This window comes from Streptomyces sp. NPDC042102 (genome assembly GCF_055582305.1).
In genome coordinates this window covers 1,356,000-1,410,896 of record NZ_JBVJDL010000001.1, presented here as the reverse complement: position 1 = coordinate 1,410,896, position 54,897 = coordinate 1,356,000, and the positions used below count along the sequence as shown (strand labels likewise).

The window sequence follows — 54,897 nt, the reverse complement described above, 5'->3', positions numbered from 1 at the left end:
TGAGCCGTTCGATGGTGGTGGCCGTCATGGGGCCAGGGTAGGGACCGGAGCGCTCCGCGGTGCCGGCGGGGGAGGTGGCAGCGGGACGTGAAAAGGGGAGCCGGAAAGGGGAGGTGGAAAGGGGAAGTCACCGGCTACGGCCGCCCGGCCGCCCGGCCGTGGCCGTCCCGGGTGGACGGTCACGGCCGGGCCGGGGCGCGGGGGTTACGACCGGGGGGCGGGGAGTTCGGCCAGGTCGGCGACGAGGGTGCGGTGGTGGCCCGCCGTGCCCAGGGCCAGCGAGTCGGCCTTGGCGCGCTTGAGGGCGAGGTGGGCCGGGTGTTCCCAGGTCATGCCGATGCCGCCGTGCAGCTGGACGCACTCCTCGGCGGCGCGGACCGCCACGGTGGAGCAGTAGGCCTGGGCCACGGCGACGGTCAGGGGTGCGTCGGGGGCGCCGGTGGCCAGGGCGTCGGCGGCGGCGCGGGCCGCCGCGCGGGCGGAGGCCACGTCCAGCCAGAGCTGGGCCAGGCGGTGCTTGAGGGCCTGGAAGGAGCCGAGCGGACGGTTGAACTGGCGGCGCTCCTTCAGGTGTTCGACGGTGTCCGTCAGGCACCGGTCGGCGAGCCCCACCTGTTCGGAGGCCAGCAGGCCGGCGCCGGTCAGCAGGGCGCCGGACAGCGCCGCCCGGGCGGCCTGCGGGGGCGCCACCAGGTCGCCGCGGGCCGCGGTCAGCCGTACCTCGGCCAGGGGGCGGGTGAGGTCCAGCGGGACCTGGGGGGTGACGGCGGCGTCGGCGGCCGGGACGGCGTACAGACCGGTGTCGGCGAGGACCAGGAACGTGTCCGCGCCGATGGCGTCGGCGACGAAGGAGACCGCGCCGGTGAGGACGCCGCGCCCCTCGTCGTGGACCGCCGGGGTGAGCGGGCCCGCCAGCGCCGTGGTCAGCGGCAGGGCGGCCACGCAGACCGACCCGGCGCACAGTGCGGCCAGCAGGGCGGCCACCGACGGCCCCTCGCACGCCATCAGGACGTCCGTGGCGATGACCGCGCTGGTCAGGTACGGGAGCCCGGCGACCGACCGGCCCAGCTCCTCCATCACGACCGCCGCCTCGCGGTGGGTCGCGCCCTGGCCGCCGAGCTTCTCGGGGACGAGGAGGCCGGCCGTGCCGATGTCCACGGCCAGGGTGTGCCACAGCGCGGAGTCGTGCGGCTCGCCGGCCTCGGCGCGGGCGAGGGTGGCGGTGTGGCCGGCACGGCCGGCGAGGAGGGACCGTACCGCCGCGCGGAGTTCGTCCTCCGTGTCGGAGTAGAGCAGGTCGGTCATCGGGCCAGGTCCTTCCAGGGCAGGTCCTTGTCGTCGCGCGGCTCGGAGGGCAGCCCGAGGACGCGTTCGGCGACGATGTTGAGGAGGACTTCGCTCGTGCCGCCCTCGATCGAGTTGCCCTTGGCGCGCAGGTAGCGGTAGCCGGCGTCGCGGCCGGTGAAGTCGACCAGTTCGGGGCGGCGCATGGTCCAGTCCTCGTACAACAGGCCCTCGGGGCCGAGGAGTTCCACCTCCAGGGCACTGATCTGCTGGTTGAGGCGGGCGAAGGTGAGCTTCATGCCCGAGCCCTCGGGTCCGGGCTGGCCGGCCGCGAGCTGCTGGCGCAGCCGTTCGGCGGTGAGGCGCGCGACTTCGGCCTCCACCCACAGGGTCAGCAGCCGGTCGTGGAGGTGGTGGGTGCGCAGCTCGGGGCGGCCGCGCCAGGTGGCGGCGACGGAGCCGATCATGCCGCCCTCGCGGGGCTGCCGCATGCCGCCGATGGAGACGCGCTCGTTCATGAGCGTGGTGCGGGCGACCTCCCAGCCCTGGCCGACGGCGCCCAGCCGGTGGCTGTCGGGGATGCGGACGCCGGTGAGGAAGACCTCGTTGAACTCGGCCTCGCCGGTGATCTGGCGCAGCGGCCGGACCTCGACGCCGGGGTCGGTCATGTCGCACAGGAAGTAGGTGATGCCGCGGTGCTTGGGCAGGCCGGGGTCGGTGCGGGCGATGAGGATGCCCCAGCGGGCGGTGTGCGCGCTGGAGGTCCACACCTTCTGGCCGTCGACCACCCAGGTGTCGCCGTCGCGGACGGCCCGGGTGCCGAGGGCCGCGAGGTCGGAGCCGGCGCCGGGTTCGCTGAAGAGCTGGCACCACACCTCCTCCCCCGCCCACAGGGGCGGCAGGAAGCGCCGCTTCTGCTCCTCGGTGCCGTACGCGAGGATCGTCGGCGCCGCCATGCCCAGGCCGATGCCGATGCGGCGCGGGTCGTTGTCGGGGGCGCCCGCGGTCTGGAGTTCGGCGTCGACGGCGGCCTGGAGGGAGCGGGGCGCGCCGAGGCCGCCGAGGCCCTCGGGGTAGTGCACCCAGGCCAGTCCCGCGTCGAAACGGGCCCGCAGGAAGGCGGCGCGGCCGGTGCCGGCGGGCGGGTGGGCGGCCAGGAACCGCCGGGTGCGCGCGCGGAGATCGTCGGCGGTGGGCTCCGGGCCGGGGGTGGTCATCGGGCCGGCGGTGGTCATCGGGCGGCTCCGGTCGGTACGACGACCAGCCGGCCGGTGGTGGTGCCGTCGGCGACGCGCTGGACGGCGTCGGCGGCCGCGGCGAGCGGGACGCGTTCGCTGACGAGGGGGCTGATCGCGCCCTCGGCGGCGAGACGGGTGAGTTCGGCGTGGCAGGCGAGGACGGCAGCCGGTTCCTTGGCGGCGTACAGCCCCCAGTGCAGGCCCACGATGGCGTAGTTCTTCACCAGGGCGTGGTTGAGGGCGGGAGTGGGGACGGTGCCGCTCGCGAAACCGACGACGAGGATCCGGCCCTCGAAGGCGACGCACTTGGCGGAGGCGGTGAAGGCGTCGCCGCCGACCGGGTCGTAGACGACGTCCGCGCCACGGCCGCCGGTGAACTCCTTGACCCGGGCGACCAGGTCCTCGGTGGTGCGGTCGACGACGAGGTCGCAGCCGAGTTCCTCGGCGGTACGGGCCTTGGCCTTGCCGCCGACGACGCCGATGACGGTGGCTCCGGCGGCCTTGCCGAGCTGGACGGCGGCGCTGCCGACGCCGCCGGCGGCCGCGTGGACGAGGAGCGTCTCGCCGGGCTGGATCCGGGCCCGGCGGTGCAGGCCGAACCAGCCGGTCTGGTAGCCGATGTGGAGGGCGGCCGCTTCCGCGTCGTCGAGGGAGTCGGGGGCCGGGAGCAGGGCGGCCGCGGGGGCGGTGACGTACTCGGCGAAACCACCGTGCGGCAGGCTCGGGTTGGCGATCACCCGGCGGCCGTCGGCGGTCTCGCCGCAGATCTCCACGCCGGGGGTGAAGGGCAGCGGGGGGCGGATCTGGTACTGGCCGCGACACAGGAGGGCGTCGGGGAAGTTGACGTTCGCCGCGAGTACCTTGAGCTTCACCTCGCCCTCGCCGGGCTCGGGTTCGGGGACCTCGTCGAGGCGCATGGCCTCCAGGGGCTCGCCGTGGGTATGTACTCGCCATGCCTGCATCCGGGGCCTCCAGCCGCCGTCGAGGAACCACGCTCGGCGGCATACTAAGCGGTCGCTTGCCGATCTGTGAACCGTACGTGCCTCCGGCCCATGCGCCGGCCCCGCGCACGGCGGGTGATCACGGGCTTGGCGTGGTGGCGGGGCCTTCTGCCGGGTGCTGGTGTGGTACCGGTGGCTTGGCGTGCTCAGGCAGGAGCATGTCGGTCGCTCTACGGCGGGACAGGAAGGCGGGGGCCCACCAGTTGGCTTCGCCGGTGAGTCGCATGAGTGAGGGGACGAGAACGCCGCGGACGAGGGTGGCGTCGATGAGGACGGCCAGGGCGAGTCCGGTGCCGAAGATCTTCAGCGGGGTGACGCCGGAGCTGGCGAGTGCGCCCATCATGGTGGCCACGATGAGTGCGGCGGCGGTGACCAGTCGGCCGGTGCGGGCGATTCCGAAGACGATGGACGGGGAGTGCGCGCCGGTCCGGACGTATTCCTCCTTGATCCGCGAGAGAAGGAAGACCTCGTAGTCGACCGACAGGCCGAAGGCGACCACGATGGTCAGCAGCGGCATGGTGACGTCCAGTTGGCCGGTGACGGTGAACTCGCCGACCAGGGTCTGCAGGTTTCCTTCCTGGAAGACGAAGACCATGATGCCCAGGCTGGCCGTGAGGCTGAGCGCGGCGAGCAGCAGTGCCTTCAAGGGGATGAGGACGGAGCGGGTGAAGAGGAAGAGCAGGATCAGCGTGCTGAGACCCGCGATGGTGATCGCGGCAGGCAGCCGGTCGCCGATGGCCTTGAGCGTGTCGACGCGCTGAGCGGGCAGGCCTCCGACGAGGTGGGGCCCGGGTGCGGGTACACGCCGTACGTGCTGTACGAGGTCGCCTGCGCCGGCCGTGTCCAACGAGGAGTGGCCGGTGACGGTCAGCCATGTGATGCCCGGTGCGATGAAGCGCTGACGGCCCGTGGCGGGCGCGGCGGAGGAGGCGCCGGGTGAGAACGTGCCGATGGCCGCCTCCACCCTGGCCACCCCGGGAACATCTGCGAGGCGTTGGGCGTAGCGGCCGAGTTCGGTGCTGTGCGTGAGGGGGTCGGTGGCGGGGAGCAGGACCGCCAGCGTCCGGTCCGCAGGCGCGGGGAAGTCTCGGCGTACGGAGTCACCCGTGGCGTGGGCCTCCAGGTGGGCCGGGAGGGCGCGCTCGTCGGGGAGACCGAACTGGACCTGCCCGAAGGGAATCGTCAGGGCGATGAGCACCGCAGCGCAGGCTCCGCCCAGGAGCAGCGGGCGGGTGACGGCGGCCTGGGCGATGCGCCGCCACGCTGCGCTGTCGGCCGGCCCGCAGGGTGACCGGGACGGCTTCCGCTTGGTCGTCGTGCCGCCGATGCGCTTGCCCAGCAGGGTGAGCAGGGCGGGCATGACGGTCACGGTGGCGAGGGCCGAGAGTACGACGACGGCCAGCCCGGCGCAGGCCATGGAGCGGAGGAACGGCAAGGGGAAGACGAAAATGGCACAGAGCGCGAGGGCGACCGTCGCCGCGGAGAAGAGCACGCTGCGGCCTGCCGTCCGCATGGTGGTGGTGACGGCTTCGGTGACGGTTGCGCCCGAGGCGTGTTCCTCGCGGAAGCGGGTCACCACCAGCAGGGCGTAATCCACCGCGAGCCCGAACCCCAACGCGGTGGTGATATTGGTTGCGAACACGGAAACCGTCATGACGCGGGTCAGCATCCCGAGTACTGCGCCGGTGAGGGTCACGGCGACGACGCCGGCGACGGCCGGCAGCACGGCGGCGGTGGCCGAGCCGAAGGCGAAGAGCAGGATGACGATGGTCAGCGGGGCGGCGATCAGCTCGGCCTGGAGCAGATCCTCGCGGCTCTGCTCGGTCGCTTGGACGCTCGTCCAGGCCGGGCCGCCGGCGGACACCTCCACGTGCCGGACGTTCTGTGTGGCGTGCGGCACGATGCGGGCCGCGGTGGCCGCGGCCTGAGTGTCGTCACCGGACAGATCGATGGTGATCAGGGCGGCGCGGCCGTCCCTGGCGCGCAGTTCGCCGGCCCCGGTGCTCCAGTAGGACTGAGCGCCGGCCACGCCCGGCTCGGCGGCGAGTCGCCGGGTGAGCTCCCGGCCCTCGGCCGCCACCCTGGCGGAGTCGACGTCGCCTCGTACGTGCAGGAGGAGGTCACTCCGGGATACGCCGAAATGCCGGGCCAATGAGCGTTCCACGCGGGAGGATTCCGTGTCGCCGGGAGTGAACCCGCCGGCGGACAGTCCGGTGGAGGCCATGGCCCCGACCGTGGCGAGGATCACCGTGAGCAGGGCCGTGGCACCGAGCAGCCGCCACGGTCTCTTCGCCGCCCAGTGGAGGGGAGAGGTCGGCCGGGTGCTGTCCTGCGTCGGCGTGGCGGTGTTCTGGGGCACGGGAACCCTGTCGTCGGACGGTGCCGGATAGCCGTCTGTGGGGAAAGCCGGGGCTGGTGGAGTCAGCCGGTGCGTCGTCGGCAGACCAGGACGCCCCGTTGTCCGGGGTGGACGCTGTAGCCGATGTCGCGTGTCGTCGTCGACACACCCAGGTCCTCGAGCCGGGTGCGCAGGGGGTCGAGGGTCGGGGAGGGTACGCCGAGGGGGTCTTCCAGCGGACCGACGAGCACCTCGTCGGCAGTGACCCGTACCAGCTCCACAATCGCCTCTTCCTGGTGTGCCGCCTGGGGAAAGGTGAAGAGCAGGAACCCGCACAGGGAGAGTCGGAAGTGCCGATCGCTGAAGGGCAGGTGCGGCAGCGCCGCAGGTACGTAGCGGCGTTCGCCTCCGTGAGCGAGGTAGTCGGCGGCGTAGTCGTTCAAGAACGTGTCGGCGGCGTCCTGCCACCGCTCGAGGTGGCGCTCGGGCGAGCCGGCCCAGGAGAAGTCGAGCTGGTCCGCGATGGCGAGGCCGAAGGCCGCACTCGCCGCGAGGTGATCGCGGACAAGGGGCTCGATGTCCTGCGGTGCCAGGCCGTACACGGGGTCGGCCGAGGTGACGTGCGCTCCGAGCGCCCGGCTCTCGGCGGCGAACGACGAGGCGCCGCCGGGGCAGTCGAGGACCGGCCCGGCGAGAAGGTCGTCGTCGGTCAGACCGAACACCATCCGATACTCGTCGAGCGTGCGCGAGGTCAGCTGTACGCGGCCGTCGATGACGGACTGCGTCGCAGCGGCGACTCGGTCGGCTGCTCCCGGCTCGGTGGGTGCGGCGTGAGTGGAGGACATACGGGTTCCTAGCAGTCGGGGGCCACTGACGGCCCGCTGTTCACAGCGGCAGGTGCAGCCGCGGCCGTCAGACTCCACCCGCCGTTCGCGAACAGATCCCGGGTGAGGGTGACCGCCTCGTCCACGCGGCCGCCGACGAGCAGCCCCAGCCCGTCCGAGCCCGGGAGAACCATGGGCTGCGACAGTGGGCGCGCGCCCATCCATCGGCCCAGGCGCACCAGGTCCGGCCGGGTGATCGCGGCGTATTCCTGGACGGGCCACAAGGCGGCGCTCCAGGTGGCACCCGCGTGGAGGATGAGGGCGAGGGCTTCCAGCGAGCGAGCGGTGGGGGCGACGACGAGCCGCTCCAGGAAGACGAAGCCCGCAGGATCGGACGGCAGTGCCGCGCGCAGCTCCGGTGTGAGGTAGGGGCACCACTGATCGGCTCCGCCGCGGCGCCGCACGAGGCGGACCGAACCGATCGGCACGTCGTCGGCGTGGCAGAGCAGGACCTGAGCCTCTTCGTCCTCCGGCTCCCAGTCGGGTGCGGGAAGGGGGAACCCGAACTCTCGTCGTAGACGAGCCACCTCTGTGCGTTGGCGGCCGGCCCTGTCCGGGGAGTCGTCGGGGCACAGGGATTCGACGGTGAAGGTCCGGCTCCGGTCGCTGTGCCTGGCTTCCAGCCTCATCTTCGGCATATGGGCAGGGGCAGTCGGGATCACGACCCAGCCCTTCTCCTGATCGGTCGGTGTCACAAAAGGCCCCTGGCGCTCCATAGTTCGGGGAAGATCCGGTGCATGCTGGCGCGTCGCAGCCATTCCACTCCGGCGGTTCCGCCGGTCCCGGATTTGGTGCCGATGATCCGCTCCACGGTGAGCAGGTGCAGGGCCCGCCAGCGGCCGAAGCCTTCGGCGACGGCGATGAGGGCCTCGGCGAGTTCGAACATGTCGTCGCCGGGACCGGCCTGGTACACGGCCGCCCAGGACCGTTCCACGGCGTCGTGCGGCACATAGGGCTCAGCGGGATTCCGACCGAGTACGGCCTCCGGAATGGCAGCACCGCGCCGCGCCAGCAACTGCAGAGCGGCGTCGTACACACTCGGTGCGGCCAGGGCCGCCTGGACCTGCGCGTGCACGTGCGGCACCCGGCGGTGCGCCCGGGCCATGGTCGCGTTCTTGTTGCCCAGGACGTACTCGAGCATCCGGTACATGTACGACTGGAAGCCCGACGCCTGGCCCAGATGAGCGCGGAAGGCGTTGAACTCGGTCGGCGCCAGGGTGCTCAGTACGTCCCAGGTACGGGTGAGCAACTCGACCACCCGATGCGCGCGGCGCAGCGTCCACACGCCTTGGGCGATGTCGTCGGCGTCGAGCCGTTCCCGAATGGTGCACAGCTCCACGTAGAGCAGTTTGAACAGGAGCTCCTTGACCTGCCCGAGGATGTAGAACGTCGGTTCGGCAGGAGCGTCGGACAGGGGGTTCTGGAGGGACAGCAGGACATCGATGCTCTGGTAGTCGATGTAGGGGGTGCTGGGGCCGGGAAAGTCCAGGATCGGCCCATCCCCGATGCCGGGCCCACGGGGATCGAGCGCACTCACGCCACACCACCGCGATACGTGCTGCCGGCCGAGGTCGCGGGAACGGAATCGGGGCGGAACCGGGCTCGCGCCCGGGCAAAGCGCTTCTGGAGCAAGGGGTCGGGAACCGCCCCGGCGTCGTACCTGCGGCCGTAGCGCTGATCGTACGCAGTGAAGAACCGGCTGTCCTCGTCCAGAAAGAGCACGTCGTGAACCGCCATATGTCGCAGGGCCAGCATCGGAACGGGAGAGCGCGATGCCCGGAACGAGGGGTTCCGCGCCGCTCTCTCGTCGCACTCCGCGTGAAACTGGCCCAGCATCAGCCCCCGGGACACGAGGGCCGCCTTCACCTGCCGATGCGCCTCGTCGGTCACGGTCAGCCGGTCTGCGGGCAGTCCGGTCAGCACCACCACCAAGGCGTGGAGGGTCCGGTTCCGGGTCGCCCATTGAGTGTTCTCGAAGACGGCGACCATCCGCTTCACCAGGGACACCAACCCCGCAACAGTGATGTGGGGGTCCACCGGCCACGCCTCCAGCCGCAGGCTGTGCGCACGCAGCGCCGGGGTGACGAAGGGGCACACCGCGCCCGGTCGGCCGATCCGCGCGTCCGCGGCGCAGAGATAGTCGGATAACCACTCTCTGGCCTTCTCCAGGCTCATCGCCACCACATTCCTGCCGCTGTACCGGCCGCGCCCTCCGCGGCCCGAAGCTGCAACGCTTGATCGGCAACAGGGTCACTGGCAGGGACGAGCGGATCACCCGAAGGCATGGGTGTGCTGGCGCATCCGGTTGAAGGCCACCTCCTCACCGGCCGACTGAAGCACTCCCACACCACGTACCGGGGCCGTACCCACCCCGGGCCCGTGCGGTGCGTGTCGTGCGCGGGGATGGTGATCTGCGGCCGCGCGCGCTATCGATGGCGCATGTCCATCGAGAACGCACCGCGCGGGCTGCCCGCGCCGCCGCCGCTCGGGGCCGCCGCCCTGCCGCCCGGTACGTACGCGGGGCGGACAGTGCTGGTCACGGGCGGCGGCACCGGGCTGGGCCGGGCCATCGCGGCCGAGTTCGCCCGGCTCGGGGCCGATCTGGTGATCGCGGGCCGCCGGGCCGAGCGGCTGGTGGCGGCGCGCGAGGAGCTGGCGGCCGTACCCGGCGCCGGCCGCGTCACGGCCGCCGTCTGCGACATCCGGGACCCCGAGCGGGTGGCGGACGTCTTCGACGCGGCGCAGGAGACGTACGGGCTGCCGGACGTCCTCGTCAACAACGCGGCCGCCAACTTCCCCAGCCCCGCCGAGGACCTCTCCCCGGGCGCCTGGCGGGCGGTCGTCGACATCACGCTCACCGGGACCTGGTTCATGACCCGCGAGTTCGGCCGCCGCCACCTGGCGGCCGGCACGCCGGGGTCGATCGTCAACGTCGGCGCCTCCTACGCCTGGACGGGCGGCCCCGGCTTCGCGCACAGCGCGGCGGCCAAGGCCGGGGTGAAGAACCTGGTGGAGACGCTGGCCGTGGAGTGGGGTCCGTACGGCATCCAGGTCAACGGGCTGGTACCGGGGCTGGTACCGCACGCCGACATGAGCGACGACATCCGCGCGGGGCTCCAGCGGGCCGCGCCCGGCGGCGAGGACGCGCGCCAGCCCGCGCTGCGGGTGGGGCGGCCGCGGGAGCTGGGCTGGGCGGCCACCTTCCTGGCCTCCCCCTACGCCCGCTTCATCACCGGGCACACGCTCGTGGTGGACGGGGCGAACTGGCAGCGCAGGGCCCTGGTGAACCCGGACGTGGTGCCGGTGCGGGAGCAGCTCGGGCGGCCGCCCTTCACTCCGTGAGCCGGGCCCGGTGCCAAGGGCGGCCGCACCGCCCGGCCCCGGCGGTCGCACACAGCCCGCCGACCGCGCCCCGGCCCGGCCGTCGCGCTCAGTCTCCCGTGAAGCGGGGCGGCCGGCGGGCCGCCGAGGCGCCGTAGCCCTCGCGGCAGTCCTCGGAGGTGAGGGTGAGCGCGGCGGTCATCGCCGCCCGGTCCAGCGCGGCCGGGAGCGCCGCGTCGGCGTACGCGTCGACCGCGCGCTTGATGCCCTGGACGGCCAGCGGGGCGTTGTCGGCGATCTCCTCGGCCAGCGCGCGGGCGGTGGCGTCCAGGTCGCCGGGCGCGGTCACGAGCTGGACCAGGTGCAGTCGTTCGGCGGTGGCGGCGTCGATCCGGCGGCCGGTCAGCGCGAGGTACTTGGCCCAGCCCGCCCCCGCCTCCCGGGCGATCCGCAGATCGCCGCCCGCGTCGACGGCCACGCCGAGCCGGGCCTCGGGCAGCGCGAACACAGCGTCGGAGGCGGCCACCCGGACGTCGGCCATCAGCGCCAGTTCGAAGCCGAAGCCGAGGCAGTAGCCCTGCACGGCGGCGACCACGGGCTGGGGCAGCCGGGCCAGGACGGCGAAGCGTTCGTGGACCCACCGGATGCCCTCGTAGTAGTTGCGCGTGCGCCGGGCGGCCGAGGTCCCGGCGATCGCGCCGCCGGGCGCGCTCACGTCGATGCCCGCGCAGAAGGCCCGGCCCTCGGCCCGCAGCAGGACGGCCCGTACCGAATCGTCGAAGCGGATCCGGTCGGCGAGCAGGCCGAGCTGCCGGGTCGACTCCCAGCTCCAGCCGTTGAGCTTGTCCGGGCGGCAGAGGGTGAGGACCGCGAGGCCGTCCGCGACGTCGAGCCGGATCCGCTCCTCACCCTCCGCGATCTCCGTGGACACGGTGTCGATCAAGCCCGGACCCCCTTCGCGCACACCTATAATTGACGATGCGTCAGATTACGGAGGCGGGGGCGTACGGGGAAGACCCGGGTCGCCGCGGAAGGAACTGTGGTGGGCGCCTACCGGGAGAAGACCTCGAACGCCACCGCCGGGCGGCCGCCGAACCGGTCCGCGAGTCGTTCGGCGTTGCCGGTGAGGAAGGTGCGGACGTACGTCTCCGGGTCCTCGTCGGTGAGGGCCTCGATGTACGCACGGTGCTCCAGCAGGGACGCCACCGACCGTTCGAGGCCGGGTCCCGCGTCGGCGGCGTGGGTGGGCGTGTTCGATCCGGCCACGGCCACCCAGCGGACGCCGTTCCAGGGCTCCAGGCCCTGCTCGGAGATCAGTTCGGGGAAGATCCAGCGGTTGCCGGCGTCGGCGGCCGCGTCCAGCGTGGCCCGGCCGACGGCGCGGTGGTCGGGGGTGTTCCAGTACCCGCCCGGGCCGGTGCCCCAGGTGTCGCGGTGGTTGAGGGTGAGCACGAGCTCGGGGCGGTGCCGCCGGATCGCCGCCGCGATGTCCCGGCGCAGGTCCAGGCCGTACTCGATGGTGCCGTCCCGGTGGTCGAGGAACTCCACCTCCGACACGCCGACGACCGCCGCACTGGCCCGCTGCTCGGCCTCGCGCAGCGGGGCGCACTCGGCGGGGGCGACGCCGTCGATGCCGGCCTCCCCGCGCGTGGCGAGCACGTAGACGACCTCACGGCCGCCGTCCGTCCAGTCCGCGACGGCCGCGGCACAGCCGTACTCCAGGTCGTCGGGGTGGGCGACGACGGCGAGGGCGCGCTGCCAGTCGGTGGGCATGGGCTCCAGTTGATCAAGATGCTGAGTCATGTTCCGCACGATAGGCGAGGGGTGGGCCGGTGGGCCCGATTTCAGGCATCGCCCCGTACGAGGTCCAGCAGCCGGTCCAGGACCCGGGTGCCGCCGGCGCGGACGCCGTCGTGCTCGAACTCGTCCGTCACCCAGGTGCGCAGGCCCCGGATCGCGCGGGCGGTGCGCAGCGAGTGGCCGGTGTCGACGTACAGGTCGTCGTGGTAGACGGCGGCGGCCACCGGCACCTCGTTGGCGGCCAGGCGCGCCGGGTCGTAGAGGGGCTGCCAGCCGGTGCGGGCGGCGAGGATCTCGGCGGTCTCGCGCAGCGGGACGAGGGCCGGGTCGGTGGTGAAGTGCCAGGGGTGGACGGTCTCGCCGCCGAAGAGCAGCGGTTCGTCGCCGGCGAGGGTCCCGGCGACGTCGAAGCGGGGCAGGCCGGCGCGGATCCGGTCGGCGGCCCAGGCGGTGGGGGTGGCGGGGTCCTGGGCGTAGATGGCCTCGTGGACCAGGGCGTAGAGAGGGTGTCCGGCGTACGACAGCAGGGAGCGGGCGCCTTCGAGGAAGGCGTCGGAGAGCGCTGGTCCGGCGGGGGTCGGGACGAACGCGTCCTCCAGGAGGTAGTGCAGCTGGTGGCTGCCGTCCCCGGTGCCGAGGAGGATGCCGAGGGACTGGAAGGCCTCCGCGGTCAGCAGGTGACCGCCGGGCAGTTCGACCCGGTGCTCGGTGAGGTGGGCTGCGATGCGGCGGGCGCGTTCGGCGTCCATCGGGTAGCGGGCGTAGTGCGCGAGGTTCTTGCGCTCGATCCGGGGGAACGCGGCGGCGTACACGGTGTCGGCGGTGGCGTCGAGGGACGGCAGGCCGCCGGTGACGAGGGCGGCGGACAGGCCCTCGGGGGCGGTGGAGAGGTAGTGGGTGGTGCAGAAGCCGCCGAAGCTCTGGCCGAGGACGGTCCAGGGGGCGCCGCCGGTCAGGAGGGGCCGGATGGCCTCGCAGTCGCGGACGATCGAGTCGGCGCGGAAGTGGGCGAGGTACTCGGCCTGCTGGTACGGGGTACCGCGCAGCGGCAGGGTCTGCCGGTTGGCCGGGGTGGAGCGGCCGGTGCCGCGCTGGTCGAGGAGGAGCACCCGGTATTCGGTGAGCGCCCGCTCCAGCCAGGCCTGCCGGCCGGTGAACCGGCGGGCGCCGAAGCCGGGTCCGCCTTCGAGGTAGAGCAGCCAGGGCAGCCCCGCCGGGTCGGTGCCGGTGGCGCTGACCTCGCGGGCGTAGAGCTCGATGTGCTCGCCGTCGGGGCGGTCGTGGTCCAGGGGCACCGAGAAGTGGTGGTCGGTGAGGACGACGCCGGGCTGACGGTAGCTGGGCTGCTGACGGTGGTGGCTGCTGGTCACGTGGAACGTCCCCGGGTGCGGCGGCGGTGCGGGCGGTGCGCGCGCCGTTGCCGTCCCTGGCCGGCGGCGGCACGGGCGACGGCCGGCCCGAGTCTACGCCGCGGTCCCGCGGTCGCCGTCCCGCGGCCGTTCGGTCGGGACCCACCGCCCGTCGCGGCGGATCCGGCCCGCTCTTCCCCGGCCGGGCCCAGCGCGGGGCGGGGCCGAGGGGCTACCCTCCCGAAATGGAACGCGCTGAGGTCCTGAAGCGAGTCATCGGCATTCTGACGGAGACCCAGGAGATCCGCCGGGCGGCGGAAGCCGGCGAGAACGGCGAGGTCTCCGGCCCGGAGGCGGGCGTGGTCACCCAGTTGCTCAACGAGATGCTGCCCTCCATCAAGGTGCCGGCCGACGCCGCGCCGCAGGAGGTGGCGCACCTGGTCGCGGACGCGCTGGGCCCGGCGCTGCAGAGCATGGTCGCCGGGTTCAGCCTCGCCTTCACCAGTCTCGCCATGGCGCACGACAGCGGCCGGACGGACCTCTCCTCGGCCGATGTGCTGCGTACCCTCGCGCTCCAGGTGGAGGCCGGATATTTCGACGAGGGGTCCTGACCGTCGCTACCGCGCGACCCGGCCGAAGGCCAACTCCTTGACCTCAAGCGTGATCGAGCTCCTAGCGTGTGGCCTCCAGCTGATCATCCTGCGACGGGAGAGACACGTCATGATCCTCGTGACCGGAGCGACCGGAAACATAGGCCGTGCCCTGCTGACGGAGCTGCACGCGCGTGGTGCCGGACCGGTGAGGGGGCTCACGCGCGACGCCGCGCGGGCCGCCTTCCACGGAACGGCCGAGGTCGTGGAGGGCGACCTGGCGGAGCCCGCGTCGTGGGAACCCGCTCTGGAGGGGGTGCGCTCGCTGTTCCTCCCGGCGGGTCTGGGTCCGGACGCCGACATCCTCGCGGCCGCCCGCCGGGCGGGCGTGCGGCACGTGGTGCTGGTGTCGTCGATCACCGTCCGGACCCATCCGCATCTGGGCCCCGCCCGCCGTCACACGGCGGTGGAGCACGTACTCGAGGAGAGCGGCATGGCCTGGACGGTCCTGCGGCCGACGCAGTTCGCCTCGAACGCCTTGATGTGGGCGGATACCATCCGTGCGCACGGGACCGTCCGCGCGCCGTACCCGGACGTCGCGCTGCCGACCATCCACCCCGCGGACATCGCCGCGGTCGCGCGGACGGTGCTGACCGAGCCCGGCCATCAGGGGCGTACGTACGCCTTGACCGGCCCGGAGCCGGTGACGGCCCGGCAGCAGGCCGGGGCCATCGCGGCGGCACTGGGCCGGGAGGTGCCGTTCGCCGGGATCAGCCGCCAGGAAGCCTACGCGTGGATGGTGGCGGTCTTCGGGGACGACGCCGCCGACGCGGTGCTCGACGTCACGGGCGGTGACGTCAACGACGAGCTGCTGAGGGTGCGCGACACGGTCGCGCAGATCACCGGGAGCCCGGCCCGGACGTTCCGGCAGTGGGCCGCGGAGAACGTCGCCGCCTTCCGGTGATCACACGGACGTGAGCGGGTTGCCGTCACGCCCTAACGGCCGGTGCGGCGGCGCAGGAGGGTGAGGTTGTGGAGGGCGTCCGGGTCGCCCTGGTCGGCGGCGCGCTGCCACCACTGGGCGGCGCCGGTCTCGTCGCCGCGCTGCTGGAGGAGGTTGCCCAGGTTGTACATGGCGCTCACGTGGCCGGCCTCCGCCGCACGCCGCCACCACCGTTCGGCCTCGGCCGGGTCGCCGCGTTCGTCGGCCAGCACGCCCATGCTGTAGGCGGCGTCGGTATGGCCGGCCTCGGCGGCCGCGCGGCTGAAGCGTTCGGCGGCGGCCGTGTCGCCCTGCTCGTGCGCGAGGATGCCGAGGTTGTACAGGGCGAGGGTGTCGCCGGACTCGGCCGCGCGCTGCAGGATCCGGCGGCCCTCGGGGTCGCCCTGGTGCAGCAGGAGCAGGGCGAGGTCGTGCGCCGCGCCGGGAACGCCGGCGGCCGCGGCCTGCCGGTGGTACCGCAGGGCGGCCGCCGGGTCGCGTCCGCTCTCGCGCAGCAGGACGGCCAGCCGGTACTGGGCCGTGCCGCTGCCGGCCTGCGCCGCACGCAGCCAGCTGCGTTCGGCCTCCGCCAGGTCGCCCCGGTGGGCGGCGAGGTCGCCCAGGTCCGCCAGGGCCGTGACGTCGCCGCGGGCGGCGGCCTCGCGCAGCTCCGGCTCCGGCCGGGCCGGCGCGGGGAAGGCCGGGCCGGACGCGGGGGCCGCCGGGAGGTGGGCCACCGAGGGGCCGGGGCGGGCGGGGCGGCGGCGCGCGGCGGCGACGCGGAGCAGGAGCAGCACGACGAGCGCGCCGAGTACGGCGTACATCCACCGGTCCATGCCAGCCTCCGCCCGCCCCGGACCCCGCGTGCCGGGGACCGTCGGGTGTCCTTCCCCGCGGTGCCCGGGCGGACACTCGAACGGTGCGTCGGAACGCTGCGACGGAACGGTGTGTCAGAACCGTGCGTCAGAACGCGACGACCGAGCGGAGCACCTCACCGCGCTCCATGCGGGCGAAGGCGTCCTCGACCCCGTCGAGGGGGATGGTCTCGGAGACGAAGGCGTCGAGGTCGAGGCGGCCCTGGAGGTAGAGGTCGATGAGGAGGGGGAAGTCGCGCTCGGGCAGGCAGTCGCCGTACCAGGAGGACTTCAGCGCGCCGCCCCGGCCGAAGACGTCCAGCAGCGGCAGGTCCAGGCGCATGTCGGGGGTGGGGACGCCGACCAGGACGACGGTGCCGGCGAGGTCGCGGGCGTAGAAGGCCTGGCTGTACGTCTCGGGGCGGCCGACGGCCTCGATGACGACGTCCGCGCCGTGGCCTCCGGTGAGGGACTGGATGGCCTTGACGACGTCCTCGGTACGGCCGTTGACGGTGTGGGTGGCGCCCAGGCCCTTGGCCCACTCCAGTTTGCGGTCGTCCAGGTCGACGGCGATGATCTTCGCCGCGCCGGCCAGCCGGGCGCCGGCGACGGCCGCGTTGCCCACTCCCCCACAGCCGATGACGGCCACCGAGTCGCCGCGGCCGACGTTGCCGGTGTTCAGGGCCGCGCCGAGGCCGGCCATCACCCCGCAGCCCAGCAGGCCCGCGGCCGCGGGCGAGGCGGCCGGGTCCACCTTGGTGCACTGGCCGGCGGCGACGAGGGTCTTCTCGGCGAAGGCACCGATGCCGAGGGCCGGGGAGAGGGGGGTGCCGTCCTCCAGGGTCATCGGCTGCGTGGCGTTGTGGGTGGCGAAGCAGTACCAGGGGCGGCCGCGCCGGCACGCCCGGCAGGTGCCGCACACCGCACGCCAGTTGAGGACGACGAAGTCGCCGGGGGCGACGGAGGTGACGTCCGGGCCGGTCGCCTCGACGATGCCCGCCGCCTCGTGGCCGAGGAGGAAGGGGAACTCGTCGTTGATGCCGCCCTCGCGGTAGTGCAGGTCCGTGTGGCAGACCCCGCAGGCCTGGACCCGGACCAGCGCCTCGCCGGGCCCGGGATCGGGGACGAGCACGGTCGTCGTCTCCACCGGTGCGCCCTTGCTCCGTGCGATGACCCCTCGTACGCGATGCGTCACGTCGTACCCCGCTCTGTGGTCGGAACCGTCCCGGAATCACCGAACGTACACGGGGCACACGGGGTGCGGGAGTTGACGTCACCGGTCGGGGCGCAGAAGACCGGCCGGGACGGCCGCGCGCAGGGCCTCGGCGAAGGCGGCGACGGCCGGGTGCCCGGCGGCCCCGCCCCGGAAGGCGATCTTCGTACGGCGTTCCACGGCCAGGCGGGTGAGGCTGACGCCGGGGTCGGCGGGCGTGCCGATGCCGAGCTGGGGTACGACGGCCACGCCCTGGCCGATGGCCACCAGGGCCAGCACGGTGGCGAACTCGTCGACCTGGTGGCGTACCCGCGGGGTGAAGCCGGCGGCCTGGCAGGCACGTACGGTCATGGCGTGGCAGAGGGTGCCGGGGGTGGCGGTGATCCACGGGGCGTCGCGGTGGGCACGCAGGAGGGCGGCCTGACCGGGGCCGCCGGACGGGAGCGGGCCCGCGGGCGGCCACGGGTCCGGGTCCGGGTCCGGGTCCGCCGCCGGGCTCGGGACGGGAATCGGGCTCGGGCCGGGGGCCGGGGTCGCCAGGTACATCGCCTCGCCGAAGAGCGGGGCGGTGGCCAGGCCCGGCTCCTCGGGCGCGGGCACGAAGTCGTACTCGTGGACCAGGGCGACGTCCAGATCACCCGCGCGCAGGGCGTGGGCGACGGCGGCGGGATCGGTCTCGCGGACCATCGGTTCCAGGCGGGGGTGGCGGCGGGCCAGGGTGCGGAGCGCGGCCGGGACCAGGGCGCGGGCGGCGGTGGGGAACGCGCCGATGCGCAGGGCGCCCGCCAGGCCCTCGCGGGCCTCGGCGAGGTCGGCGTCGGCCTGCTCCAGGCGTTCGAGTACGGCGTCGGCGTGACCGACCAGGTGCTGGGCGGCGGGGGTCAGGCGGACGCTGCGGCCGGTGCGTTCCAGGAGCGGCAGGCCCGCTTCCCGCTCCAGCGCGGCCAGTTGCTGGGACACCGCCGAAGGGCTGAAGGACAGGGCCTCGGCGACGGCGGCGATGGTGCCGCGGCGGGCGAGTTCGCGCAGCAGGCGCAGGCGTCGGACATCGAGCATCGGATCAGCTTACGCTCGGCATCGGGAAGGCGAACTGGACCTGTGGCTCAGAGCCCGCCACCCTCGAAGTCATGGCACAGGACGACAACTTGCACGGAATTCACGTACCGCTCGTCACGCCGTACACGGCGCGCGGCGACCTGGCGGTGGACGCGCTGGAGGGACTGGCGCACGAGGTGCTGGACGCGGGCGCGGCCGGGATCGTCGCGCTCGGGACGACCGCGGAGGCGGCCACGCTGGACGCGGCCGAACGGGAGCGCGTGACCGAGGTGTGCGCGCGGGTCTGCGCGGAGCGCGGCGCGCACCTGACGATCGGCGCGGGCGGCTCCGGCACCCGCGCCACCGAGGAGGCGCTGGCGGGGCTGCGGCGGTGGCCGCGGGCGGGGGCGGCGCTGGTGACGGTCCCGGCGTTCGTCCGGCCGTCGCCCGCCGGGGTGCTGGCCCACTTCGAGCGGCTGGCCTCGGTCAGCCCCGTCCCGTTGATCGTCTACCACATCCCGTACCGCACGGGGCTGCCGCTGGACGCGGGCACGCTGCGCGCGCTCGGCGGCCTGCCGGGGGTGGTGGGGGTCAAGTACGCGGGCGGTGGCATCGACCAGGAGACGGTGGCGCTGCTGGGCGACCTGCCGGCGGGGTTCCGCGTCCTGGCGGGCGACGACCTGTACCTCTCGCCGCTGCTGGCGCTCGGCGCGGTGGGCGGCATCCTCGCCTCGGCCCATCTGGCGACGGACCGCTTCGTGGAGCTGGCCGCGGCCTGGCGGACGGGCGACGTGACCCGGGCGCGGACGCTGGGGCACGCGCTGGCGAAGGTCTCGGCGGCCGCGTTCGACGAGCCGAATCCGGTGGTGATCAAGGCGGTCCTGCACGCACAGGGCCGGATCCCCACGCCGGACGTGCGCCTTCCGCTGCTGCCCGCGTCGGCCGCGGCGGCCGAGAGGGCGCTCGGGGAGCTGTCAGCACTGCCGGAATGAGTGAGGTATGGGCGTTTTGGGCGGAACGCAAATAAAGCCCTTATCGATCCCTCCGGCGCATCTTGCCCTCTTATCGAACAGGGTGTTATTTCCTACCAAGAGCCGTGATGTGAGTCACCCGGAGCCGCTCAACATCATCCATCGCGCCGGGCGATTTCCCGTCCACGAAAGGAGAGTTGGGACCTCGCAGGGGGCGGAATGATCAGGAAATAAACCCTTGATTCCGCAATGTCGATCACAGGGGGAAATTCAAGGCTTGTTCGCGGACTTCCGACTCGCTTACGGTCGCCCCGAATCGCTCTCCCGTACCCCCCACGTGAGGAATTCGCCATGCGCGCAAAGGGCAGACACCGCCGTCCCAGGAACAACGTGATCACCCGGAAGCTGGCCGTCGCCGGCACCGGGGGCGCGGCCCTCGCGATGCCGCTGATCGGGGCGACCGTCGCCCAGGCGCAGCCCGCCCCGGTCACGGCCGCCGCCCCGCAGGCCGCCGCCCGGATCTCCCAGGTGGCCCAGGTGTCCCAGGTGGCCCAGCTGCCGACGGTGGCCAAGGCCGCCGCGCCGGCGGTCCACGCGGTGATCAGCGGCGACACCCTGTCCGAGATCGCGCAGACGCATTCGGTCAGCGGCGGCTGGCAGCAGCTCTACGCCGACAACCGCGCCCTGGTCGGTGACAACCCCTCGCTCATCTTCCCCGGCCAGCGGCTGGCCATCGGCGGTGCGACCGCCGCCGCCACGCAGGCCGTGGCCCCCGCCGCCCCGGCGGCGGCCGCCCCCGCCGTGGTGCAGGCCGTGGCTCCTGCGGCCCCCGCCAAGACGTACGCGAACAACCTCGACGGCTGGATCCGCGAGTCCCTGGACGTCATGGCGAAGCACGGAATTCCCGGTACGTACGACGGAATCCTGCGCAATGTGATGCGCGAGTCCTCCGGAAATCCGCGGGCCATCAACAACTGGGACTCCAACGCCGCCAAGGGCACCCCGTCCAAGGGACTGCTCCAGGTCATCGACCCGACGTTCAAGGCCTACCACGTGCCCGGAACGTCGATGGACTCCTACGACCCGGTCGCCAACATCACCGCCGCGTGCAACTACGCCGCCGCCCGGTACGGGTCGATCGACAACGTGAACGGCCCCTACTAGCCCCGGACCGGGCACGTACCCGGCACGGACGGCGGCCGGCCGGGCAACCGGTCAGGAATGGAGAAGCCGGGACCGGCCCGCCGCCCGTAGCGTCGGTCCCGTTCGCACGTGGTTGGATCGAACCCTGCGACGCCGAGGGAGACCGCGAAAGAGCGGCCCCGCGCGACAGATGGAGGGACGATGAGCAGGGCCACGAGGACGGGCGGGCCGGCGCGGGCACCGCACGGTGCGGACAGCCACGATGTGATCCGCGTGCACGGCGCGCGCGAGAACAACCTCAAGGACGTCAGCATCGAGATCCCCAAGCGCCGCCTGACGGTCTTCACCGGTGTCTCCGGCTCGGGCAAGAGCTCCCTGGTGTTCGACACGATCGCCGCCGAGTCGCAGCGGCTGATCAACGAGACCTACAGCGCCTTCGTCCAGGGCTTCATGCCCACCCTGGCCCGGCCCGAGGTGGACGTCCTCGAGGGACTGACGACCGCGATCATCGTCGACCAGCAGCGGATGGGGGCCGACCCGCGCTCCACGGTCGGCACCGCCACCGACGCCAACGCGATGCTGCGGATCCTCTTCAGCCGGCTGGGTGAACCGCACATCGGCCCGCCCAGCGCGTACGCCTTCAACGTGCCCTCGGTCCGGGCCAGTGGTGCGATCACCGTCGAGCGCGGTGCGAAGAAGACGGTCAAGGCGACCTTCAACCGCACCGGCGGCATGTGCCCGCACTGCGAGGGCCGCGGCGCGGTCTCCGACATCGACCTCACCCAGCTCTACGACGACTCCAAGTCGATCGCGGAGGGCGCGTTCACCATCCCCGGCTGGAAGTCGGACAACGTGTGGACCGTGGGGATCTACGCCGAGTCGGGCTTCCTCGACCCGCACAAGCCCATCGCGAAGTACACCGAGCGCGAGATGCAGGACTTCCTCTACCGCGAGCCGACCAAGGTGAAGGTCAACGGCGTCAACCTCACCTACGAGGGCCTGATCCCCAAGATCCAGAAGTCCTTCCTGTCCAAGGACAAGGAGGCGATGCAGCCGCACATCCGGGCGTTCGTGGAGCGCGCGGTCACCTTCACCACCTGCCCCGGGTGCGACGGCACCCGGCTCGCCGAGGGCGCCCGGTCCTCGAAGATCGGCCGGATCAGCATCGCCGACGCCTGCGCGATGCAGATCAGCGACCTGGCCACCTGGGTGCGCGGGCTGGAGGAGCCGTCGGTCGCGCCGCTGCTGACCGCACTCGGGCACACCCTCGACTCGTTCGTGGAGATCGGCCTGGGCTATCTCGCGCTGGACCGGCCGGCGGGCACCCTGTCGGGCGGCGAGGCGCAGCGCGTCAAGATGATCCGCCACCTCGGCTCCTCGCTCACCGATGTCACCTACGTCTTCGACGAGCCCACCACCGGTCTGCACCCGCACGACATCCAGCGCATGAACGACCTGCTGCTGCGGCTGCGCGACAAGGGCAACACGGTGCTCGTCGTGGAGCACAAGCCGGAGCTGATCGGGATCGCCGACCATGTGGTGGACCTCGGCCCGGGAGCGGGCCAGGCGGGCGGGTCCGTGTGCTTCGAGGGCACCGTCGAGGGGCTGCGGGCCGGCGGCACCGTCACCGGCCGCCACTTCGACGACCGGGCCAGGGTCAAGGAGACGGTGCGTACGCCCACGGGCGCGCTGGAGATCCGCGGCGCGACGGCGAACAACCTGCGCGACGTCGACGTCGACGTCCCGCTCGGGGTGCTCACCGTCGTCACCGGGGTCGCCGGCTCCGGCAAGAGCTCGCTCGTGCACGGGTCGCTGCCCAGCCGGTCGGGGGCCGCGGGCGAGGGCGTGGTCTCGATCGACCAGAGCCCGATCAAGGGCTCGCGGCGCAGCAACCCGGCGACGTACACCGGGCTGCTGGACCCGATCCGCAAGGCGTTCGCCAAGGTCAACGGGGTGAAGCCGGCACTGTTCAGCGCCAACTCCGAGGGCGCCTGCCCCACCTGCAACGGCGCGGGCGTCATCTACACCGACCTGGGAATGATGGCGGGTGTCTCCAGCACGTGCGAGGACTGCGAGGGCAAGCGCTTCGACGCCTCGGTGCTGGACTACCACCTCGCCGGGCGCGACATCAGCGAGGTACTGGCGATGTCGGTGACCGAGGCCGAGGAGTTCTTCGGCGCGGGCGAGGCGCACACCCCGGCCGCCCACCGCATCCTGACGCGGCTCGTGGACGTCGGGCTCGGCTACCTCAGCATCGGCCAGCCGCTCACCACGCTCTCCGGCGGCGAGCGGCAGCGGCTGAAGCTGGCGACCCACATGGCCGACAAGGGCGGGATCTACGTCCTCGACGAGCCGACCACCGGTCTGCACCTCGCCGATGTCGAGCAGCTGCTCGGACTGCTCGACCGGCTCGTGGACGCCGGGAAGTCGGTCATCGTGGTGGAGCACCACCAGGCGGTCATGGCGCACGCGGACTGGATCATCGACCTCGGGCCCGGCGCCGGCCACGACGGCGGCCGCGTCGTCTTCGAGGGCACCCCCGCCGACCTGGTCGCCGCCCGCTCCACCCTCACCGGCGAGCACCTCGCGACGTACGTCGGCGCCTGACGGCCCGGCCCTGCCCGCCGCCGCCTTCGCGGTGGCGGGCAGGGCTGCGAGGATGCGCGGATGGATGTCGAGACCTTCCGGGCGCTGCTGACCGACGAGGGCCAGGCCGTCCTGGCCGCCGTACGCGACCACGACCCGGCCGCCTGGCCCGCGACGCTCACCGCCCTGCGGTGGGACCACCCGGCGGAGCTGGTGTCGGCGGCGATCGAGCAGGTCCGGCTGCGCCGTGAGGCGGAGGCGAAGTTCGGGGCGGACGCGCAGCGGATGTACTTCACCCGGGAGGGCCTGGAGCGGGCCTCCCACCGGGGTGTACCGGAGTACAAGCTGGGCCGGGTCCTGGACGAGATGGGCGTCGTGTTCCTCGACGTGCTGCACCTGGGCATCGGGGCCGACGCGCTCGAACTGGGGTCGGCCCACGCCGTCACGGCCGTCGACAGCGACCCGCTGGACGTCGAGATCACCGCGGCCAACGGGGCGGCCCTGAACCCGTCGGCCATGATGTGGGTCCAGCGGCAGGACCTCACGACGTTCCGGCCCTGGGGGGAGGCGGTCTTCGTCGACCTCATGCGACGGGGCGCTCCGGACGAGGGCGCCGGCCCGGCGGCGTACGCGCCGTCGCTGCCGTGGGCGATGGACGTCGTTCGTGGCGCGGGAGCGGGTGCGGTCCGGCTCGACCCGCGGATGCCGTACAGGAGCGTCCCCGACGGTTGCGGGGCCGACGAGGCCGAGTGGATCTCCTGGGAGGGGGAGGTGCAGGAAGCCGTCCTGTGGTGGTGGCACGGGGAGACGAACCCCGCCGTGCGGGTTCCGCGCCGGGCCACCCTGCTGCCCGGCGGTGCCACGCTGACCGGCCGGGGGCTGCCGGTCCCGGCCGTGCGGCCGCCGGGTCGCTACCTGTACGAGCCGGACGCGGCCATCGTCCACGCCGGCCTGGTGGCCGAGGTCGCCCAGGAGGTCGGCGGTGGCGTCCTCGACGCGGCCGGGCCCGTCTGCGTCACCTCGGACGAGGCGCACCCCACGCCGTTCGCCACGGCGTACGAGATCACCGACGTCCTGCCGTACGACCCCGCCGCGCTCGGGGCGCTGCTGCGCGGACGCGGGGTGGGCGAGCTGACCGTGCGGCAGCACGGCCGCGCCGACGGCGCGGCGGAAGAACTCCGGCGGGCCTGCACCCCGCGGGGCACGGGCGCGGCGACGGTGTTCATCACCCGCGTGGCGGGCGATGCGGCCCTGCTGCTCGTCCGTCCCGCGGGTGATCCGCCCAGGCCTTAACGGCGGGCGGACCGGGCGAGGATGCGCAAGGGGGCGACGGCGCCGTAGCCGACGTCGCGGCGCAGGGCGCGTACGCCGGCCCGTTCGACCGCGGTCAGCTGGTGGCCCATCAGGTCGGTCATCGTGGCGACCACGCGGCGCAGGCCCGGGTCGGCCAGGTCCACGACGTCCGCGGCGGCGTCGAGGGCGGCCCGGGCGCGGCGGGTCTCGGCGGTCAGGAGGGCGCGCACGGCCGGGGTGTCCTCCCCCTGTTCGAGGTCGTCGCGGGTGACGTGGTGCTCGTCGAGGCGCTCGCGCGGCAGGCAGAGCCGGCCGGCGGCCAGGTCACCGGCGAGGTCGGCGAGGAAGTCGACGCGCTGGGCGGCGTCGACGAGGCGGCGCAGGGCGGCCGCCTGCTCCTCGTCGGGTCCGCCCCGGTACTGCAGTCCGGTGAAGGAGACGAACGCGGGCCAGGCGTAGGCGTCGACGTACGCCTGGAAGTCGGCCTCGGTCCCGAAACCGGCGAAGACCGCCTCGGCGGTGGCGGCGCCTTCGAGGAATCGTTTCACCCAGGTGTCGGGCAGGGCGCGCTCGTGCACGGCGTGGGCGTAGGCCCGCAGCACGGGGTCGCCGCCGCGCCCGCCCGCGAGCGCGGACTCGACCTGCTCCCCCAGGCGCCGCAGTCCGTCGAGCCGCGTCCGCGTCGTACCGGTCTCGGCGATGTCGTCGACGCGGTTCATGAAGGCGAGCCCGGCGGCCAGCCAGGGCTGCAGGTGCGGCGCGGCCAGCAGCCGCAGGGCCAGGTACGGCGCGGACTCGCGGCGCAGCACGAGCCGCGCGGCGGCGGTGAAGTCGGCCCGTATCGGGGGGCCGGAGATCCCGGCCGCGTCGAGCGTGCTGCGCCAGCTGTGCATGGTGGGGTGCTCCCTCGGTACCGGACGTCCTGCCCAACGGATATCACGGGGACGTCCGGCACCGGGAAGCAGCCGCGGTACGGGCCGGCGAGGGGCGCTCAGCAGCGCCGGCGGTCCTCGGTGACCGTGCCCTGGGCGGTGCGCACGGTCCGGTCGTGGCAGCCGTCCGTGCCGTGGAGCCGGTGGCGTTCGCTCGTGGTGCCGACCGCGTGCCGCTGGTCGCGCGGGACGCCCGTGGTGTACGTCGCGTCGCCCTGGTAGGTGTGGTCCAGGTGTGCGGACCGCGGGCGGCCGCCGGCCCGGACGGTCATGGTGTCGGCGCGGTCGCCGAGGGCGAGGACGGTGCGCAGCCGGGCGTCGGCGCCCAGGGTGGTCTCGCCGTCCATGGTGTAGGTGCGGTGGGTGCGGGTGGTCGTACCGCCGCTGGTGACGCTCTCGTCGTCGGTCCAGGTGGCCTTGAGGGCGTCCCGGAACTCGCCGTCCGTCCAGCGGTGGGCGGAGGTGTTGGTCACGGCGCGGGTGACGGTGGTGGTGACGCGGCCGTGCGAGGTGTCGACGTACCCGGTGGTGGTCAGCCGGTGCGCGCCGTCGGTGTCGAGCCGGTGTTCGGGCGAACCGGGGGTGTAGCGGGTGGAGTTGGCCGGATCGCTCTGCTCGTGGCGGGTCAGGGCGCCGGTGACGACCCGGCGGCCCTCGTCCTGCCACAGCAGCAGGTTGGTGGGGGTGCTCCAGCCGCTCTGCCCGGCGGGCACTCCGGCGACGGACACCTCGATGCGGTGCGGGCGGCCGTCGTTGAGGAGGCCGGCGAACGGCGTCAGGTCGTAGACGACGGGCTGGACGTCGAAGGCGCGCGGCCCGGGGGTGACGTACCACAGGAACGGGTTCGACCAGCCGCCCGTCCACACGGTCGGGAAGGGCGCGGCGATCCCGGCGAGCCGCCCGTCGACGCTGATGCGCACCTCGCGGTAGGGGCCGTCGGCCGCCTTGCAGGAGTAGGGGGCGGCGTCCGGGGTGGTCATGTACCAGTACTCCTCGCAGCCGCCGCCGGAGCCGGTGGCGTACACCTCGGCCAGCAGCCGCTCGGTGTTGCGCGGGGTGGTGACCGTGCCGTCGCCGAGCGGGAGCACCCGCTCCGGGGTGTCCGGGGCCCGGTGCCGTCCGTCGGCGGTGTAGAAGGTCAGCGTCACCTTGACGTCGATGACGCCGGTGTACGTCTCGTCGACCACGTTGCCGATGAGCATCTCGACGGGCTGGGGCCGGCGCAGGGTGTCGGCGTAGCGGGTGACGTCCTTCTCCACCGACCATTGGATGCCGTCGGGCGAGGGCTGCGGGGTGGAGGTCCGCAGGATCTCGACCCCGCCGAGGGCGAGGTGGCCCAGCCGGTCGTACTGACGGCCCTTGACCTTGCCGTCCAGCCGCAGCACCACCTTGCTCCAGGAGGCGCCGCAGGCGGCGGGGGGCGTGTACGCGCCCCGGTACGGCGTGAAGTCCCGGAACTGCGCCTCGGCCACGGTGAGCTCGCAGGACCGGGTCCCGGGCCGGGACACCGGCGGGCCGGCGGTGAGCGGGTCGTGCCAGTCGCTGCCGAACTCCGCGGGCGGGGTGGGGGCGGCGACGGCCGGCGCGGCCCCGAACAGGGTGCCGGCGGCCAGCACCAGCCCGCCGAGCACGCCCATGATCCTCGTTCGTCTCATGGCCCCGCAGTGAACCGCCCGCCGCACCCGGCGCGCCAGGGCGGCGGGACCGCCGGTGGCGCGTTCTCACCGCCGTGGCACGGGGTGACAGCGCGTGGCCCTGCGGCGGCCGTGCCGTCGGCGCCCCGAGCCGTCAGCGCCCGGGCGGGACGTCCAGCCGGTACACGGCGAAGGGGCGGCCGATGACGGGTTGGGCGACGTTGCGCACCTGAATGCCGCCGGGCGTGCGGCCGCGCTCGGTGCCCAGATGGGCGTGGCCGTGCACGGCCAGGTCCGCGCCGGCCCCGTCGATGGCCTCGGCCAGCAGGGGGCTGCCCAGGTAGCGGTAGAGCTCGGCGGGTTCGCCCGCCAGTGTGCCGGTGACGGGCGCGTAGTGCGTCAGGGCGATGCGTACGGCGCTGCCGGCGTCGGCCAGTTCGGCCAGCGAATGCCGCAGGTCCTCGGCGTGGGCGCGGGTGGTGGCGAGGGTGGCGGCGTGCTCGTCACTCTCCTCGCCGTCTTCGCCGTCGTCCTCGTGCCCCGCGCCGCGCCCTGCTCCGGGGCCGGCGAATCCGCCGCAGAACCCCTTGGTGCCGGCCACGCCGACGGTGGTCCCGGCGAGTTCGAACACGGCGCAGGCGCCCTCCAGTACGGTGGCGCCCGCCTCCCGCAGGACCTCGGCGACCGTGTGCGACCGGCCGCTGTTGTGGTCGTGGTTGCCGAGGACGGCGACCACCGGCACCGGCAGGCCGCGGATCTCACCGGCGACCACCCGGGCCTCCTGCTCGGTGCCCGCCCGGGTCAGGTCACCGGCGAGCAGCAGCAGGTCGGCGCGGTCGCCGAGGGTCTCGAAGGCCGGCCGCAGCCGTCCTTCGGCGCCCTGGCCCAGGTGGATGTCTCCGACAGCGGCGACACGAATCACCACGGTTGCTCCGTCCGGTCGGGGGTGCGCGCCAGCGTACCCGGTGGACCGGACGGACCGACGGCCGTACTGCTCAGGAGAGCTTGCCGTCGTAGTCGGGGAGCTTGAAGGTGCGCTCGGCGTGACCGCCGACGAGGTCGCTCTCCTTGTTGCCGATGTTCGCGATGATCGTGTAGCCGCGGCCCTCGATCTCGGCGCGCTTGGCCGTCTTGTAGGTGCTGACCTCCTGGAACAGGTCGGGCAGGTCGCGCACGTAGAGGCCGGTGACCGGGTAGCCGACCGCCTTGAGGTTGTGCATCGTCAGGGAGTGGATGATGCCGGGGCGGGCGGTGACGAAGAAGACGGCGACGCCGCGCGCGTGGGCGTACTGGACCAGGGCGCGGACCTTGGCGATGGCGGGGGTCGGGAACGTCCAGAAGTAGTGGAAGTCGGTCTCCAGCGAGGAGTTGTCGATGTCCAGGACGATCGCCGGCTTCTGGCCCGCCGGGGCGTTGTTCAGGCGCTGCTCGATGTACGGGCGGGCCACGTCGATGACGGCGGCGACGTCACGCTGCCAGGTCGCGTAGTCGATGCCCAGGATCGCGGCGTTGCCGCCGGGGGCCGAGGCGGCGGCGACAGGGGCGGGTGCCGCGGCCGGGGCGGCCTGGGCGGTGGCGGCCGGGACGAGGGTGAGGGCGGCGGTGACGGCGGCCGCGCCGACGGCCAGGGCCGAACGGGACGTCCTGGTACGGGTGTTGAGCATGTGTGGGGGCTCCTCGGTGCACGCATTGGCATGAACACCCCCACCCTCGGCAAGATCCAGCCACATGTCTACTGGCCGGTAAGAAACTTCTCGTGGCCGAACGGTGAATCAACGGCTTTCGTGGTATTCGCCCCGGCACCCCGCCGGGCCGGGGGCGGCGTCACTGCGGGCGGTGGCGCAGGGGGTGGTCCGCGGGGACCTCGACCACCGCGATGCGGACGCCGTCCGGATCGGTGATCCACATCTCGATCAGGCCCCAGGGTTCCGTCAGCGGCGGCCGCAGGATCTCCACGCCGCGGGCGAGCAGTTCGCGGTGGGCGGCGTGGACGTCGGCGACCTGGAGCCACAGGCGCAGGCCCGGGGCCGGCGGGGTGGCCGAGCGGCCGGAGAGTTCCAGGAAGCCGCCGCCGAGGAAGTACACCGTGCCGCGGTCGGGGCCGGTGCCGAACTCGCGGTACACGGCGAGGCCGAGCGCCTCGCCGTAGAACGCCCGGGAGCGATCGGGGTCGGTGGGGGTGAGCAGGACACGGCTGCCGAGGACGTGCATGGCCGAACCGTATCGCCCCGCGTACGTGTCGCGTACGTGTCGCGTATGCACCGCGTATGCCTGGTGTGTGCCCGTCGTGTGCCGAGGGGCTCGCGGCAGCTAGGGTTCCATGGTCCTTTATGGTCGGAAGAGTTGGGGAATGACGTGCGCTTAGTGATGGCTCTGGACGATCCGGCGGCAACGCTGGAGGCCACCGGCGGGAAGGGCAGCGCCCTGGCGGAGCTGGCCCGGGGCGGGCTGCCCGTGCCCGGCGGCTTCCACGTGACGACCGCCGCGTACGGGGAGTTCGTCACCGCCGCCGGACTCGCCGACCGGATCGCCGCCGCCCTGCCGCGGCCGGACGCGGGCGCCCTCATCCGCGCCGCCTTCGCGGAGACCGACCTGCCCGGCCCCCTGAGGTCGGCCGTCGCCGCCGCGTACGCCGGACTCGGTGACGGCGCCCGTACGGTGGCCGTCCGCTCCTCGGCCACCGCCGAGGACCTGCCGGACCTGTCCTTCGCCGGCCAGCAGGACACCTACCTCAACATCAGTGGCGAGGCGGCCCTGCTGGCCGCGGTCCGCGACTGCTGGGCCTCCCTGTGGACCGACCGCGCGATCGCCTACCGCGCCCGCGCCGGGATAGCGCACGAGGACGTCGCGCTCGCCGTCGTCGTGCAGGAGATGGTCGCCGCCGACGCCGCCGGGGTGATGTTCACCGTCGACCCGCTCGGCGGGCGGACCGACCGGCTGGTGGTCAACGCCGCCTGGGGGCTGGGCGAGGCCGTGGTCAGCGGGCTGGTCACGCCCGACACGGTCCTCGTCGACCGCCGGACCCTGGCCGTCGTCGAGCACCGCGTCGCCGCCAAGGAGGTCATGACCGTCCCGGCCGGCGCCACGGGCGCGTCGGGCGGCACCGTCGAGGAGCCCGTCCCGGCCGACCGCCGCGAGGCCCCGGTCCTGACCACCTCCGAGGCCGCCGAACTGGCCCGGCTCGGCCTGAAGATCGAGGAGCTCTACGGCGATCCGCGCGACGTCGAATGGGCCCGCGCCGACGGCCGGTTCCAGATCCTCCAGGCCCGCCCCATCACCACGGTCGCCCCGCCGGTCCCCGAGGTGTGGAACGACACCACCGGCACCGACTCGCTGTGGACCAGCGCCAACCTGGGCGAGGCGGTGCCGTCCGTGATGACGCCCGCCACCTGGTCGTTCGTCCGCCGCTTCATGGGCGACGTGATGGTCGGCGCCACGCTGGAGGGCCGTCCCATGTACGGCAACATCGGCGGCCGCTTCTACATGAACCTCAGCGTCACCGCGACGCTGGCGGCCGCCTTCGGGCAGGGGAAGAAGTTCGCGCTGGCCAACGAGATGGTCTTCGGACGGCTGCCCGCGGGCGTGACGATCCCGCTGCTGCCCGCCTCCCGGCTGCGCGTCTGGCGGGACACCTTCTCCGAGGCCGCCGGCGTCGTCAGCCGCATCCGCGCCAACGGCAAGAAGCTGCCCGGGTTCCTGGACACGGCGCCGCGGCGCTGCGAGGAGCTGCGCACCCGGGTCACGGACGCGCGCGGCGCCGACGAGCTGCGCGGGCTCTGGGAGGAGCAGGTCTCGGAGTACTTCCGGCTGTGCTGCCACATGCTCCAGGCGGCCACCCGCCAGGACGGCGACGCGCTCGTCAAGGTCCGCGGCACGCTGCGCGACCTGGTCGGCGAGGAGGACGCGGACCTGATGACGACCGGCGTCGGCGGCGCCGGCCAGCTCGCCAGCATGGGACCGCTGCTGGGCCTGGAACGGCTGGCCCGCGGGGAGACGGACCGGGAGACGTACCTCAGCACGTACGGGCACCGCGGCCCGGACGAGTTCGAGGTGTCCGTGCCGCGCCCGGCGGAGGACCCCCGGTGGATCGACCGGCAGCTGGCGGCGCTCGGCACCGTCGAGGAGAACGCCGACCTGCGGCTGGAGCGCCGCCACCGGGAACGGACCGAGGCCTGGGAGCGGTTCGCGGCCGCGCATCCCAAGCGGGTCGGGGCTATGCACGGCGCGGTGGACGGCTGGGCCGCGTCGGCGCGGCTGCGGGAGGCGGCCCGGACCGAGGTCGCGCGGGTGTTCTGGCTGCTGCGGGCCTTCGTCCTGCGCGCCGGTGAGGTCACCGGGCACGGGGAGGACCTGTTCTTCCTGCCGGTCGAGGAGATCCTGCGGGTCCTGGACGGGGACGAGGAGCCGCTGGCGGCCGTACCGTCGCGGCGGGCGGCGTACGCGCTGTACCGGGGGCTGCCCACCTATCCGACGCTGATCCGGGGTGAGTTCGACCCGGCCGTCTGGGCGGCGGACCCCGACCGCCGCGCCGATCTGTACGACGCGCACGCCGCCGCGGCGCCGTCCGACACCGTCAGCGGTTCGCCCGCCTCCGGCGGTGTGGTCGAGGGCGTGGCCCGCGTGGTGGCCGACGTGGCGGAGGGCGAGAGCCTGCGGCCCGGCGAGATCCTGGTGACGACGGTGACCAACATCGGCTGGACGCCGCTGTTCACCCGGATCTCGGCGATCGTCACCGATGTCGGCGCGAACCTCTCGCACGCCTCGATCGTGGCGCGCGAGCTCGGCATCCCGGCGGTCGTCGGCTGCGGCAACGCGACGACGCGGATCCGGACGGGCGACCGGATCCGCGTCGACGGCGGGCGCGGGACGGTGGAGGTGGTGGGCACCGCGGCGCGGTCCGCGTCCGACGAGCCGGCTCAGGGTCCGTCCGGCGGATCAGGGCCGGATGGGCCGCGGCCCGAGGCGCCGGGCGGTCACAGCGTCGGGTAGTCGGTGTAGCCGGCCTCGCCGCCGCCGAAGAAGGTGGCCGGGTCCGGGGTGTTGTAGGGACCCCCGGACCGCAGCCGCGCCGGCAGGTCGGGGTTGGCGAGGAAGAGGGCGCCGAAGGCGACGACGTCGGCGGTGCCGTCCTCGAGCAGGGCCAGCGCGCGGTGGTCGGTGGGGCCCTCGGAGGCCGGGTTGAGGACCAGGGCGCCGGAGAACTGGCCCCGCAGCGCGAGGGTGATGTCGCGCACGTGCTCGCCGGGCTCGGTCAGGTGCAGGTAGGCCAGGCCCACCGGCTCGATCTCCTTGACCAGGGCTTCGTACGTCGGCTGCGGGTCGGGCTCGGCCATGTCGTTGTACGTGTTGCCGGGCGAGAGCCGCAGCGCGGTGCGCCCGGCGCCGATCTCGGCGGCGACGGCCCTGACGACCTCGGCGGCGAACCGGATGCGGTTCTCGGTGGTGCCGCCCCACTCGTCGGTGCGCTGGTTGGTGTGCGGCGAGAGGAACTGGTGGATCAGGTAGCCGTTGGCACCGTGCAGCTCGACCCCGTCGAAGCCGGCCTCGATGGCGTTGCGGGCGGCGGCCGCGTAGTCGGCGATCGTCTCCCGCACCTCGGCGCCCGTCAGCTCGCGGGGCGTGACCAGGTCCTTCATGCCCTCGCCGGTGAACACCTGTCCGGTGGCGGCGACCGGCGAGGCGCCGACCGGGACCAGGCCGTCGGGCAGGAGCACCGGGTGGCCGATGCGGCCGGTGTGCATGAGCTGCGCGAAGATCGTGCCGCCCGCCGCGTGCACGGCGGTGGTGACCTTGCGCCAGCCCGCCACCTGCTCGGCGGAGTGCAGGCCGGGGGTCCAGGGGTAGCCCTGGCCGACGACGGAGGGCTGGATGCCCTCGGTGACGATCAGACCGGCCGAGGCGCGCTGCGCGTAGTACTCGGCGGTGAGCTCGGTCGGGACCCCGCCGTCAGCGGCCCGGCTGCGCGTCATCGGTGCCATCGCGATGCGGTTGGCAAGTGCCGTTCCGGCGATGGTGATCGGATCGAAAGCGCTGGTCATGGCTACCCTCACAGAAATTAATTGGTCGGCCAACGATTGCCTGACCGTCACCATACCCCATTCATTGGCCGACCAAGCTAAAATCTTGGACGAGGGACGGAAGAGGGAGCCGCGATGAGGACCGAGACCGAGACGACCGCGCAGGGCGCCTGTACGGTGCCGAGCGCCGTGCTGGACGGGCCGGTCAGCCATGCGATCAGCCGGGTGGCCCGGCTGCACCGGATCGCCGCGGGCCGCCTCCTGCGCGAGATCGGCCTGCATCCGGGCCAGGAGTTCGTGATGACGCGCCTCTGGGACGGCGGACCGGTCCGCCAGTCCGAGCTGATCAAGGCGGTGGGACTGGACCCCTCCACCGTGACGAAGATGCTCCAGCGCCTGGAGCACGCCGGTCACGTCCGCCGCCGCCAGGACCCGGCCGACCGGCGCGCCTGCCTGGTGGAGGCCACGGAGGCCAGCCGCGGGCTGCTGTACGAGGTGCGCGGCGCGTGGGGCGAGCTGGAGCGCACGACCGTGTCGGGCCTGGACGAGGCCGAGAGCGGGGAGCTGCTGCGGCTGCTGCACAAGGTCGAGGAGGCGCTGTGCGCCGAGCTGGCCGCCGCGCCCGAGTGCCTGGAGGCGGCCGCGACCGCGCCGTGCGCGGAGGTCCCCGCCGGGGGCGACTGCTGAGCCTCCCCCGCGGTGAGGGCTCCTGCGGTGACGGCTCCCGCGCGGGCGGGGCTCCCGCGCGGCCGGGGCTCCCGCGCGGCCGGGGCTCCCGCGCGGCCGGGGCTCCCGCGCGGCCGGGGCTCCCGCGCGGCCGGGGCTCCCGCGCGGGCGGGGCTCCCGCGCGGCCGGTGGGGTGTCAGCCGGCCGTCCGCAGCCGGTCGGCCAGCGGCGCGAAGGCGGACCACGGCTGCTGCGGCGGGCGCTGGTCCCAGGTCTTCTGGGCGAGCGCGGCCAGCGGGCGGGCGATGCCGGCCGCGACCTGGTCCTGGGTCTGGGCGTTCGCCAGGTCGGCCCAGACGGCCAGCCGGGCGCCGAGGATCTGGGAGGCGTACTGCGCGGGCACCGGCGTGGTGCCGCGCAGGACGAGCGGGGTCCACTGCTCGTAGATGCGGCGGCCGGTGGGGTACGTGAACTGGTTCGGCTCGCCCAGGACGTAGTAGAGGAACTCGTCGTTGAGGTTGAACACCTTGCGGCCCTCGCTCAGGTACCCCAGCGGCGGCCGGGCGCCGATCTCCTTGCCCGTCCAGTACTCGGCCTGGATGTCCTTGGCCGCGCCGGCGACGCCACCGGTGAAGAAGCCGTCGTTCCAGGCCCTGGGCTGCCGGCCGGCCGCCCGGACCACGGCCGCGCGGTCGTTCAGCCAGCCCGTGGCGAGGTCCTGGACCTTCGCCCCCGCCCCGTACCGTGCCGTGGCGGCCCGGGCCAGCTGCGGGAACGAGGCCTGCGGGTTGGAGACGACCAGCGCCTGGTACTCGTCCGCGCCCAGGTGCCAGTAAGGGCCGGGGAACAGCGGCTGGTACTCGCGCAGCAGATCGTCGACGAGCTTGGCCGAGGCGGGGTTCGAGATGTCGACCGCGCCCTTGACCGCCCTGCCCTGGGCGTTGCGCAGCTGCAGTTCGGGGTGGGCCTTGAGGACCGCGCCCAGGTGTCCGGGCGAGTCGATCTCGGGCACCACGGTGATGTGGAGGGAGGCCGCCAGGTCGACGATCCTGCGGACCTGGGCCTTGGTGAGGTGCGGGGTGGAGACGATCTCCGGGTGGCTGGTGGACTCGATGCGGAACGCCTGGTCGTCGGAGAAGTGCAGACCGAGCTGGTTCATCTTCAGGTCGCCCATCTCGCGCAGCCGGGCCTCGATCCACCCGGGCGTGAAGTGCTTGCGCGCGATGTCGAGGTTGAGTCCCCGCTGGGCCAGGTACGGCCGGTCCTTGACGGTGCCCTCACCGATGGCACCGGCGCCCCGCACGGCCTGCTTGAGGGTGCGGGTGCCGTAGAAGACCCCGGCCTCGTCGGGGCCGGATATGCGGACGGTGCCGTCCTTCACGGTCAGGGTGTACGACTCGGGGGCGCCGGACCCCTTCGCGCCGAGGGCGAGTTCGACGTCACCGCGCTGCGGGGCGGCGCCCTCGGCGAATCCCATGCCGAGCTCCTTGGCGAGCAGCCGGCCCTCGTCGTCGAGGGCATCGGCCCCGCTCGCCGCCACGACCACCCTGGCCCCCTGCGCCGGCTTCCAGCCGGGCCCCCGCGCCGCCTCGAACTCCCGGACGGCGGGAATCGTGCGCGGCGCGGTGGACAGCGTGTACGAGGGCGTGGGAGACGGGGGCGGGGTCGGGGCCACGGCCGGGGTGGTCGCGGGTGCGCCGGCGGAGTCCGAGGGGGGCCCTGCCCGGCGGTCTCCCGAGGCGTTGGCGCACCCCGCGAGGCCGAGGGTCAGCGCCATGACGGCGCAGGGCCACGCGGTGGCCCGGAGCTTCCTGGACTGCCGCATGAGTCATCACATCCCGCCACCAACCTCCCACCGGCCCGCCGGGGGCGCGACTTGGATCAGCGGGACCGGGCCGGTCCGGCCGCGCCGCAGGGGCGTGAGCGGCCGGTTCAGCGGCGGGCGGCGGCAGCCGGTTCGGTGGCGGCAGCGGTGGCCGGTTCAGCGGCGGCGGCCGGTTCGGCGACCGGCGCCGGGCCCGGGTGCGCGCCGGCGGTGACGATGCGGCCCGGCCCGGTGCCGGTGCGGCGTTCCAGGGCGCCGGAGAGTACGGCGAGGAGCAGCGCGGAGCCCGCCAGGACGGCGCCGACCCCGTTGGGCGCTGTCCAGCCGAGACCCGCGGTGATGACGAGACCGCCGAGCCACGCGGCGAGCGCGTTGCCGAGGTTGAAGGCGCCGATGTTGACGGCGGACGCCAGGGTCGGCGCGCCGGCGGCCTGGTCCAGGACCCGCTTCTGCAGCGGCGGCACGGCCGCGAAGCCGAGGGCGCCGATCAGGACGATGGTGACGGCGGCCGCGACGCGGTGGTGCGCGGTCAGCGTGAACAGGGCCAGCACCAGGGCGAGGGCGCCCAGGGACCCGTACAGCATGGGCATCAGCGCGCGGTCGGCGAACCGGCCGCCGATCAGGTTCCCGGCGACCATGCCGAGCCCGAAGAGGACGAGCAGCCAGGTGACGGAGGTGTCGGCGAAGCCCGCCACGTTCGTCATCATCGGCGTGATGTAGGTGATCGCGGCGAAGACCCCGCCGAAGCCGAGGACCGTCATGGCCATGGCGAGCAGGACCTGGACGTTCCGGAGGGCGGCGAGCTCGTGGCGGACCGAGACGCCGGCGGGGCGGGGCAGTTCCGGCACCAGGCGGGCGATGCCCAGCAGGCCGAGGACGCCGAGGCCCGCGACGATCAGGAAGGTGACGCGCCAGCCGGCGCTCTGGCCCACGGAGGTGCCGAGCGGGACGCCGACGACGTTGGCGACCGTGAGGCCGGTGAACATCATCGCGATGGCGCCGGCCTTCTTCTCGGGGGCGACGAGCCCGGCGGCGACCACGGAGCCGATGCCGAAGAACGCGCCGTGGGCGAGGGAGGCGACCACGCGGCCGGTGAGCATGACGCCGAAGGTGGGGGCCAGCGCCGAGAGCAGGTTCCCCGCGATGAACAGGCCCATGAGCAGCATCAGCATCCGCTTGCGCGGGATCCGGGTGCCCAGCACGGTCATCAGCGGGGCGCCGAGGACGACACCGAGCGCGTATCCGGTGACCAGGAACCCGGCGGCGGGGATGGTCACGCCGTAGTCGGCGGCGACCTCGGGCAGCAGACCCATGATCACGAATTCGGTGGTGCCGATCCCGAAGGCCCCGATGGCCAGGGCGAGCAGTGCGAGTGGCATGAGGGGATGCCCTTCAGGGGGGAGGGGGAGGGAACGGGGGGAGGCGGGCGAGGAGATTGCCTACGCTGCTTGCATGCGTCGACAATAATTGCAGACGCGGAATATTTGCAAGCGCGGGCTATTTCGGTCGTGGCATATCCTGGTGATCCCACTGGTTGGGTACGGATGCGGGCCACGAACCGGACGTGACCGGGTATCCGACGCACACAGGAGGCACGAGCCCATGACGGCCACGGACAGCGCACCCACCGCCCTCTCGCAGGGCTGGTGCGCCCTCTCCCTCCTGCACGGCCGCATCGAGGCGCACATCGAGCGCGCCCTGCAGGCCGGGCACGGACTGAGCGTGCGCGAGTACTCGCTCCTCGACGTCCTCAGCCGCCAGCACAGCGGCCCGGGCGGGCACCTGCGCATGGCGCAGGTCTCGGAGTCCGTGGTCCTCAGCCAGAGCGCGACCACCCGCCTGGTCAGCCGCCTGGAGGACCGCGGGCTGCTCAGCCGCTACCTCTGCGACACCGACCGCCGGGGCATCTACACCGACGTCAGCGAGGCCGGGCTGGCCCTGCTCGACGCCGCCCGCCCGACGAACGACCGCGCCCTGCGCGAGGCGCTGGACGCGGCGGCGGCGAACCCGGAGCTGGCTCCGCTGGTCAGGGCGGTGGAGAACATGCACCAGGCCCCGGCGGCGCGCCCGTAGGGGCGGCCACCGGGGCCTGGCGGGCCTGGCGGGGACGGGTCAGGAACCGTCCTCCTGCAGGATGGCCGGGTCCGACTGGCCGGCGGCGCCGGTCTCTACCTTGCCCGCGAAGCGGCGCTGGAAGTCCGGGGTCTCCGAGGCGGTGACCGTGACGTCGTACCAGCGCTTGGTGTTGCGCAGCGAGACGGTGTACGTGACGGTGGCACCCTTGGCCACGGTCAGGCGCTTGGGGCCGCCGCCGTAGGAGTTGGTGACCGTGAGCGTCGCCGTCGAGGCACCGGCGTTGGTGAGGGTGAGGTCCAGGTTGCCGGTGGCGGCGTTGTGGCGGGCGGTGACCTCGGGGCCCGGCGTGGTGCCCGGGTTGCGGAAACCGCGCAGGAATCCGTTGGGACCGTGCACGGTCAGGTCGGTGACGCCGGCCGAGTAACGGGTGTTCCAGGTGTCCGAGACCGACTTGCCGGCCTCCGTGGTGTACGTCCACGGGGCGTCCGTGCGGTTGGCGGCGGTGATGTAGAACTGCGCGCCCAGGTCCGGGCCGCTGCCGAACGTCAGCTTGAACTTGCCCTCGCCCGTGAGGGCCGCGCCGTCCACGTACGGGGCGTACTTCAGGGCGCGGGTCAGGCGCATGCCGCGCTCCTGGCGCGGCATGCTGCCCACGGCCGGCGGGGTGGCCCGGAAGTCGGGGTGCCGCTCGCGGTCCTGCGGCTCGAAGCCGCCGGTGTCGGGCAGCCGGACGGTGCTGGTGTCCTTGCGGGCGAAGTCGAAGGCCGAGGTCAGGTCGCCGCAGACGGCACGGCGCCAGGGCGAGATGTTGGGCTCCTGCACGCCGAAACGCTTCTCCATGAACCGGACGACCGAGGTGTGGTCGAAGGTCTCGGAGCAGGAGTAGCCGCCGGTGCTCCACGGGGAGACGACCAGCATGGGCACTCGCGGGCCCAGACCGTACGGACCGGCGACGTAGCCGGGCTTGCCCGGGAAGACGTCCAGCGCGGTGGGAGCGGTCGACAGGCCCTGGTTGGCGTTGGCCGGGGCGTACGGCGGGACGACGTGGTCGAAGAAGCCGTCGTTCTCGTCGTAGGTGATGAACAGCGCGGTACGGGCCCACACGTCCGGGTTGGAGGTGAGGGCGTCCAGCACCTGCGCGATGTACCAGGCGCCGAAGTTCGAGGGCCAGTTGGAGTGCTCGCTGAACGCCTCGGGTGCGGCGATCCAGGAGACCTGGGGCAGGTTGCCCGCCTGCACGTCGGCGCGCAGCTGGTCGAAGTAGCCCTCGCCGGCCTTGGCGTTCGTACCGCGGCGGGCCTTCTCGTAGAGCGCGCTGCCGGGCTGGGCGTTGCGGTAGTTGTTGAAGTAGAGCAGCGAGTTGTCGCCGTAGTTGCCGCGGAAGGCGTCGTTGATCCAGCCCCAGTGGCCGGGCCCGTCCAGCCCGTCGCCGATGTCCTGGTAGACCTTCCAGGAGATGCCGGCCGCCTCCAGGCGCTCCGGGTAGGTGGTCCAGCCGTAGCCGAGCTCGGCGTTGTTGAGGACCGGGCCGCCGCCCTGGCCGTCGTTGCCGGTGTAACCCGACCACAGGTAGTAGCGGTTGGGGTCGGTGGAGCCTATGAAGGAGCAGTGGTACGCGTCGCAGATGGTGAAGGCGTCGGCGAGGGCGTAGTGGAACGGGATGTCCTCACGGGTCAGGTACGCCATGGTGGCCGGCGTCTTCGCGGGCACCCAGTTGTCGTACTTGCCCTTGTTGAACGCGCTCTGGCCGCCCGCCCAGTCGTGGTTGAGGCCCTGGAGGTACTCCATGCCCAGGTCGTCCGACGGCGGCCGGAAGGGCAGCGTCTCCTTGCCCGCGTTGTCGGCCTGGTGCCAGACGGACTTGCCGCTGGGCAGGGTCACCGGACGCGGGTCGCCGAAGCCGCGGACACCGCGCATGGCGCCGAAGTAGTGGTCGAAGGACCGGTTCTCCTGCATGAGGACGACGATGTGCTCGACGTCCGCGATGGTGCCGGTGGTCCCCTGCGCGGGGATGGCGGCGGCGCGCGCGATGCTGTCGTTCAGCATGGTCAGCGCGGCGGCCCCGCCGGTGAGCTGCAGGAAGCGGCGGCGATTGAGTTCTGCCATGGGGTATTCGACCTCTGAGGGTGAGGGTGGCATGGGGGGTGCCCCAAGAACAACGTGTTCCGGGTACCGATGGGGGATGCTGACGTGACCGGCCGCCGTACGCCAGGCAAACGGCACCGTGTTTCGGCCGAGTTCGGGCTGGTCGACCTGAACCGGCGGTCAGGACCCCGGCGACCGGTGCGGGCCGGGGGCCGGGGATCCCGAGGGCGGCGCGGAGCCGGAGGGAACCGCTGACGGTGGCTGCGTGGGCGGCGCCGAAGGCCCCGGCACCGTTCCCACCGACGGCCCCGCCGACGTTCCCGCCGACGGCGGGCCGGTCTTCGGGTCGGGCGTGGGGACCGGTCCCGGCGGCAGGCCCGGGGCGTGGCTCGGGCCGGACGTACCGGTCGCGGGCTGCGTGGGTACGGGCCTGCCCGGTCCGCTCGGCGAGGGCGGGGCGGCCGGCGGCACGGGGCGCGGACCCGGGTCGTCCGGGGCCAGGGCGACATACCCGGCGGCGAGGGCGGCGGCCGCGGCGAGCCCGGCCAGCGGCAGCACCGACCGCCGCCACCGCAGCGCCGGCAGCCGGCGCGGACGCGCCCCCGGCGGGTCGGCGGGCCGCAGGTCCCGGACGGTGACGCTCTCGGCGCGGGCGGCGAAGGCCGCGCGCAGCCGCCGCTCGACGGGCCGCTCGCCGGGCCGCTCGCCGGTCGTCTCCGGCCTCAGGTCGTGGGTCATACCCGGCCTTCCAGGATCCGTTCGAGCGCGTCCAGGGCGCGGCTCGCCGTCGACTTCACCGCACCCCGGCTGATCCCGAGCGTGGTGGCGATCTCCGCCTCACTGAGGTCGGCCCAGTAGCGCAGAACCACCACCTGGCGGCGGCGCGGGGTCAGCCGACCGAGCGCGGCGAGCACTTCACGGTGCGCCTCGTCCAGGACGACGGACTCCTCGGCGGAGGGTACGTCGGCCGGCGCCGGCGGGGTCCAGCCGCGGGCCGTACGGCGGCGCCGGAGCACGGAGCGGGAGGTGTTGACGACCGCGGTACGCAGATAGCCGAGGGCGTTGTCGACCTCGGCTATGCGCTCGCCGTGCCGCCGGTAGAGGGCGGTGAAGGCGTCCTGGACCACGTCCTCGGCGGTGGCGAGGTCGTCGACGAGCAGCACCGCCAGCCGCACCATCCGCAGCCGGTGGGCGTGGTAGAGCTCGGTGACGGTGGGCGGCCGCTCCTCGCTCCCGGCGAAGGCGTGGCCGGCGGAAGGGCCGGCGAAGCGGTCGGTGACGCGGTCGGTGGCCTGGTGGGTGACGTGGTGGGCCGTGGCCGCGGGGTGGCGCGGCGCCGCGAGGGGACCCGGCGGGGCGGCCGCGGGCCGGTCGCGGTGCAGCGGCCCGCGCAGCAGCGCCCGCCACGCCCGGCCGAGGCCGTGCGTGACGGGTGCGTACGGCTGCGCGAGCCGTGGGGAAAGGGCGTGGAGCACGAGGATCCTCGGGTACGGCTGTCAGCGGTGCGCGCGGCGCCGGACGGCGTAGAGGGTCCCGGCTCCGGCGGCGACGAGCGCGGCGGCCCCGGCACCGAGGGCGAGGTCGGCCGAGCCGGAGGAGCCAGTATGCGCCAGCTCGGGAGCCCCGGCTGCGGGGGACCCACCCGGCCCGCCGGACGCGGGCACGGGCACGGGCGCCGCGCTCCCCGGGTGGGACGGCTGCGCCGACGGCTCGACGGAGGCGCCGGCCGACGGCACCGCCGACGAGCCGGTGGACGGCCGCTGCGCCGGCGGCGCGCCGGCGGCGCTCTGCTCCGTACCGGGGGCGCCGGGCACGGGGGACGCGGCGGTGGGGCGCGCGGGGGACGGTGACGCGCTCGCGCCCGGCCCGGTCGCGGCGTACGCCGGGGCGGCGGCGAGGACGGCGAGCAGTCCGGCGGCTACGGCGGCGCCGTACACGTGCTTCAGCTGGTTCACAGTGGTTCTCCACGGTCGGGTGAGGGGGCGGGGTCACGCCCTTCACCCCCGCACGACGCGCGACCCGGCGGGAGGTTGCCGCGGTCGCCGGAGAAGTTTTCGCGGCCGGTGCCGCCTCGCGCCCACCTGCCGCCCGCCCCGGCACCCTGGCCGTGTTCATTGCCTGCTGAGCGCAGTGGTTGCGCACCCTCGCCCAGGGCTCTTTGATCAGCCACGAGCACGCCACGAAGGGCACGGTGAAGCTGCTTCAGCTCGCCGACGGCTCCCACGTGCTGCGGCTGGAGGACCTGGACACCAGCAACGGCCCGGCCCTGCGGGTGTGGCTGTCCGACCAGCCGGTCAAGGAGGGCATCGACGGCTGGCGCGTCTTCGACGACGGCAAGTACGTCAACCTGGGCGAACTCAAGGGCAACAAGGGCGACCAGAACTACCCGGTCCCGGCCGGCGTCGACCTCGCCGACTTCAGCAGCGTCAGCATCTGGTGCGACCGTTTCGACGTCTCCTTCGGCGCGGCCGAACTCGCCCGCGCCTGACGTTCACAGGGCGCGCAGGGCGGTGCCCAGCAGGGCGATGCCCTCCTCGATCTCGTGCGCCGGGCCGGCGGCGTAGCCGAGGACCAGGCCGGGCGGGCCGGGGCGCATCCGGTGCCAGGACAGCGGGTGCGCCTTGACGCCCAGGGCGAGGGCGGCCGCGGCGAGTTCGACGTCCGAGGCCGCGGCCGCGCCCGGGCCCCCTCCCGGGCCCGACGAGCCGACCGCTGCGTCGAAGGTGATCATGAGGTGCAGTCCGGCGGCCGCACCGTGCACGCGGGCGCCGGGCAGATGGGTCCGAAGGGCCCGCAGCATCACGTCCCGGCGCCGGCGGTGGCGCCGGCGTACATGGCGCAGGTGGCGCTCCAGTTCGCCCGAGGCCATCAGCCGGGCCAGCACCAGCTGGGTGAGGGTGCCGTTGCCCAGGTCCGCGTACTTCTTCGCGTCGGTCACGGCGTCCAGCAGCCGCGGCGGTACGAGGAGCCAGCCCACCCGCAGCGCGGGCGCGAGCAGCTTGGACACGCTGCCGGTGTAGCAGACGCCCTCGGGCAGCAGGGAGCGCAGCGCGGGCACCGGGGGCCGGTCGTAGCGGTGTTCGGCGTCGTAGTCGTCCTCGATGACCACGCCGCCCCCGGCCGCCCAGCGCAGCAGCTCGCGGCGGCGCTCGCCGTCGAGGACCACACCGGTCGGGAACTGGTGGGCCGGGGTCGTCAGCACCGCCGGCGCGCCGCTCGCCCGCAGCGCGGTCACGTCGAGCCCGCCCGGGTCCACGGGGACGGCCACCGGTTCCAGGCCTCCGTACGCCAGTTGCTGCCGGGCCCCGAGCGAACCGGGGTCCTCGACGGCGATCCGCCGGACGCCGTCGGCGCGCAGCACCTGCGCGAGCAGGGCGAGGGCCTGGGCCACGCCCGCGACGACGACCACCTCACCGGGGTCGGCGCGGATGCCGCGGTTGCGGGCGAGCCAGTCGACGACCGCCCGGCGCAGGGCGGGCGCGCCCTGCGGGTGGCCGTAGCCGAAGTCGGCCGGGGTGAGGTCGGCCAGGACCGCCCGCTCGGCGCGCAGCCAGGCGGCACGCGGGAAGGCGGCGAGGTCGGGCACGCCGGGCGAGAGGTCGATCCGGCAGGGCAGGGCGCGCAGTGCGTCGACGACGCCCTCGCGGTCGGCGGAGCCGAACGGCGTGGTCGCTCCGGCCGCCGGGGCAGCGGGCGCGGCAGGGGGAACGGGGGCGGGCGCGGGCGCGGCGACCACGACGGTGCCGAGCCGGCCGCGGCCGGCGATCTGGCCGGCCTCGGCGAGCCGCGCGTACGCCTCGGTGACCACGCCCCGGGAGACGCGCAGCTCCTCGGCGAGGACCCGGCCGGCGGGCAGCCGGGTGCCGACGGGGAGGGATCCGTCGGCGATGGCCGAGCGCAGCCGGTCGGCGAGCCATTCGGTACGGCCGCCCGGCGGTGCCTGGCCGATGTCGAGCTGGAGGAAGTCGGATCCGATCGGTTTGGACCCCTCGTCCGGGCTCTCTTTGGACCTGCTCATGGGTCCATTGTGGGGCCAGGGTGGAGGCCATGGACACTCCTCCTCCCCCCGGCACTCCGTCTCCCCCGCCCGCCCCGTCCTCCTCGTCCTCCCCGTCCTCCCCGGAGGCGCCTTCCTCCCCCGGTCTCGGCCGGCTGCTGCCGGGCATGGTGGGCATGGCCCTGGTCGGCAGCAGCGTCACCGTTTCGCGCACGCTGGTGGACGCCCCGCTCTTCACCGCCCAGGCGGTCCGGTACGTGGCCGCGGCGTTCGTCCTGCTGGCGCTGGCACGGGTGGCGGGCGCGCGGCTGGTGCTGCCGCGCGGCCGCGAGTGGCTGTGGCTGGCCGGGATCGCGGCGACCGGGCTCGTGCTGTTCAACGTGGCCGTCGTGCGTGGTGTGGGGCATGCCGAGCCGGCGGTGATCGCGGTCGCGGTGGCCTGCGTACCGGTGCTGCTCGGGGTGGTCGGTCCACTGCTGGAGCGGACCCGGCCGAGCCGGCGGGTGCTGCTGGCCGCGCCCGTGGTGGTGGCGGGCGCGGTGCTGGTGGAGGGCACGGGCCGCACGGACGCGGCCGGGGTGGGGTGGGCGGCGCTGGCGCTGGCCTGCGAGGCCGGCTTCACCCTGCTGGCGGTGCCGGTGCTGCGGCGGCACGGACCCTGGGGCGTCTCGGTGCACACGGTGTGGCTGGGCGCGCTCATGCTGATCGTGCTGGGCGGGGTGACGGAGGGGCCGTCGGCGGTGCGGCGGCTGGACGGCGCGGACTGGGCCGCCGTCGGCTATCTGGCGGTGCTGGTGACCGCGGCGGCGTTCGTGCTGTGGTACTCGACGGTGAAGGCGGTCGGGGCGGGGCGCGCCGGGCTGCTCACCGGGATCGCGCCGCTGGCCGCCGCGGCCGTCGGTACCGTCACGGGCGGCGGGGTGCCCGGGCTGCCGGTGTGGCTGGGGATCGCGGTCGTGATCGCCGGTCTGGTCGCGGGCCTGCGGCCGGCGCGGACGGAGCGCATGCGTACGCCGGGACGCGGACCGGTGCCGGGGCGGCGGCGGTCCGGAAACGGCCCGGCGGCGGAGCGCCCGCGGCAGCGACAATGACCGCCATGGTGGATGACACGGACACGAGCGCGGCCGGGCACGCCCACGGGGATCACTGGGACAACGGGACCGACGGGACCGACGGGACCGACGGCTCGGACGGGGGCGACACGTGCGTGCGCGTCGAGCGGGACGGGCCCGTGACGACGGTGGTCCTGGCCCGGCCCGGCGTCCGCAACGCGGTGGACGGACCGACGGCGGCGCGCCTGGCCGACGCCTTCCGGGAGTTCGAGGCGGACCCCGGGGCGTCCGTCGCCGTCCTGTGGGGCGAGGGCGGCACGTTCTGCGCGGGCGCCGACCTCAAGGCGATCGGAACCGGGCGCGGCAACCGGGTGCGTGCCGACGGAGACGGCCCCATGGGCCCCACGCGGATGAGGCTGACCAAACCGGTGATCGCCGCGATCGCCGGCCACGCGGTCGCGGGCGGGCTGGAGCTGGCCCTGTGGTGCGATCTGCGGGTGGCGGAGGAGGACGCCGTGTTCGGGGTCTTCTGCCGGCGCTGGGGCGTGCCGCTGATCGACGGCGGTACGGTCCGACTGCCCCGGCTGATCGGTGAGAGCCGGGCCATGGACCTGATCCTGACGGGCCGCCCGGTCCCGGCCGCCGAGGCGTACGCGATGGGCCTGGCGAACCGCCTGGTACCGGTCGGCCGGGCGCGCGCGGCCGCCGAGGAACTGGCCCGGGAGATCGCCGCGTTCCCCCAGCTGTGCCTGCGCCAAGACCGGCTCTCCGTCCGCGAGCAGCACGGCCTGCCGGAACCGGAGGCGCTGGCGGCCGAGTTCCGCCACGGCCTGGTCCCCCTCACGGCGGGCGAGACGCGGGCCGGAGCCGAACGCTTCTCCTCCGGAGCCGGCCGACACGGCTCGTTCACGGACTGACCCACCCCGGTAACCGCACACCCCGTACGCCCGCGCCGGTACGCCCGCGCCGTACGCGCGCGCCGGTCCAGGCGGGCGGAGCCGCGGGCGAGCCCCTGGAGGCGGAGGCCCGCCCCGGGGCCGGCGGTGGGCTGCCGGGGCGCCTCGGTGAGGGCTGCGCCAGGCGGCGCGCCTCCAGCGGCGGCCCTTCGCGCGCCCAGAGGCCGGTGAGCCCGTTCACCGCACGAGCGGGCTCGCGCGTCATGGTCCGGAACCTTACGCGACGGGCTGGTGGGACCGGTCGGGCCGACGTGATGGCCGCAGGGCAGCTCGTACATCCACATTCACCAGGTGAAAGCCGCTATCGCCATCGCACATGCGAGGGCAATCCACCCATCGCCCTCTTGGATGATTGAACGAACGCGGGTGTGGATCACCGTCCGGATTCCGTGGGGGCCACCAATCGCCCCGCGCGCCCGTCCCTTGATTCACTGGGTCCACCGTCCCCCGGAACGGCGCGGCGGCTCCCGCCGGTACGGGTCCGACGGCTTGCCGGTAGCCCCTGCGCGCCGATCAGCGGTGTTCCGCGCGCAGGGGATCCGGTGCCTCAGGCGTACGGGGCGAGCTGCCGCTCGCAGGCCGCGCGGGCGGCGGGGGACAGCAGCTCCCCGCCCCGCGCGAAGAAGCCGTACAGCGCGGCGCCGTGCTGCGCGGCGAGGTCCGCGTTGTGCGCGAGCACGTCGAGCTCGTTGGCCGCGGTGATCTCCATCAGCGCGCGCAGGTCCGCCTCGGCCGGCTCGTGCACGGCGCCGGTGAACCGGTCCTGGAAGGTGACCGGACCGGGGCCGCCGATCTGCGGGTAGAGCACGTCCCGCGCGCAGCTGCCGTAGAGGTAGACCATGGCCTCCGCCTGCTCGCCGATCAGCCCGGCCAGCGTGCCGCGCTCGGCGGTCTCCATCAGGTGCGGGCCGAACCCGTCGGTGCCGTACGCCGCGTGGCACAGCCCCGCCAGGCGTACGTCGCGAGCGGCGCCCCAGCGCCCGAGCACCTCGGCCACCCGCCCGAGGTGGTCGAGCAGGGTGCCGCCGGGGTGGTCCATGGCCGCGGCGCCCCGCGACCGCAGGAACCGCGCGACCGGGCCGTCGGGATCACCCGGGTCGGCCGAGCCACCCGGGGTGATCGGATCCGGATCCCCGTCTCCGGTCACTTGCCCTCGGTGATCTGCGGGGCCGGCTCGCTCCTGTACTGGGCGGCGCCGAAGTTGGTGTGGACGAACTTCTGCCAGGAGCCGTCCTGGACCATCTTGCGCAGGGCCTCGTTGATCTTGCTCTGGAGCTCCGTGTTGCCCTTCTTCAGGCCGATGCCGTACTGCTCGTTGCTCAGGTTCAGGCCCGCGAGCTTGAACTTGCCCTGGTTCGCCGACTGGGCGGCGTACCCGGCCAGGATGGCGTTGTCCGTGGTCAGGGCGTCGAGGCTGCTGTTCTGGAGGGCGATGAGGCACTCGGAGTAGCCGCCGAGCTCCATCATCTCCGCCTTGGGGGCGAGCTTCGCCTTGACGTTCTCGGCGGACGTGGAGCCGGTCACCGAGCAGAGCTTCTTCTTGTTGAGGTCCTCGGCCTTGGTGATCTCGGTCTCGCCGGCACGGACGAGCAGGTCCTGATGGGCCACGAAGTACGGGCCCGCGAAATCGACCTTCGCCTTGCGCTTGTCGTTGATCGAGTAGCTCGCGACGACGAACTCGACCTCGTTGAACTGGATCATGAGCTCACGGTCGGAGCTGTAGACCTGCTTGAACTCGATCTGGTCCGGCTTGTAGCCGAGCTCCTTGGCGACGTACGTCGCGACGTCGACGTCGAAACCGGAGAGCTTGCCGTCCTCACGCAGGCCCAGGCCCGGCTGATCGAACTTGACGCCGATGGAGATCTTGCGGTTCCCGTCAGCCGCGTCCCCACCACCACCGCAGCCCGACGCGGTCAGGCCCAGAACGATCACTGCGGCGACCGAACCGGCCTTGGAAACCTTCATGTGGAACTCTTTCCGAATGAATCTTGGTGAAGACGTACTGGGGAGGAAAGTAGAAAGGTCACGCGCGCAGGTACATACATCTGAGCAAAATTTGAGGGTAACGATCCGGCACGGCGAAAGATCCTGGTGACGGGACGTAGCACGGCCGGACGGACACGGAAGCGGAATCGGACGGACGGACGGAGAACACGCATGACGGATCAGGTGTCGGCGGCGGAACTCTTCGACGAGCTCGGCGCCGGTTATGAGGAGGCGTTCGCGGATCTGCCGGGCCAGCTGGCGGCCCTGGACTGGCTCACGGCCCGCCTCCCGGCCGGCGCCCGCGTCCTCGACATCGGCAGCGGAACCGGCCGCCCGGTCGCGGCCCGGCTGGTGGCGGCGGGCTGCGCGGTCACGGGCATCGACGTCTCCCCGACGATGGTCGAGCTGGCACGGGAACGGGTCCCCGGGGCCCGCTTCGAGCTGGCGGACGTACGGACGTACAGCGCGCCGGAGGACGGCTTCGACGCGGTGTGCGCCTTCTTCCCGCTGCTGGTGATGAGCCGCGCCGAGGTGGAGTCGGCGCTGGAGCGGATCGCGGGCTGGCTGGCGCCCGGCGGGTACTTCGTGATGGCGACCGTCCCCGGTGACATAAGGGATCTGGAGATCGTCTGGATGGGCCACAAGGTGACGGTGAGCAGCCTGTCCACCGACGACTACCTGCGGCGGCTGGCGGCCCTGGGCCTGGAGGTGCTGTACAGCGACACGTCGACGTACCAGCCGGCGAGCGAGATCGCGGGCCCGGAGGACCACCTGTTCTGCTACGCCCGCCGCTCCGGGCCGTCGTCCTGACACCCGGTACCGGCGGTTCGCACATGGCCGGGAAACGCCTGTCCCCCGGCGGCCGGTTCCGTTCCTCGTGGCAGCATGAGCGGGCAACACTGCCGCGAGGAAGGGGAGTTCGGTGACGGGCATAAGCAAGGGCCTGACCAGGGTCGAGGTGGGGCTGCGGTGGGATCCGAGCCCGGCCGGGACGCCCGCGCACGATCTCGACATCGTCGCGGCGGTCTACGGCGCGAACGATCCGTACGGTGACGCCGCCTACCTGGTGCACTTCGGGAACCGGTCCCCCGACGGGACCGTCACGCTCAGCCGGGACAGCCGCACCGGCCAGGGCTTCGGGTTCGACGAGGTGATGGTGATCGAACTCGACCGGATGGATCCGCGGCTGCGCCGGGTCGTGGTGGGGGTGGTGATCCAGGGCGAGGACCGCGCCAAGACCTTCGGAGCCATCGGAGGTACGGCCGTGCGGATCCGGGAGGGGCACACGGATCTGGCCACCGACGATCTCGCGGGCGTGGCCGGGGCCACGGCGGCGACGGTCGCCGAGTTCACCCGCGACGGGACGGGCGCCTGGTCGCTGCGCGCGCAGGTGCGCGGCTTCGGCACCGGGCCGCAGGAGTTCACCGCCGTCATGGGTGCGGCGTGGTCGGACCGGGCGGCGGATGCTCCGTAGAGGAGCACCCGCCGCCCGGTCCGGGTGGTGCGCTGCCGCCGTCCCCACGAGGCAGCGCGGGCGGGGCGACGTCCGGTCATCCTGGACGGCGTCCCGCCGGTTCTAGGGGGCCACGGCGACCGGGCCCGCGGGCGCCGGCGCGGTCAGGCCCAGGGCGGGCAGCACGGCCACGTCGACGAACCGGAGCAGGTAGTCGGCGTCGGCGTAGCGGCCCTCCAGGACCGGCCGGATCCGCAGGACGCCCATCAGCTGCGCCGGCAGGAACTCCACGGCCGGGTGGTCCGCGGCGATCTCGCCGCGGACGACGGCCCGCTCCACCATCTCGCCGAACGCGGCGAGTTCGGGCGCCACCAGCGCCTCGCGCAGCGCGCCCTGGAGTTCTTCGTCGCCGAGCACGGCATGACCGAGGGCCTGGGTGAGCCGGGTGTCACGGCCCGAGGTCCCGGCCGCGATCCGGGCGGCCTCGCGCAGGTCGCCTGCCAGGGTGCCGGTGTCGACGGCGGCGAGGGTGCCGCGCCGGTCGGCCCGCAGGGCGGCGGCGACCAGCCGCGGCTTGGTCTGCCACTGGCGGTAGAGCGTGGACTTCCCGCAGCTGGCCCGGGCGGCGACACCCTCCATGGTCAGCGCCTCGTACCCGTACTCCCGCAACTCGTCCAGGACGGCGTCGAAGAGCTCCTGCTCCCGCTCCGGGGTGATCTTCGAGCGGCGCGATGCGGCGGTCATGGGTACGGCGGCTTTCGGTGGTGGTCGCGACTTCTTCCGAGACGGAAGCGTACCGGAACGCGCGCGTATCGGTACACGTCCGTATCGATGAGGGGGAACGCCACGGGTCGGCGGCGATGGCTACCCGCCGCGGGGCCCGTCGGGTGCCGGGCGGACGGTGCGGGGACCGGCGCACTCGGCGCCGTACGCCCGGACACGCGTGCGCAGGGCGCGGTCGGACGTGACGACGACGCAGCCGCGGCCCGCGTGCTCGGCGGCGAGTTCGACGATGCGGTCGTCGCCGCTGCCGACCGCGGAGTCCACGAGGACCCCCGGGACGGACTCGACGCCACGGGCGGCGCCCTCGACGACGAGGATGATCTCCGCGTCGCCGCTGCGCCCGGCGAGCAGGTCGCGCAGGCGCTCGGCGGCACCCTTGCGGTCCCGCCACCAGCCGTCCGGCACGGAGCCGACGACGTTCGCGGCATCGACGATCAGTACGGTCACGCCGTCAGTATGCGCCGCCCGGGACCGCCGGAGCACCGCACGTCCGTCACCCGGAGGCCCAGTCGCCTGCGATGGCCCGCAGGGCCGCCAGGTGGTGCCGGTAGGCGGCGAGGCCCTCCGGTGCGAGCTCGAGCCAGGTACGGGGGCGGCGGCCGACGCGGCCCTTGTGGACCACCACGTAGCCCGCCTCCTCCAGCGCCGCGACCTGCTTGGACAGGACCGAGTCGGTGACCTCGACCAGGTCGCGGACGAAGCCGAACTCGGCCTTGCCCAGCGGCGCCAGGGCCGCCACCACCGACAACCGCACGGGGGCGTTGAGCAGAGGGTCGAGGGCGTGCCGGGGGTGGCTCCCCCCGGCCGCGGCGGCACGGGCCGCGCCGTCGGCCGCGTCCGTCACGACGACCGCCGCCGTTCGTTCCACAGGCCCACGCCCACCGGCAACGTGCACAGGAGCGTGCCCGCCACCGCGAAGGGCACCTGGTCCACGAAGACCGTGGTGCCCAGGGTCACCGTGACGGCGAAGAACATGCCCCACACCCCCACGACCGCCACGTGCCGCACACCGAAGCCGCGGCGCACCGCCCGCTGCCGGGCGGCGTAGACGCTCAGGGCCCCGACCAGGAGGCCGTGCGCCACGGCGAAGACCAGGGCGCCCGCGCCGTGCCAGAGCAGCACCATCGGCACCAGGACCAGCTGGCCCGCGCCGAACACCATCAGGTACCGCTCGTACCAGCCGCTGCCGCGCCGCGCGGCCTTCTCCAGCGCGGCCGCCCGGCCCAGCGCCCCGATGTCGTATCCCCCGTCATATCCGCGTGCATCCACGGCAGTTCCCCCTCGGCATCCGCAGTCACCAGCATGTCGTTGCCAGGATGGCTTCTACTTTCCACATTGGCAAGTAGAAGCCATCCCGGAAACTCAACTGACATGCTGGAGCCCATGGATGACCTCTGGAAGACCATCGGCGCGCTCTCCGACCTCTTCGCGGACCGGGACACCGCTCGCGGTGTCCCGGCCGAGGAGCAGTGGATCCTGCAAGTCCTCAAGATCGGCGAGGAGTTCGGCGAGGCCGCGCAGGCCGTGATCGGCGTCCGCGGCACCAACCCCCGCAAGGGCACCTCCCACAGCTGGGAGGACGTGCACGACGAGGTCGCCGACACCGCGATCACTGCGCTCGTCGCCCTCTCCCGGATGCGGCCCGACGCCCCCGACTACTTCGCCGGGCAGCTGCGCCGGAAGTCCGCCCGCTTCCTGGAGGGATGACGCCCTCGCGGGGCTCCGCGCGGGCCGTCACGGCCGGCGGAAGACGACCTCCGGGTGCGCGGCGCTCGGGCCGTTCAGCAGCGGCTGGGGTATGCCCCGCAGCTGCTGGTCGAAGAAGGCCCCCACGTACGCCCGGGTGATCCGGAGCGAGCGGGTGCCCGACAGCGGGGAGCCCGGATCGCTGTAACCGATCTGTTCACCCAGCACGGGGGTGTCGGTGAAGGCGAAGTGGCCGGTCCCCTTCACCTCCAGCCAGCGCTTGAAACCGTCGAGGCGCTGATAGGTCTCGTCCCAGGAGGTGTCGGGCGGTCCCGGGGGCCGCAGCGCCGGGTCCGCGCCGAGCATCAGGAACGGCCGGCCGTCCAGCCCGCCCTCGGGCAGCGGCGTGAAGAAGGTGCCGTCCATGTTGACGCCCGCGTCCACCCGCCGGTCGGCGGCCATGGTGGAGGCGGCGCTCGCACCGCCTATGGAGTGGCCGGCCATCCCGATCCGCCGGGCGTCGATCAGCTGCGCGTACCGCCAGGTGGCCCGGGGGCCGGTGAGCCGGTCGAGGACGAAGGAGACGTCCTTGGCCCGCCCGTCGGAGACCTTGCGGAAATCCTCGGGGGCATCGGCCTGCTCGCAGGCGACACACGTGAGCAGCCGCCCGCCGGGATAGGTGGTGGCGATCGACTCGTAGGCGTGGTCGACCGCCGCCACGACATAGCCCCGGGCCGCCAGGTCCTCGGCCAGCGCGGTCAGGGTGGTGCGCGGCATGCCGAAGCCCGGGGAGAGGACCACGAGGGGGAAGCGCCCGGGCAGCGGGCGGGCACCCTCCCGCGCGGCCGTCCGGGTCGCGGCGGCCTCCTCGGCCGTGACCAGCTCACCGACCGGCCAGGCCTGGAGCAGGGCCGTGGCCTCGGGCAGCGTCATGTAAGGGGCCGGCGTGCCGGACCGGGGCACGGCGGGGTAGTAGAGCGAGAGCAGCAGCTCCCGGTCGGCCTGCGGCACCCACGGGTCCTTGCGGGCGCTGTCGACCAGGTGCAGCGTGTCGCGGCCGACGGGCAGCGCTCCGGTGGGGCGCGGCAGTTCGAGCCGCACCTCCGCCTTCGTGGCCGGGGAGCCGGCCGGGCCGCCGGGAGCGGCCGCACCGGCGGCCGGCGCCGCGCGGGCAGCGGACGTGGCGAAGGCGGGCGGTCCGGCCGCGAGGGCGGTGCCCGCCGCGGACAGGGACAGGGGCGCGGCGAGCGCGGCCGCGGCCACGGCGGTGGCTAACGTACGAGTGATCTTTCGCATACCCGCGACGGTAGCCGCCGAACGGGTGTCGCTGCCTCAACCCACAGAGTGATCACACATCACTCCAGATAGCTACGCGCCGGTTTGTGGGAAGGTGCTCGCGATGGAGATTTCGACGCGTGACGTGTTCGGCGCGCCCTGCTGGGTGAGCCTGATGGCCCGCGATCTGGAAGGGGCCCAGCGCTTCTACGGAGCGGTGCTGGGCTGGGAGTTCCGCAAGGGCGGGCTCGGCGAGGCGTTCAGCGTGGGCATGCTCGACCGGACGCCGGTGGCGGGCATCGGGGCCCTGGCGACGTCGATGTCGATGCCGGTGGCCTGGAGCCCGTACTTCGCCGTCGACGACGCGGACCTGGCGGTGGCCCGGATCCGGGAGCGCGCCGGCACGGTCGCCGTGGGGCCCGTCGCGCTGGCGGGCCGCGGGCGCGCCGCGCTCGCCGCCGACCTGGAGGGGGCGACCTTCGGGATCTGGGAGGGCCAGGTGCGCTCCGAGTGGCGCGTCGGGGAGGGCCGGGCGCCGGCCTGGCTGGAGCTGCGGACGCGCAACGCCTTCGACGCCGCCATCTTCTACGGCGGGGTCCTGGAGTGGGCCACCGAGCGGGCCGGCGGCTGCCAGGTGTCGTACGAGGAGGACAAGGTGGTGCTGCGGCAGGGGGGCGAACCGGTCGCCCGGCTCAGCACCCAGACCGCCGAGGACGGCGAGGGCGGCCGGGACGGCGACAGCGGCGGCGAGCCGCAGGTGCGGGCGCGCTGGCACGTGCACTTCCGGGTGCCGGACCTGGAGCGGGCGGTCGAGGCGGCCGTGGCGCACGGCGGGCGGACCACTTCCGCGGTCAAGACGACCGCGACCGAGCGGTCCGTGACGGTGCTCGACCCCGACGGCGGCCTGTTCGACGTCACGGAGAACCTCGGCGCGAAAACCTGATCCGCGTCTCCGTGACCTGGTGGTTCGGGGAGCGGTTGGCGGGGAATATGCGGGATAAAAGGCACATAAAGGTCTTCCTCGAGAAGGCGGCCATCATGACCACTCATCCCAGCTCCAGCATCGAACACCACCCCGACCTCGCCGAGATGCGCTCCCGGTTCGAGCGGGCCACCAGCACACCCAGGGCACAGGCCACCGAAACACTGGCCCTGCTCACCGGCGTGTACATCGCAGCGTCCCCGTGGATCATCGGGTTCAACAACCTGACCACGCTGACGGTCTGCAACCTCATCGTCGGCATCGCGTACTGCCTGATGATGGGCGGCCTCGGCTCCGCGTACGAGCGCACGCACGCGATGGCCTGGGCGGCCTGCGCGCTCGGCGCGTGGACGATCGTCGCTCCGTGGGTCGTCTCGGGGAACGTGAGCACGACGCGCTCCATCTGGAGCAACGTCATCGCCGGCGCCATCGCCCTGCTGCTCGGCCTGGCCATGGCCGCCAGCGGCAGCCGCGGCGCCGACCGGATGGGCCGCGCACGCGCGATGTGACGGACCCGGCGGCGCGAGCACGCACCGCCGGCACGACGGGAGAACTGCACAGCACCACGGCAAGGGCCCCCGACCCGGGGGCCCTTCGCCGCGACCGGGACACGGAGCCGCCCGTCACCCGCCTGCCACCCCCGAAGGGCGCAGCGGCGCCATCGGTCATGGAATGTGATCGGACGTGCGCTTTCTGTAGTGGCGCACGTTTACCGGACCTCCCGGTACCGGCCCTCGCGGCCACCCCCGGCCCCGCGACCGGGGGCCGCGCCACTTCGGCGCAGCGGCGCCCGGTCGCGGACGCACGCCCGCGCGTCACCGGCGCACGCCCGCGTGTCACAGGTGTGCGGCCAGGAACTCCCCGAGTTGGACGCCGTCCAGCGCGCCGGCGTGGGAGGCGATCACCTCGCCGTCCCCGACCAGCACCAGCCAGGGCGAGGAGGTGACGGCGAACCGCCGGGTCGCGGCGGGGCAGCGGGTCATGTCGGCGCGGACCACGGTCAGCCGGGTGCCGTACTCCTGGGCGGCCTCGCGTACCACGGTGTCCATCGCGCGCGTGGCGGCGAGCGCCTTGGGCCAGGTGCCGCAGAAATAGGCGAGCACCGGGGTGCCGGCCATCGCGAGGACGAAATCGAACTCGGCGTCCTCCACCGGCTGGTGCACTCGGCTCGCCACCGGACCTCCTCGGATCACGACGCGAAAAAGCCCCGGTCGCATTGACGGCCGGGGCATTTCTCTGCGTATATTGGTTATTTCACGCCCGCGAAACCCCTGAGGGCGTGAAGAAGTTCATGGGCACACCATATCGCGTCAGGAGTGGAATTGTCAACCGCGGAATTCCGGAGCGAGCAGAAATTCATCACCGCGCTCTACGCTCGCCTCGACGACCTGCGCGACCAGGCCGAAGGGGCCGTGCGCCGGGCGCTGCGCCAGGTCGGGAACGGATATCAGGAGCGGCTCGAACGCGAAGTGCTGGTCGCCGAACAGTCCGGTCTGCTTTCCGCGCTGAATGCGGGTGAGAGCGGCCTGTGTTTCGGCCGCCTGGAGTTCGCCGACGGCCAGGACCACCACATCGGCCGTATCGGAATCCGCGAGGACGACCCGGAACGC

General features: G+C 73.7%; 54 protein-coding genes and 1 pseudogene (2 of these 55 running past the window's edge). 19 read left to right on the top strand and 36 right to left on the bottom strand.

Going from position 1 to position 54,897, the window contains the following annotated elements; genetic code table 11:
* From ACZ6KO_RS05755 to ACZ6KO_RS05715, 9 genes are all read right to left on the bottom strand, one after another.
* Nucleotides 1–28, bottom strand: the 5' end (the start) of a protein-coding gene (locus ACZ6KO_RS05755; RefSeq protein ID WP_469300418.1) for a GNAT family N-acetyltransferase. 515 nt of this gene lie to the left of the window's left edge; the window shows 28 of its 543 coding nt (coding positions 1–28); it begins with the start codon at nt 26–28; its stop codon lies beyond the left edge, outside the window.
* A gap of 176 nt (nt 29–204) precedes the next feature.
* Nucleotides 205–1,305, bottom strand: a complete 1,101-nt coding sequence (locus tag ACZ6KO_RS05750; RefSeq protein ID WP_469300414.1) for an acyl-CoA dehydrogenase family protein — start codon at nt 1,303–1,305, stop codon at nt 205–207.
* Nucleotides 1,302–2,519, bottom strand: coding sequence for an acyl-CoA dehydrogenase family protein (locus ACZ6KO_RS05745; protein WP_469300412.1), 1,218 nt, complete (start codon nt 2,517–2,519; stop codon nt 1,302–1,304). Before ACZ6KO_RS05745 ends, ACZ6KO_RS05750 begins: the two co-directional genes overlap by 4 nt.
* Nucleotides 2,516–3,484, bottom strand: coding sequence for an NADPH:quinone oxidoreductase family protein (locus tag ACZ6KO_RS05740; RefSeq protein WP_469300409.1), 969 nt, complete (start codon nt 3,482–3,484; stop codon nt 2,516–2,518). The genes ACZ6KO_RS05745 and ACZ6KO_RS05740 overlap by 4 nt, the downstream gene beginning before the upstream one ends.
* Nucleotides 3,485–3,602: 118 nt before the next feature.
* A complete protein-coding gene (locus ACZ6KO_RS05735; protein ID WP_469300407.1) occupies nt 3,603–5,882 on the bottom strand; it encodes an MMPL family transporter in 2,280 nt (759 codons plus the stop codon).
* A gap of 62 nt (nt 5,883–5,944) precedes the next feature.
* A complete protein-coding gene (locus tag ACZ6KO_RS05730; protein ID WP_469300405.1) occupies nt 5,945–6,706 on the bottom strand; it encodes a hypothetical protein in 762 nt (253 codons plus the stop codon).
* Nucleotides 6,707–6,714: 8 nt separating this feature from the next.
* Nucleotides 6,715–7,440, bottom strand: a complete 726-nt coding sequence (locus tag ACZ6KO_RS05725) for a hypothetical protein (protein WP_469300403.1) — start codon at nt 7,438–7,440, stop codon at nt 6,715–6,717.
* Nucleotides 7,437–8,282: a tryptophan 2,3-dioxygenase gene (locus ACZ6KO_RS05720; protein WP_469300401.1), complete on the bottom strand. Its 846-nt coding sequence runs from the start codon at nt 8,280–8,282 to the stop codon at nt 7,437–7,439. Before ACZ6KO_RS05720 ends, ACZ6KO_RS05725 begins: the two co-directional genes overlap by 4 nt.
* On the bottom strand, nt 8,279–8,920 hold the full coding sequence (locus tag ACZ6KO_RS05715; RefSeq protein ID WP_469300399.1) for a DUF6875 domain-containing protein: 642 nt from the start codon (nt 8,918–8,920) through the stop codon (nt 8,279–8,281). The genes ACZ6KO_RS05720 and ACZ6KO_RS05715 overlap by 4 nt, the downstream gene beginning before the upstream one ends.
* Nucleotides 8,921–9,184: 264 nt before the next feature.
* On the opposite strand from ACZ6KO_RS05715, the gene ACZ6KO_RS05710 reads away from it, so the two are divergent.
* Nucleotides 9,185–10,087, top strand: a complete 903-nt coding sequence (locus tag ACZ6KO_RS05710; RefSeq protein WP_469300395.1) for an SDR family oxidoreductase — start codon at nt 9,185–9,187, stop codon at nt 10,085–10,087.
* An 88-nt stretch (nt 10,088–10,175) separates the two neighbouring features.
* Here ACZ6KO_RS05710 and ACZ6KO_RS05705 read toward each other — a convergent pair whose 3' ends face one another.
* The 3 genes from ACZ6KO_RS05705 to ACZ6KO_RS05695 form a co-directional block, all read right to left on the bottom strand.
* The gene (locus tag ACZ6KO_RS05705) at nt 10,176–11,009 is read right to left on the bottom strand and encodes an enoyl-CoA hydratase/isomerase family protein (RefSeq protein ID WP_469300394.1); all 834 of its coding nucleotides are present in this window, start codon (nt 11,007–11,009) and stop codon (nt 10,176–10,178) included.
* 107 nt (nt 11,010–11,116) lie between these two features.
* The gene (locus tag ACZ6KO_RS05700; RefSeq protein ID WP_469300392.1) at nt 11,117–11,869 is read right to left on the bottom strand and encodes a PIG-L deacetylase family protein; all 753 of its coding nucleotides are present in this window, start codon (nt 11,867–11,869) and stop codon (nt 11,117–11,119) included.
* 41 nt (nt 11,870–11,910) lie between these two features.
* Nucleotides 11,911–13,236, bottom strand: coding sequence for an alpha/beta fold hydrolase (locus tag ACZ6KO_RS05695; RefSeq protein WP_469300389.1), 1,326 nt, complete (start codon nt 13,234–13,236; stop codon nt 11,911–11,913).
* A 224-nt stretch (nt 13,237–13,460) separates the two neighbouring features.
* Here ACZ6KO_RS05695 and ACZ6KO_RS05690 point away from each other — a divergent pair, with 224 nt between their 5' ends.
* Entirely contained in the window at nt 13,461–13,826 is a 366-nt protein-coding gene (locus ACZ6KO_RS05690) for a hypothetical protein (RefSeq protein ID WP_469300388.1), read from the top strand.
* Nucleotides 13,827–13,935: 109 nt separating this feature from the next.
* Nucleotides 13,936–14,769 carry an NAD(P)H-binding protein gene (locus ACZ6KO_RS05685; RefSeq protein WP_469300386.1) on the top strand — a complete coding sequence of 278 codons (834 nt, stop codon included), beginning with the start codon at nt 13,936–13,938 and terminating at the stop codon, nt 14,767–14,769.
* A 32-nt stretch (nt 14,770–14,801) separates the two neighbouring features.
* Here the strand turns inward: ACZ6KO_RS05685 and ACZ6KO_RS05680 are convergent, their stop codons facing one another.
* From ACZ6KO_RS05680 to ACZ6KO_RS05670, 3 genes are all read right to left on the bottom strand, one after another.
* Nucleotides 14,802–15,623, bottom strand: coding sequence for a tetratricopeptide repeat protein (locus tag ACZ6KO_RS05680; RefSeq protein WP_469300384.1), 822 nt, complete (start codon nt 15,621–15,623; stop codon nt 14,802–14,804).
* A gap of 127 nt (nt 15,624–15,750) precedes the next feature.
* Nucleotides 15,751–16,836, bottom strand: coding sequence for an S-(hydroxymethyl)mycothiol dehydrogenase (locus tag ACZ6KO_RS05675; RefSeq protein ID WP_401443492.1), 1,086 nt, complete (start codon nt 16,834–16,836; stop codon nt 15,751–15,753).
* Between the two features lie 78 nt (nt 16,837–16,914).
* Nucleotides 16,915–17,910: a LysR family transcriptional regulator gene (locus ACZ6KO_RS05670; RefSeq protein ID WP_469300381.1), complete on the bottom strand. Its 996-nt coding sequence runs from the start codon at nt 17,908–17,910 to the stop codon at nt 16,915–16,917.
* A 71-nt stretch (nt 17,911–17,981) separates the two neighbouring features.
* On the opposite strand from ACZ6KO_RS05670, the gene ACZ6KO_RS05665 reads away from it, so the two are divergent.
* From ACZ6KO_RS05665 to ACZ6KO_RS05650, 4 genes are all read left to right on the top strand, one after another.
* Nucleotides 17,982–18,881 carry a dihydrodipicolinate synthase family protein gene (locus tag ACZ6KO_RS05665; protein WP_469300378.1) on the top strand — a complete coding sequence of 300 codons (900 nt, stop codon included), beginning with the start codon at nt 17,982–17,984 and terminating at the stop codon, nt 18,879–18,881.
* Between the two features lie 330 nt (nt 18,882–19,211).
* Nucleotides 19,212–20,024, top strand: a complete 813-nt coding sequence (locus ACZ6KO_RS05660) for a LysM peptidoglycan-binding domain-containing protein (RefSeq protein WP_469300376.1) — start codon at nt 19,212–19,214, stop codon at nt 20,022–20,024.
* Nucleotides 20,025–20,204: 180 nt separating this feature from the next.
* Entirely contained in the window at nt 20,205–22,610 is a 2,406-nt protein-coding gene (locus tag ACZ6KO_RS05655) for an ATP-binding cassette domain-containing protein (protein WP_469300372.1), read from the top strand.
* A 60-nt stretch (nt 22,611–22,670) separates the two neighbouring features.
* A complete protein-coding gene (locus ACZ6KO_RS05650; RefSeq protein WP_469300370.1) occupies nt 22,671–23,882 on the top strand; it encodes a THUMP-like domain-containing protein in 1,212 nt (403 codons plus the stop codon).
* On the opposite strand, the gene ACZ6KO_RS05645 is transcribed toward ACZ6KO_RS05650, so the two are convergent.
* The 5 genes from ACZ6KO_RS05645 to ACZ6KO_RS05625 form a co-directional block, all read right to left on the bottom strand.
* Nucleotides 23,879–24,775 (bottom strand): phytoene/squalene synthase family protein, encoded by an 897-nt coding sequence (locus tag ACZ6KO_RS05645; RefSeq protein ID WP_469300367.1) that lies wholly within the window; start codon nt 24,773–24,775, stop codon nt 23,879–23,881. The two genes, ACZ6KO_RS05650 and ACZ6KO_RS05645, sit on opposite strands and share 4 nt — an antisense overlap.
* Before the next feature lie 98 nt (nt 24,776–24,873).
* Nucleotides 24,874–26,469 (bottom strand): peptide-N4-asparagine amidase, encoded by a 1,596-nt coding sequence (locus ACZ6KO_RS05640; protein ID WP_469300365.1) that lies wholly within the window; start codon nt 26,467–26,469, stop codon nt 24,874–24,876.
* 133 nt (nt 26,470–26,602) lie between these two features.
* Nucleotides 26,603–27,370, bottom strand: a complete 768-nt coding sequence (locus ACZ6KO_RS05635) for a metallophosphoesterase family protein (protein WP_469301568.1) — start codon at nt 27,368–27,370, stop codon at nt 26,603–26,605.
* A 73-nt stretch (nt 27,371–27,443) separates the two neighbouring features.
* On the bottom strand, nt 27,444–28,112 hold the full coding sequence (locus tag ACZ6KO_RS05630; protein WP_469300363.1) for an HAD family acid phosphatase: 669 nt from the start codon (nt 28,110–28,112) through the stop codon (nt 27,444–27,446).
* Nucleotides 28,113–28,272: 160 nt separating this feature from the next.
* On the bottom strand, nt 28,273–28,659 hold the full coding sequence (locus tag ACZ6KO_RS05625) for a VOC family protein (protein WP_469300361.1): 387 nt from the start codon (nt 28,657–28,659) through the stop codon (nt 28,273–28,275).
* A 156-nt stretch (nt 28,660–28,815) separates the two neighbouring features.
* On the opposite strand from ACZ6KO_RS05625, the gene ACZ6KO_RS05620 reads away from it, so the two are divergent.
* A complete protein-coding gene (locus ACZ6KO_RS05620) occupies nt 28,816–31,437 on the top strand; it encodes a PEP/pyruvate-binding domain-containing protein (protein WP_469300358.1) in 2,622 nt (873 codons plus the stop codon).
* Here ACZ6KO_RS05620 and ACZ6KO_RS05615 read toward each other — a convergent pair.
* Nucleotides 31,422–32,486, bottom strand: a complete 1,065-nt coding sequence (locus ACZ6KO_RS05615; protein ID WP_469300357.1) for an alkene reductase — start codon at nt 32,484–32,486, stop codon at nt 31,422–31,424. The genes ACZ6KO_RS05620 and ACZ6KO_RS05615 overlap by 16 nt on opposite strands.
* 114 nt (nt 32,487–32,600) lie before the next feature.
* On the opposite strand from ACZ6KO_RS05615, the gene ACZ6KO_RS05610 reads away from it, so the two are divergent.
* Complete coding sequence (locus tag ACZ6KO_RS05610; RefSeq protein WP_469300354.1) at nt 32,601–33,152, top strand: MarR family winged helix-turn-helix transcriptional regulator; 552 nt, start codon at nt 32,601–32,603, stop codon at nt 33,150–33,152.
* 175 nt (nt 33,153–33,327) lie between these two features.
* Here the strand turns inward: ACZ6KO_RS05610 and ACZ6KO_RS05605 are convergent, their stop codons facing one another.
* Both ACZ6KO_RS05605 and ACZ6KO_RS05600 read right to left on the bottom strand, forming a co-directional pair.
* A complete protein-coding gene (locus ACZ6KO_RS05605) occupies nt 33,328–34,956 on the bottom strand; it encodes a beta-N-acetylhexosaminidase (protein WP_469300352.1) in 1,629 nt (542 codons plus the stop codon).
* A gap of 107 nt (nt 34,957–35,063) precedes the next feature.
* Entirely contained in the window at nt 35,064–36,335 is a 1,272-nt protein-coding gene (locus tag ACZ6KO_RS05600) for an MFS transporter (protein ID WP_469300350.1), read from the bottom strand.
* A 223-nt stretch (nt 36,336–36,558) separates the two neighbouring features.
* On the opposite strand from ACZ6KO_RS05600, the gene ACZ6KO_RS05595 reads away from it, so the two are divergent.
* Nucleotides 36,559–37,029 (top strand): MarR family winged helix-turn-helix transcriptional regulator, encoded by a 471-nt coding sequence (locus tag ACZ6KO_RS05595; protein ID WP_469300347.1) that lies wholly within the window; start codon nt 36,559–36,561, stop codon nt 37,027–37,029.
* Nucleotides 37,030–37,068: 39 nt separating this feature from the next.
* On the opposite strand, the gene ACZ6KO_RS05590 is transcribed toward ACZ6KO_RS05595, so the two are convergent.
* The 4 genes from ACZ6KO_RS05590 to ACZ6KO_RS05575 form a co-directional block, all read right to left on the bottom strand.
* A complete protein-coding gene (locus ACZ6KO_RS05590) occupies nt 37,069–39,138 on the bottom strand; it encodes a phosphocholine-specific phospholipase C (RefSeq protein ID WP_469300346.1) in 2,070 nt (689 codons plus the stop codon).
* A gap of 159 nt (nt 39,139–39,297) precedes the next feature.
* A complete protein-coding gene (locus tag ACZ6KO_RS05585; RefSeq protein WP_469300343.1) occupies nt 39,298–39,855 on the bottom strand; it encodes a hypothetical protein in 558 nt (185 codons plus the stop codon).
* Nucleotides 39,852–40,592, bottom strand: coding sequence for an RNA polymerase sigma factor (locus tag ACZ6KO_RS05580; RefSeq protein WP_469300341.1), 741 nt, complete (start codon nt 40,590–40,592; stop codon nt 39,852–39,854). Before ACZ6KO_RS05580 ends, ACZ6KO_RS05585 begins: the two co-directional genes overlap by 4 nt.
* Before the next feature lie 21 nt (nt 40,593–40,613).
* On the bottom strand, nt 40,614–41,072 hold the full coding sequence (locus ACZ6KO_RS05575; protein ID WP_469300338.1) for a hypothetical protein: 459 nt from the start codon (nt 41,070–41,072) through the stop codon (nt 40,614–40,616).
* A gap of 185 nt (nt 41,073–41,257) precedes the next feature.
* Between ACZ6KO_RS05575 and ACZ6KO_RS05570 the strand changes: the two are divergent.
* Nucleotides 41,258–41,605, top strand: a pseudogene (locus ACZ6KO_RS05570) (DM13 domain-containing protein); the annotation flags it as partial.
* A gap of 3 nt (nt 41,606–41,608) precedes the next feature.
* Here ACZ6KO_RS05570 and pdxR read toward each other — a convergent pair.
* Entirely contained in the window at nt 41,609–43,135 is a 1,527-nt protein-coding gene (pdxR, locus tag ACZ6KO_RS05565; protein ID WP_469300335.1) for a MocR-like pyridoxine biosynthesis transcription factor PdxR, read from the bottom strand.
* Between the two features lie 29 nt (nt 43,136–43,164).
* On the opposite strand from pdxR, the gene ACZ6KO_RS05560 reads away from it, so the two are divergent.
* On the top strand, nt 43,165–44,205 hold the full coding sequence (locus ACZ6KO_RS05560; protein ID WP_469300331.1) for a DMT family transporter: 1,041 nt from the start codon (nt 43,165–43,167) through the stop codon (nt 44,203–44,205).
* A 5-nt stretch (nt 44,206–44,210) separates the two neighbouring features.
* Entirely contained in the window at nt 44,211–45,083 is an 873-nt protein-coding gene (locus tag ACZ6KO_RS05555; protein ID WP_469300329.1) for a crotonase/enoyl-CoA hydratase family protein, read from the top strand.
* A 586-nt stretch (nt 45,084–45,669) separates the two neighbouring features.
* On the opposite strand, the gene ACZ6KO_RS05550 is transcribed toward ACZ6KO_RS05555, so the two are convergent.
* The gene (locus ACZ6KO_RS05550; RefSeq protein WP_469300327.1) at nt 45,670–46,269 is read right to left on the bottom strand and encodes a DUF6817 domain-containing protein; all 600 of its coding nucleotides are present in this window, start codon (nt 46,267–46,269) and stop codon (nt 45,670–45,672) included.
* The gene (locus ACZ6KO_RS05545) at nt 46,266–47,087 is read right to left on the bottom strand and encodes a glutamate ABC transporter substrate-binding protein (RefSeq protein ID WP_469300324.1); all 822 of its coding nucleotides are present in this window, start codon (nt 47,085–47,087) and stop codon (nt 46,266–46,268) included. Before ACZ6KO_RS05545 ends, ACZ6KO_RS05550 begins: the two co-directional genes overlap by 4 nt.
* Nucleotides 47,088–47,279: 192 nt before the next feature.
* On the opposite strand from ACZ6KO_RS05545, the gene ACZ6KO_RS05540 reads away from it, so the two are divergent.
* Together ACZ6KO_RS05540 and ACZ6KO_RS05535 are read left to right on the top strand one after the other, a co-directional pair.
* Entirely contained in the window at nt 47,280–47,918 is a 639-nt protein-coding gene (locus ACZ6KO_RS05540; RefSeq protein ID WP_469300321.1) for a class I SAM-dependent methyltransferase, read from the top strand.
* A 112-nt stretch (nt 47,919–48,030) separates the two neighbouring features.
* Nucleotides 48,031–48,582: a TerD family protein gene (locus ACZ6KO_RS05535; RefSeq protein WP_469300318.1), complete on the top strand. Its 552-nt coding sequence runs from the start codon at nt 48,031–48,033 to the stop codon at nt 48,580–48,582.
* A gap of 102 nt (nt 48,583–48,684) precedes the next feature.
* On the opposite strand, the gene ACZ6KO_RS05530 is transcribed toward ACZ6KO_RS05535, so the two are convergent.
* The 4 genes from ACZ6KO_RS05530 to ACZ6KO_RS05515 form a co-directional block, all read right to left on the bottom strand.
* Nucleotides 48,685–49,305 carry a TetR/AcrR family transcriptional regulator gene (locus tag ACZ6KO_RS05530; RefSeq protein ID WP_469300315.1) on the bottom strand — a complete coding sequence of 207 codons (621 nt, stop codon included), beginning with the start codon at nt 49,303–49,305 and terminating at the stop codon, nt 48,685–48,687.
* 120 nt (nt 49,306–49,425) lie between these two features.
* Nucleotides 49,426–49,791 (bottom strand): NYN domain-containing protein, encoded by a 366-nt coding sequence (locus ACZ6KO_RS05525; RefSeq protein WP_469300312.1) that lies wholly within the window; start codon nt 49,789–49,791, stop codon nt 49,426–49,428.
* A gap of 46 nt (nt 49,792–49,837) precedes the next feature.
* Nucleotides 49,838–50,188, bottom strand: coding sequence for a winged helix-turn-helix domain-containing protein (locus tag ACZ6KO_RS05520; RefSeq protein WP_469301566.1), 351 nt, complete (start codon nt 50,186–50,188; stop codon nt 49,838–49,840).
* Complete coding sequence (locus ACZ6KO_RS05515; RefSeq protein ID WP_469300310.1) at nt 50,185–50,613, bottom strand: hypothetical protein; 429 nt, start codon at nt 50,611–50,613, stop codon at nt 50,185–50,187. The genes ACZ6KO_RS05520 and ACZ6KO_RS05515 overlap by 4 nt, the downstream gene beginning before the upstream one ends.
* Nucleotides 50,614–50,727: 114 nt before the next feature.
* Between ACZ6KO_RS05515 and ACZ6KO_RS05510 the strand changes: the two genes are divergently transcribed.
* Entirely contained in the window at nt 50,728–51,051 is a 324-nt protein-coding gene (locus ACZ6KO_RS05510; protein ID WP_469300308.1) for a MazG-like family protein, read from the top strand.
* Between the two features lie 27 nt (nt 51,052–51,078).
* Here ACZ6KO_RS05510 and ACZ6KO_RS05505 read toward each other — a convergent pair whose 3' ends face one another.
* On the bottom strand, nt 51,079–52,326 hold the full coding sequence (locus tag ACZ6KO_RS05505; RefSeq protein ID WP_469300306.1) for an alpha/beta hydrolase family protein: 1,248 nt from the start codon (nt 52,324–52,326) through the stop codon (nt 51,079–51,081).
* Nucleotides 52,327–52,429: 103 nt separating this feature from the next.
* Between ACZ6KO_RS05505 and ACZ6KO_RS05500 the strand changes: the two genes are divergently transcribed.
* Together ACZ6KO_RS05500 and ACZ6KO_RS05495 are read left to right on the top strand one after the other, a co-directional pair.
* Complete coding sequence (locus ACZ6KO_RS05500; protein ID WP_469300304.1) at nt 52,430–53,248, top strand: VOC family protein; 819 nt, start codon at nt 52,430–52,432, stop codon at nt 53,246–53,248.
* Nucleotides 53,249–53,343: 95 nt separating this feature from the next.
* The gene (locus ACZ6KO_RS05495; RefSeq protein WP_469300302.1) at nt 53,344–53,796 is read left to right on the top strand and encodes an SPW repeat protein; all 453 of its coding nucleotides are present in this window, start codon (nt 53,344–53,346) and stop codon (nt 53,794–53,796) included.
* A 327-nt stretch (nt 53,797–54,123) separates the two neighbouring features.
* Here ACZ6KO_RS05495 and ACZ6KO_RS05490 read toward each other — a convergent pair whose 3' ends face one another.
* Nucleotides 54,124–54,462, bottom strand: a complete 339-nt coding sequence (locus ACZ6KO_RS05490; protein WP_469300300.1) for a thioredoxin family protein — start codon at nt 54,460–54,462, stop codon at nt 54,124–54,126.
* Between the two features lie 147 nt (nt 54,463–54,609).
* Between ACZ6KO_RS05490 and ACZ6KO_RS05485 the strand changes: the two genes are divergently transcribed.
* On the top strand, nt 54,610–54,897 hold the beginning of the coding sequence (locus tag ACZ6KO_RS05485) for a HelD family protein (RefSeq protein WP_469300297.1). 2,040 nt of this gene lie beyond the right edge of the window; the window shows 288 of its 2,328 coding nt (coding positions 1–288); its start codon is at nt 54,610–54,612; the stop codon falls past the right edge of the window.

Excerpts from the sequence above, each read along its gene's own strand:
- ACZ6KO_RS05730 (WP_469300405.1), bottom strand. The coding sequence starts at position 6,706 with ATGTCCTCCACTCACGCCGCACCCACCGAGCCGGGAGCAGCCGACCGA.
- ACZ6KO_RS05625 (WP_469300361.1), bottom strand. The coding sequence starts at position 28,659 with ATGCACGTCCTCGGCAGCCGTGTCCTGCTCACCCCCACCGACCCCGAT.
- ACZ6KO_RS05595 (WP_469300347.1), top strand. The coding sequence starts at position 36,559 with ATGACGGCCACGGACAGCGCACCCACCGCCCTCTCGCAGGGCTGGTGC.
- ACZ6KO_RS05615 (WP_469300357.1), bottom strand. The coding sequence starts at position 32,486 with ATGACCAGCGCTTTCGATCCGATCACCATCGCCGGAACGGCACTTGCC.
- ACZ6KO_RS05715 (WP_469300399.1), bottom strand. The coding sequence starts at position 8,920 with ATGAGCCTGGAGAAGGCCAGAGAGTGGTTATCCGACTATCTCTGCGCC.
- ACZ6KO_RS05505 (WP_469300306.1), bottom strand. The coding sequence starts at position 52,326 with ATGCGAAAGATCACTCGTACGTTAGCCACCGCCGTGGCCGCGGCCGCG.
- ACZ6KO_RS05495 (WP_469300302.1), top strand. The coding sequence starts at position 53,344 with ATGACCACTCATCCCAGCTCCAGCATCGAACACCACCCCGACCTCGCC.
- ACZ6KO_RS05750 (WP_469300414.1), bottom strand. The coding sequence starts at position 1,305 with ATGACCGACCTGCTCTACTCCGACACGGAGGACGAACTCCGCGCGGCG.
- ACZ6KO_RS05740 (WP_469300409.1), bottom strand. The coding sequence starts at position 3,484 with ATGCAGGCATGGCGAGTACATACCCACGGCGAGCCCCTGGAGGCCATG.
- ACZ6KO_RS05545 (WP_469300324.1), bottom strand. The coding sequence starts at position 47,087 with ATGAAGGTTTCCAAGGCCGGTTCGGTCGCCGCAGTGATCGTTCTGGGC.
- ACZ6KO_RS05655 (WP_469300372.1), top strand. The coding sequence starts at position 20,205 with ATGAGCAGGGCCACGAGGACGGGCGGGCCGGCGCGGGCACCGCACGGT.
- ACZ6KO_RS05700 (WP_469300392.1), bottom strand. The coding sequence starts at position 11,869 with ATGACTCAGCATCTTGATCAACTGGAGCCCATGCCCACCGACTGGCAG.
- ACZ6KO_RS05620 (WP_469300358.1), top strand. The coding sequence starts at position 28,816 with ATGGCTCTGGACGATCCGGCGGCAACGCTGGAGGCCACCGGCGGGAAG.
- ACZ6KO_RS05710 (WP_469300395.1), top strand. The coding sequence starts at position 9,185 with ATGTCCATCGAGAACGCACCGCGCGGGCTGCCCGCGCCGCCGCCGCTC.
- ACZ6KO_RS05670 (WP_469300381.1), bottom strand. The coding sequence starts at position 17,910 with ATGCTCGATGTCCGACGCCTGCGCCTGCTGCGCGAACTCGCCCGCCGC.
- ACZ6KO_RS05555 (WP_469300329.1), top strand. The coding sequence starts at position 44,211 with ATGGTGGATGACACGGACACGAGCGCGGCCGGGCACGCCCACGGGGAT.
- ACZ6KO_RS05645 (WP_469300367.1), bottom strand. The coding sequence starts at position 24,775 with ATGCACAGCTGGCGCAGCACGCTCGACGCGGCCGGGATCTCCGGCCCC.
- pdxR (WP_469300335.1), bottom strand. The coding sequence starts at position 43,135 with ATGAGCAGGTCCAAAGAGAGCCCGGACGAGGGGTCCAAACCGATCGGA.
- ACZ6KO_RS05640 (WP_469300365.1), bottom strand. The coding sequence starts at position 26,469 with ATGAGACGAACGAGGATCATGGGCGTGCTCGGCGGGCTGGTGCTGGCC.
- ACZ6KO_RS05745 (WP_469300412.1), bottom strand. The coding sequence starts at position 2,519 with ATGACCACCGCCGGCCCGATGACCACCCCCGGCCCGGAGCCCACCGCC.
- ACZ6KO_RS05605 (WP_469300352.1), bottom strand. The coding sequence starts at position 34,956 with ATGCGGCAGTCCAGGAAGCTCCGGGCCACCGCGTGGCCCTGCGCCGTC.
- ACZ6KO_RS05510 (WP_469300308.1), top strand. The coding sequence starts at position 50,728 with ATGGATGACCTCTGGAAGACCATCGGCGCGCTCTCCGACCTCTTCGCG.
- ACZ6KO_RS05585 (WP_469300343.1), bottom strand. The coding sequence starts at position 39,855 with ATGACCCACGACCTGAGGCCGGAGACGACCGGCGAGCGGCCCGGCGAG.
- ACZ6KO_RS05500 (WP_469300304.1), top strand. The coding sequence starts at position 52,430 with ATGGAGATTTCGACGCGTGACGTGTTCGGCGCGCCCTGCTGGGTGAGC.
- ACZ6KO_RS05590 (WP_469300346.1), bottom strand. The coding sequence starts at position 39,138 with ATGGCAGAACTCAATCGCCGCCGCTTCCTGCAGCTCACCGGCGGGGCC.
- ACZ6KO_RS05530 (WP_469300315.1), bottom strand. The coding sequence starts at position 49,305 with ATGACCGCCGCATCGCGCCGCTCGAAGATCACCCCGGAGCGGGAGCAG.
- ACZ6KO_RS05560 (WP_469300331.1), top strand. The coding sequence starts at position 43,165 with ATGGACACTCCTCCTCCCCCCGGCACTCCGTCTCCCCCGCCCGCCCCG.
- ACZ6KO_RS05680 (WP_469300384.1), bottom strand. The coding sequence starts at position 15,623 with ATGGACCGGTGGATGTACGCCGTACTCGGCGCGCTCGTCGTGCTGCTC.
- ACZ6KO_RS05660 (WP_469300376.1), top strand. The coding sequence starts at position 19,212 with ATGCGCGCAAAGGGCAGACACCGCCGTCCCAGGAACAACGTGATCACC.
- ACZ6KO_RS05600 (WP_469300350.1), bottom strand. The coding sequence starts at position 36,335 with ATGCCACTCGCACTGCTCGCCCTGGCCATCGGGGCCTTCGGGATCGGC.
- ACZ6KO_RS05630 (WP_469300363.1), bottom strand. The coding sequence starts at position 28,112 with ATGCTCAACACCCGTACCAGGACGTCCCGTTCGGCCCTGGCCGTCGGC.
- ACZ6KO_RS05690 (WP_469300388.1), top strand. The coding sequence starts at position 13,461 with ATGGAACGCGCTGAGGTCCTGAAGCGAGTCATCGGCATTCTGACGGAG.
- ACZ6KO_RS05610 (WP_469300354.1), top strand. The coding sequence starts at position 32,601 with ATGAGGACCGAGACCGAGACGACCGCGCAGGGCGCCTGTACGGTGCCG.
- ACZ6KO_RS05685 (WP_469300386.1), top strand. The coding sequence starts at position 13,936 with ATGATCCTCGTGACCGGAGCGACCGGAAACATAGGCCGTGCCCTGCTG.
- ACZ6KO_RS05665 (WP_469300378.1), top strand. The coding sequence starts at position 17,982 with ATGGCACAGGACGACAACTTGCACGGAATTCACGTACCGCTCGTCACG.
- ACZ6KO_RS05540 (WP_469300321.1), top strand. The coding sequence starts at position 47,280 with ATGACGGATCAGGTGTCGGCGGCGGAACTCTTCGACGAGCTCGGCGCC.
- ACZ6KO_RS05650 (WP_469300370.1), top strand. The coding sequence starts at position 22,671 with ATGGATGTCGAGACCTTCCGGGCGCTGCTGACCGACGAGGGCCAGGCC.